Source organism: Shewanella sp. (genome assembly GCF_048265805.1).
Classification (GTDB): Bacteria; Pseudomonadota; Gammaproteobacteria; order Enterobacterales; family Shewanellaceae; genus Shewanella.
The window spans coordinates 107896-165566 of the sequence record NZ_JBLXAT010000005.1 but is presented as its reverse complement, the minus strand read 5'-3'; the positions used below and the strand labels follow the sequence as shown (position 1 = coordinate 165566).

Genomic DNA, 57671 nt, shown 5'->3' with positions numbered 1-57671 from the left:
AGCGAAAACTCGCCCATCTTACCCAAATATTCAGTGTTGGCAATTCTAAAGCCGCTCGCATGGGCTGAAATGCCAATTCGCATCACTTAACTGGCACATTTGTACAATTAGCTGGCAATCTGTGCTGTTTTTTCCGCCAGCATTTCAGGTGGATAGCTCAAAGAGTCCTCATCCAACTGCGCGCCCATCTGTGCCATCAGCCAGCGTACGTTTTGATCGCGTACTAACTCGTCTTTGGCATGCGCTAATAATTCACGGTTGAAGCGACGGCGGATTTCGCGCGGCGTTTCACGCTGTTCATCTAAACCAACGTCAATAACGGCGTGGCATTCTACCCCAAGCGCTTCGCTCATCGCCGTTTCCATCTGTGCGATTGCGGTCTTTGCGGCAAGGTGCTTTTGATCGGGCTTAAGCAGTAATTTCAACTCTTCGCCTAGCGTATAACACACGGAGTTAGCCGCCAGTTGCCGTACCCGGCCGCCAATTTCCACACTAGCTACCAGCTTGTACCAACGCAAATCATCGGCATGGCCGGTTGGTGCCGCACTTAATGCGGTAGGAACTGGCTCATCATCCAACGAAGTAACGATGTTGCTAGCAATGTCCGTGACTGCCGCAGGAGATTGAACGGCGGCCATTGCTGGCGCTGCCGCAGGCATTACCGCTTGAGGCGGTTCAATTGTCGGTGCGGTCTGATTTACCGGCACAGGCTTTGAGACCGCTGCGGGTTCTACTGCCGCTGTATTTGGCTCGACCTCGACCGCAGTGTTGTTTGATGGTGGAGGAGACTGCGGTGGTGTCGGCTCAGGAAGGGCTCCTCGGGGTTCCTGGGCCACTTTTTTTGGGCCTAATCCCGGCGAACTCACTACCGAGTCGTCGTCATCACTACTCAGCTCTTCAATCTCTTTGAGCAAGCTATCGCGACTGGCAATGACCATATCAAGCAGATCGTCACCAAAAGAGTCATCATTGTTGGCGGGAGCGGCTTGGTTAGCAGTTGTAGCTGACGCTGCGTATTCAGTCGGAGTGGCTGCTGCATCTTGCGGTGCAGGTGTTGTCACTGGTGCGCCAAACATGTCACCGGTCAAATCATCATGAAACGGCGGCGCCGGCGCGTCGTCTTCATCCGTGATGTAATGTTTAGCTTCAGGCGCGGCGCTCATATCAACCTGTGGCTGATAGCCCATGCTATCGGCTTGCGACATAATTAAGTTTTGCTCGGCCTGCATCTGCAACAGATTATCGTCGCTAGCATCCTGATAACTGTCATCGTCATCATCGTGACTCGCAACAGCGATGCCCGCCCCTAAGGTGCGTACGGGTGTTGGGTCGGCTTTCACGGGCTTAGTCTTCATTGGCTCAGCTGTAGCTGAGGCGATGCCCGGTGCTGCGGCGGTGCTAGCCACGCCAGCTTGCGCTAACGGTCTGCCCTCGCCGCCCTGCCAACGCTGAGGCGTGCTGCTTGGTTCAAAAGCAACAACCCGCAACAAGGCCATTTCTAAGCCTGATTTAGGATCAGGCGCAAACGGTAGATCTTTACGGCCATGCAATAACAGTTGGTAGTACAACTGCACTTGCTCCGGCGCTAAGTGCGCTGCGAAATGATTAATCTGTTCGGCATACAGCGATAACTGCGCCGCTGCTGGGGCAAACTGTGCCAAGCTGATTTGATGTAACAGCTCCAGCAAACTGCGAAGTACTTCGTCGGCATCCGCACCGAACGCTAGCACTTTGTCCGCTTGCGTCATCAACGCGGCCACATCACCGTTTACCAAGGCTTCAAGCAACGAAATCACCTGCCGCTCATCTATGGACCCCAGCATCGTTTGCACTTGCTCCAGCATCACCTGACCAGCGCCAAAAGCGATCGCTTGGTCGGTTAAGCTGAGCGCATCACGCATACTGCCGTTGGCCGCTTTAGCAATGAGCTGCAACGCGGCGGCCTCATTCGGTACTTGCTCTTGGGTAAGAATATGGTCGAGCTGGGTGCCGATCTCCTGCTGGTTCAAACTCTTCAGGTTGAACTGCAAACAGCGTGACAACACAGTGATTGGCAGCTTTTGTGGATCGGTAGTCGCAAGTAGGAACTTCACATGCTCTGGCGGCTCTTCCAGCGTTTTTAGCAGCGCATTGAAACTGCTGCGTGACAGCATGTGTACTTCGTCAATCAGGTAGACTTTAAAACGACCTCTTGTTGGCCGATATTGCACGTTATCCAATAGCTCGCGGGTGTCATCCACTTTAGTACGCGATGCAGCATCCACTTCAATCAAGTCGACAAAACGGCCTTGGGCAATCTCCACGCAGCTAGCACATTTGCCACAGGGTGTGGCCGTGATGCCCTGCTCACAATTGAGCCCTTTAGCAAATAGACGTGCAAGACTGGTTTTACCCACGCCGCGGGTACCAGTAAACAGATAAGCGTGATGTAAGCGCTGCTGGCTGAGCGCATTGGTTAATGCATGCAGGACGTGAGATTGACCCACAACCTGTTCAAAACTGGCAGGTCGCCATTTTCTGGCTAATACCTGATATGACATGAAACTCCCCAACTAACCTTGGTTTTTATTGCGGGAGCAAGCTCCGCGGATCGTCAAACAATACCATGCAGCTTAACGACATGCTATTGCTACGATCCGAGGCATGAGTAATTGTGGAATTAATCCCCTTCAAACTCACATAGTTTGGCGATTTCTAAGCCCATGTTGGCCAACCGCTGTTCACCACCTAAGTCCGGCAACGAGATCACAAACGCAGCATGAGAGACTTCACCACCTAAACGACGGATCAGTTTTACGGTCGCTTCAATAGTGCCACCAGTAGCTAACAGATCGTCGACGACCAGCACTTTATCACCTGGGACAATGGCATCTTGGTGCATTTCCAGCGTGTCGTGGCCATATTCCAGCTCGTAGCTTTCAGCAATGGTTGCACGTGGCAGTTTGCCCGGTTTACGCACTGGCACAAAACCAACGCCCATCTCTAAAGCTAAGGGAGCGCCAAACAGAAATCCGCGCGCTTCGGTACCCACCACTTTGGTGAAACCACGATCTTTATAAAGATCTAAAAACGCCTTAATTGTTACTTGGTAAGCAACAGGATCTTCCAACAAACTGGTGACATCGCGAAACATGATGCCGGGCTTCGGATAATCAGGAATGGTTTTGATACTCTGCTTGATTAGCGCCAACTGCTCGGTATTTGTAGCCATAATTCAGTACTTAATTTGACGGGGTTACCGTGTATTCACCAACAAAAAGGCCCACCACAATGGTGGACCTCATCTAAAATTCGGCTAAAGCTTAAGCCCCTTTGATTTTGGTTGCAACCGCATTCGGGCAATTGTGCGGCAACGGTTGTTTATTTGGCCGACAGTGAACGCGGGCGGATCGTAGCAGCAGAGGTTTCATTTTGGCGCCACAAAAACACCATCAACGCAATAAACATACATAGCAACAGCAACTTAACCCACCACAACGGTACAATGACGATACTGATAGCAAAGCTAATGCCTGCCACAATCGATGCGCGGATTTTTAATGGCCGGCGAATCACGCGGTTTTGATGCCAATCAGCAAGTGGCGCTTTAAACCATGGATGCTTATGTAACCAACGGTGTAATCTAGGGCTAGAACGAGCAAAGCAAAACCCCGCCAACAGCAGAAAGGGGACGGTGGGTAACAGCGGCAGAAACATGCCCAACACGCCTAATGCCACGGCTAACAAGCCCGATAAAAGAAAGAAACCGCGTTTAATCATTGATAACCACCAAATGAAAACCATTCTCAATTGAGGATTGTAGCCAACTTCGCCGTGATCCCCAAGCAAAAAGCGCAGATTACCCCTATCGAGCACCACTATCATCCCTTTGGGAATCTGGCCATTTAAGGTAGAATGCGCGGCCTTTAAGCTAAACCACCAAGAGTAGTGCCTAACGTGAGAGTGATTCTTGCCCCGATGGAAGGGGTTGTCGACCATTTAATGCGTGAGCTGTTATCCAGTATCAATCAGTATGATTTACTGGTCACTGAGTTCGTGCGCGTTGTCGACCAACTACTACCAGAAAAAGTGTTTTACCGTTTATGCCCTGAGCTACATCAGCAAGGTAAAACCTTAGCAGGCACACCAGTGCGGGTGCAATTATTGGGACAAGACCCTAGCTGTATGGCCGACAATGCAGCTACCGCCATCAATCTCGGTTCTCACGGTGTTGACGCTAATTTTGGTTGTCCAGCTAAAATGGTCAACCGCAGCAATGGTGGTGCCATTATGCTACGTTGCCCCGAGCAAGTTCATGATGTTGTTAAAGCCATGCGCCAAGCAGTGCCAAGTGAACACCCTGTTACCGCTAAAATACGGTTGGGCTTTGATGACCGTTCACTCTATATGGAAAATGCACTTGCGGTATATGAAGCAGGAGCCAGCGAACTGGCAGTACACGCCCGTAGTAAAGCCGATGGCTATCGCCCACCCGCTTATTGGGAATATATTGCAGATATCAGACAAAAGCTGCCAATTCCGGTGATAGCCAACGGTGAAATCTGGAATAAAGCCGACGCAGATCGCTGCCGCGAAGTCACTGGCTGTGACGATATCATGGTTGGCCGCGGCGCCATCGCACTGCCTAACTTAGCTAGCGCAATAAAGGGGATTGATACCCCCTACTCCTGGCAGCAAACCTTGCAACTGTTACTGCAATACACAGAATACGAGCATGAGAAAAATCTCTACTTCCCTGCACGAATCAAACAATGGTTTAGCTATTTAAACCGCCAATACGCGGAAGCCGATGAACTGTTCCGCCAACTGCGAGTGTTGAAAACCCGCGAAGAGATTGTGGCGCTATTACAAGCAACCGCGGCCCAGTTAAACTTAGCTGAACTTGATCAATGTCATAGTGAGCTTAAATAAGCTCTCTAGACTATCGTCTATACGGATGACTTATAGGCGGCCAACGTGAATACTCAACCACTTCGACAAAAATTGTCAGCCATTGAGACGGAACTCAGGCAAGAGTTGACAGCCATCGCAACAGAACTCACTGATTTGCCACTGAATGATATCGTTGAGCAACTGGCTACCAGCCCGTTGTGTCGACAATCGATCTACCAACGTTTTGTTCGCTTAGATGCCGCTATCTGTCAATTGGAACTGGGGTTATATGGACTCTGTTCCGATTGTGAAGCGATAATTGAGCCAGCGCGATTACAAGCCGATCCCACTGAACAACGCTGCAGCTTATGCGATGAGCATTTTCGGCATGAGCATCGGCAGGAGTTGCGGTTAACACATTAAGCGCTGTCACAGCATGGAGTGAACGGGACGAATAAAGTGAAGCTGCCAGGCAGTTCGCTTGATGCCATAGCTTTCCAGGATGAGACACAGGCAATAAAAAAGGCGCATCTCAATGCGCCTTTTTTGTGCCTATCGCCTCGAATTAACGAGTACGTGGGCAGATTTCGTCAGCTGCGAAGAAGTAGGCAATTTCACGTTCTGCAGAAGCCAGAGCGTCTGAACCGTGAACTGCGTTTTCGTCGATGCTTGCAGCGTAGTCAGCACGCAGAGTACCGCGAGCAGCGTCAGCTGGGTTAGTAGCGCCCATGATTTCACGGTTAGCCAGAACAGCGTTTTCGCCTTCCAGCACTTGAACCATGATAGGACCAGAAGTCATGAAGCTAACCAGTGCGCCGAAGAAAGGACGTTCGCTGTGTTCAGCGTAGAAGCCTTCAGCTTGTTCTTTAGTCAGGTGAACCATTTTAGAAGCGATGATTTTCAGGCCAGCGCTTTCGAAACGGTTATAGATTGCGCCGATGTGGTTTTTTGCAACGGCATCAGGCTTGATGATAGAAAAAGTACGTTCAATCGCCATGTTAAAGGTTCCTAAATCAGCGAATTTAAATTTCGCGCGGATTATACGAAATTACCAACGGAAATCCTAATCGAATCTCACAAATCCGCCTATTTTAGCGTCATAACGCAGTTTTCTAGGTTAACCGTTTGAGAACATTGGCACATTCTGCAATCTGCTAGCTACTTTTCGTCCAACCAGCACTGCAAAATCGCTTCTAAGATCTGCTCATTACAACGCGCGGGATCATCTTCGAACTCATCCAGCGCCAAAATCCATTCATATAGGTCGGTAAAACGAACAGTTTCCGGTGCAACGTCGGGATATTCATCCAGTAGCGCCAACGCCACATCTAATGAGTCGGTCCATTTCAATGCCATATTAGCCTCCCAATAACTCATGTTTCAGCGTCATTTATCATCACACGGTAACAAAAAACACTGATAAAAAAGGCCAGCTTAAGCTGGCCTCTTCAATTAACCTTCACTGACCATGTTGACAGTGTATTTTGGAATTTCAACCACGAGGTCTTCTTCTTCCACTTTGGCTTGGCACGACAAGCGGCTTTCTGGCTCCAAGCCCCAAGCTTTATCAAGCATGTCATCTTCCAGCTCATCGCTCGGCTCAAGGTCATTAAACCCTTCACGGACGATAACGTGGCAAGTTGTGCAAGCACATGACTTTTCACAAGCGTGTTCAATTTCAATACCATTGCGCAATGCAACGTTCAAAATTGATTCGCCCTTTTCCGCTTCAACTACCGCACCATCTGGGCAAAGTTCAGCGTGAGGTAAAAATACGATCTGTGGCATTTTTCCACCTATATTTTATCGACCGACTGACCTTTCAGTGCGGCTCTAATTGAGTTGTCCATTCGTTTCGCAGCAAATGTTTGCGTGGCAGCATCGACAGCTTCGATAGCATCTTTTATCACATCAGCATTATCGCCATCAGCAGCTTGTGCGAGCGCTTGCATGGCAGTATCGACTAGCTGACGCTCGCCAGCTTCTAATAAATCACCATCAGCAGCGAGTGCCGCATTGAGTGACTCCAGCACACGTGCCGCTTCAACTTTTTGCTCGGTCAACATACGCAGTTCAATATCTTCTTTAGCGTATTTCATCGAGTCTTTAATCATGCCAGCGATTTCAGTATCAGATAGACCAAACGACGGCTTCACTTGAATGCTTGATTGCACGCCAGTGGATTTTTCCATGGCAGTAACGCTCAGCAATCCGTCGGCATCCACTTGGAATGTGACGCGAATATGCGCCGCGCCAGCTGCTAGAGATGGAATGCCACGTAGCGTGAAACGCGCAAGTGAACGGCAGTCAGCTACCAGTTCACGCTCGCCCTGCACCACATGGAATGCCATGGCGGTTTGTCCATCTTTAAAGGTAGTAAATTCTTGTGCGCGTGCGACCGGAATCGTGGTGTTACGTGGGATCACTTTTTCCACCAAGCCGCCCATGGTTTCAATCCCCAGCGATAACGGAATCACGTCCAGCAACAGCAGCTCTGAATCTGGTTTATTTCCCGCCAGAATATCCGCTTGAATTGCGGCACCAATTGCCACCACGCGGTCTGGGTCGATGCTGGTCAAAGGTGTTCTACCAAAGAACTCACCCACCATTTCGCGTACGAGTGGTACACGCGTTGAGCCACCAACCATCACCACTTCCAACACTTCTTCCGCTTCCACACCCGCATCACGCAGTGCTTTACGGCAGCTTTGAATGGTCTTTTTCACCAGCTTGTTAATCAGTTCGTTGAACTGTGCGAACTGAGTATCGCAGCTAAATTCGCGACCATCGATAGTCAGCACTGTGGTAGCCACGTTACTACTAGACAAGGCTTCTTTAACGCGGCGCGCTTCCATCAACAGTTGGCGCTCTTGCTGTGGCGCAAGTTCCGCCAGTCCCAAACGCCTGCGGAGGTCTTCAGCCAGCAGGTGATCGAAATCATCCCCGCCCAACTGCGAGTCACCACCGGTTGCCAGCACTTCAAAGACACCACGGTTGAGGCGCAAAATAGAGATATCGAACGTACCACCACCGAGGTCATAAACGGCGATAACGCCCTCTTGACCGGAGTCCAAACCGTAGGCAATGGCTGCTGCAGTCGGTTCGTTTAGTAAGCGTAAGACTTTTACGCCCAGTAAACTGGCAGCGTCTTTGGTACCTTGGCGCTGCGCATCATCAAAATAGGCCGGCACAGTGATGACCACGCCTTCAAGCGAACCACCAAGGGTTGCTCCTGCGCGAGCAATCAACGGACGTAAGATTTCAGCGGAAACTTGGACAGGATTAAATTTACCTGCATCAGTCACAAACACCGGCAAGCCATTTTCGCTCGCTTCAAACTGATAAGGAAAGCGCTGTGCGCCTTGCTGCACATCGGCCAGTGAACGGCCCATAAAGCGCTTAACAGATACAATGGTGTTCTGAGGATCGAGTGCTGACTGAGTCAACGCGACTTGCCCAACTGTGATGCTGTCTTCAGCAAAATGCACCACTGAAGGAAGAGAATGCGCTCCTGATTCGTCAGCTAACGTTTCAGCCTTACCGCTACGGACCGACGCGACCAGCGAGTTAGTCGTGCCCAAATCGATACCAGCAGCAAGACGATGCTGGTGAGGAGCAGCCATTTGGCCGGGTTCAGCAATTTGCAAAAGTGCCATAAATATCCATTCTTCATTAAAAATTTGGCTCAACCTAGGTGAGCCAAATTGTTAACCGAGTAAGAGACGCTTCACTCAGTATGCTTATTCAAATAATGCATCCTGAATGCGCACCAGTTCATCCTGCAATTTTGCCATAAACTTTAGCTTCCTGACGTGATCTGCTGCATTTTCTATGACTGAAGCATCATCACTTGCTAATAAATGCGGCAGTTGCTCGGTAATGGACGCGCGATACTGCTTAAACGTTTGTTCAAGCTCATCTGCGGCGTCAGCATCTCGACTATGCGAGATGTCTTCCAACGCCTCACGCCATTCCATCTGCTGCATTAGGAAACTGGTGTCTTTTACTGTTTGGGTTTCATTTTTAATATCCACCCCTTTGAGTTCCAACAGATGTTCGGCACGGCGAATAGGTTCTTTTAAGGTTTGAAAACCATCGTTGATTTGCGCGGTGCGAGAAACGGCTAGCATTTTTTGCTGTTCGCTAGCGTTGGCGAATCTGTCTGGATGCGTTGCTTTTTGCAACTCTCGATAGCGGGTAGATAGCTCAGCTACGTCAACATCGAACGTAGCTGGCAAGTCAAACAACTCGAAGTAGTTCATACAGCGCTCTATTGCGAAGTGAGTTGGTTAGACAGTGAAGCTTTCACCGCAACCACACTCACCCGTAGCATTAGGATTATTGAACTGGAAGCCTTCGTTGAGGCCTTCTTTAACAAAATCAAGTTCAATGCCTTCGAGGTAAATCAAGCTCTTAGCGTCAATAATAATATTGACGCCATTGATTTCAAATACCTCGTCGTCTTCGTTGAGTTCATCAACAAATTCGAGAACATAAGCCATACCACTACAACCGGAAGTTTTCAGCCCTAAGCGCAGACCTAAACCTTTACCTCTATTATCGAGAAAAGATTTGACGCGTTCTGCTGCTGCAGGTGTCATAGAAATCGACATGTTAACTCCCGGCGTTGATTAGGCTTTTTTAGACTTATATTCTTCCAGAGCAGCTTTGATAGCGTCCTCAGCCAGAATTGAACAGTGAATTTTCACTGGTGGCAAGGCTAGCTCTTCAGCAATGTCAGTATTTTTGATCGATGCCGCTTCTTCAACGCTTTTACCCTTCACCCATTCAGTGACCAGTGAGCTTGAAGCGATAGCGCTACCACAACCGTAGGTTTTGAAGCGCGCGTCCTCGATAATACCTGCGTCGCTAATTTTCAGCTGTAGCTTCATTACGTCGCCACATGCAGGTGCACCCACCATGCCAGTTACCACTGACGGATCGTCTTTTTCAAACGAGCCCACATTGCGAGGATTCTCGTAGTGGTCAATCACTTTTTCACTATATGCCATGATATTGCTCCAAATTTAATACGTCTGCGGGAAATTAGTGGGCTGCCCACTTCACCTGGTTGAGGTCAATACCATCTTTGAACATCTCCCACAATGGAGACATTTCCCTGAGTTTACCGATTGAATCCTTGATGGTTGCAACCGCGTAATCAATCTCTTCTTCAGTCGTAAAACGACCGATGGTAAAACGGATAGAGCTGTGTGCCATTTCATCATTAAGACCTAATGCACGCAGAACGTAGCTAGGTTCCAAGCTGGCAGAAGTACAAGCCGAACCAGAGGATACTGCTAAGTCCTTCAGCGCCATCATTAATGATTCGCCTTCAACATAAGCAAAGCTTACGTTCAAACTACCGCAGTACCGATGTTCCATATCACCGTTAATATAGGTTTCTTCGATATCTTTGATACCGTTCCACAGGCGGTCACGCAACGCACGAATGCGCTCGTTGTCTTTCGCCATGTCAGTTTTGGCGATGGCTGCCGCTTCGCCCATACCCACAATTTGGTGAGTTGGCAAAGTACCACTACGCATACCACGCTCATGGCCACCACCGTGCATTTGCGCTTCTAAGCGTATGCGTGGCTTACGACGAACATACAGCGCGCCGATACCTTTAGGGCCATACATTTTGTGAGCGGAGATAGACATCAGGTCCACTTTAGTGGCTTGCACGTCAATGTTAACTTTGCCTGCACCTTGCGCAGCGTCAACATGGAACACGATGCCTTTGCTACGGCACAATTCGCCGATAGCGTCGATATCTTGAATCACGCCAATTTCGTTGTTGACCAACATGATGCTGACCAAAATGGTATCATCACGCATAGCGTTCTCGATACGCTCCAACGGAATCAAACCGTTGCTGTCTGGATCGAGGTAAGTCACTTCATATCCATCACGTTCGAGGTGACGGCAAGTATCGAGTACCGCTTTGTGCTCGGTCTTGCTGGTGATGATGTGCTTGCCTTTTTTCTGATAAAAAGCCGCTACCCCTTTGATAGCCAAGTTATCAGACTCAGTCGCGCCGGAAGTAAATACAATCTCACGAGGATCGGCGTTGATGAGGTCAGCCAGTTGGTTACGAGCAATATCGACCGCTTCTTCAGCTTGCCAGCCGTAACGGTGAGAACGGGACGCTGGATTACCAAAAACGCCATCCATTGTCATGTACTGTGCCATTTTCTGAGCAACGCGAGGGTCAACCGGCGTTGTTGCGGCATAATCCAAATAAATAGGAAGTTTCATTACACACTCCGTACTTAGCAGTCTCCGCCGAGGCTACATACCACGTACTTTTATATTAATTTTTAACAACAGTTCAGGCACTGATCCGTTGCTGTTCCTGATGCATCTTGTCTTGCTTAACCGAGATGTATTGAACATCACGCTTTTGCATTAATGCAGCAAGGCTGATGCCGTTTAAAAATTCTGAAATCTGCTTACTTAAATCACCCCACAATGAATGGGTCAAGCAGCGCGTACCACTTTGGCAATTAGATTGCCCTTGGCAGCGAGTTGCATCAACCGATTCATCCACGGCGTTAACCACCATAGCGACCGAGATATCTGCTGCATCTTTGCCTAGACGATAGCCGCCACCGGGCCCACGCACACTAGCCACCAAACCATTTTTACGTAGTTTGGCAAACAGTTGCTCAAGATAAGAAAGAGAGATTCCCTGACGCTCAGAGATATCAGCCAGCGGCACCGGCCCTGTAGCCGAATGAATCGCAACATCGAGCATTGCGGTTACCGCGTAGCGACCTTTAGATGTCAACTTCATACATACACCATGGCGATAAATAAGTTAGCTGAATTGCACCATATCCCACTATTTTAGTCAAGTATAAAACCCACTAACTTACTAGGTTATTTTATCGCCAACTTAATAAATATCCATGCTCATTGTTAATAAATACCCATGCTCACTGCTTGGGTATTAGACTCCTTTGTGCCATCGCTTTCAACGAAAAATAGCCCGATTTAGTTACAAAAATGGCTAAATCTCAGGATCAAACGACTCCATCGCTTGGCGGCGCTTTTCTGCTGCGGCAGTTTCCGCATCGCTAAAATCACCAACGTCGATTTCTGGCAACTTTTCGGTACAAACCGAACCACCCATACTTTGAATGACTTTGCACAAATCTTGTACTTTCGAGTCCATCAGATGCATATGGTCAAGCATCTGGCCAATAGCATTGGCGACAGGATCGGGATTGTCCGGTGATACTGCATACGCATCAAAGCCATATTTCTTAGCCATAGCCGTACGGCGTTCCGACTTCTCTTTCGATTGCGGGGTTTGCGCGGTAACTGCGCGGCCAGGAATACCTACCACAGTGGTATTCTCAGGCACATCTTTTACCACTACAGAGTTGGAGCCGACTCGAGCGCCGTCATGCATGGTGATCGGCCCTAGCACTTTAGCGCCAGCACCAATGACCACATTGTTTTCCAGTGTGGGGTGACGTTTGCCCGCCTGCCAAGTAGTACCACCTAATGTGACCCCATGGTACAGCGTGCAGTCATCGCCGATTTCGGCAGTTTCACCGATAACGATGCCCATACCATGGTCGATAAAGAAGCGACGGCCGATAGTGGCGCCTGGATGGATCTCGACGCCAGTTAGCCAGCGAGCAAAGGTAGATAGGCTACGAGCTAGAAAAAACCATTTCGCTTTCCAAAGCTTATGGCTAATTCGATGCAGCCAAATAGCATGCATGCCCGGATAGTTAAACAGAATTTCAATGGCACTACGCGCTGCGGGGTCGCGGTGATAGATTGACTGAATATCTTCTTTAAGCCTGGATATCACACCCATTTACTCGCCTCAAACTACTCTATTTTATTTTTATCAACGGCTTTATCTACGGAGGTCAAAATACCACGCAGAATGTTCATCTCTGGAGCTTCAATACGCGCCTTACTAAATAGGCGACGTAATTTCTGCATGATATGACCAGGATGGTTTTTAATAATGAAGCCGGTATTCAACAAAGTGCTATGCAGATGCTCGTAGAACCGTTCTTGGTCTTCTACTGATGGATACTCTACCGCTGTATCTTCTGCGTTGGTGTCAGTACCTTGCACATCAAGATAAGCCATTCGAGTTTCGTAGCAAACAATCTGTACTGCTTGCGCTAAGTTCAGTGAACTGTACTCACTGTTGGCCGGAATACACAAATGGTAATGGCACATCTGCAGCTCTTCGTTACTCAAGCCATTACGTTCACGACCAAATACAATCGCCACTTTTCCGTGTTCACTTTGCTCGACCAGTTTTTTGGCCGCAGCGCGCGGTTCCAATACTGGCCATTCTAAGGTGCGACTTCTGGCACTGGTGGCAATCACTAAAGAACAATCTTTAATGGCTTCTTCCATGCTTGCTACGGTGACAGCATCTTTGAGAATGTCAGAAGCGCCCGCTGCGAGTGCGATAGATTGGCCGTCCGGCGTTACTTGCGGCTCGGCTAAATAAAGAGAAGACAGGCCCATGGTTTTCATCGCTCGCGCCACCGAGCCAATATTACCTGAGTGAGTAGTGCCTACCAGCACAACACGAATATTGCTAAGCATTTAACGACTTATCATTTGGTTCAGAATTTGGTGGCTGATCGTACCACATACACCATCGAATGCTCATACAAAAATCGATATTTGATATAACGAAAACCTCATGTATACTACGCGCGTTTTTTCGACCGTTCTTTCACATTCCAGGGGATTGCAATGCATCCGATGCTTACTATCGGTGTGCGCGCTGCGCGCGCCGCGGGCCAGATTATTATGCGTGGTTTCAGCGAATTGGACCGGGTCCAAGTTGACACCAAAGGCTTAAACGATTTCGTATCAAATATCGATAAAGAAGCAGAGGCTGCTATTGTTCAGCAAATCCGCAAATCTTATCCTGACCACAGCATCGTGGGCGAAGAAGGTGGTGAGAGCAAAGGCTCTAACTCTGATTATTTGTGGATTGTCGATCCGCTGGATGGCACCAATAACTTTGTTAATGGTGTACCTCATTTCGCCGTTTCTATTGCCTTACAAGTTAAAGGCAAAACTGAAGTGGCTATTGTTTATGATCCCGTGCGTGAAGAGTTGTTCTCAGCGGTGCGTGGTCAAGGCGCAAAACTTAACGATTTCCGTATCCGTGCTAACAACCCAGCAGATCTGAGCCAAAGCTTAGTTGCCACTGGCTTCCCATTCAAAGCACGTCAACACACTGAAACGTACATGAAGCTGTTTGCAGAAACCTTTGCCAGCTGTATTGACATCCGCCGTGCTGGCTCTGCCGCATTGGATCTGTCATATGTTGCTGCTGGCCGTGTTGATGCGTTCTTCGAAATCGGTTTGAAGCCATGGGACATCGCTGCTGGTGACCTGATCGTACGTGAAGCCGGTGGTACTGTGACCGAGTTGTCTGGTGGTCATAACTACTTGATCAGCGGTAATATCATTGCTGGCGGCCCGAAAGCGACTATTCAGTTGGTGAAAAAATTCCGCCCACACTTGAGTGAATCGCTGAAGAAGTAATTTGCTTAATGGTGCCAAAACCGCCTTCGGGCGGTTTTTTTATGCCTGTTTGGCCGTTTCGTACATAAACTTATCTTCATATATCTGTGATTAATGTCACGTAAAATGGCCTGCCAGTTCATTGCTGAATTGTTGATAATGAACGGAAAAATAATGTAGGAGTTCCAATGGAAATCTATCGAAAGTATGGTGCTAAGTCGCTCAAAGCGGTTGAGCATATTGTGTTGTTGTTAATCGCTATCGCTACCATCGTGGCCATTGGTCAAGAGGGACTACACATTTGGGATGCCGGGGAAGTTGAGTTAGCCGACCTGCTGTTGCTATTTATCTATCTAGAAGTGCTAGCGATGGTGGCCAACTACGCAGAGTCCGGTAAGCTGCCGGTGCGTATGCCACTGTATATTGCCATTGTAGCACTGGCACGGTATCTGATCCTCGACATGAAGGCGATGGAAGACTGGCGCGTACTGGCGATATCGTTATCTACGCTAGTGCTTGCTTCGACCGTCATCGTTATACGCTGGGGCCAACTGAAAATGCCCTACCCGCGTAATCAGGAGTACGACAACTAAGCCAGTGTGTGCACGAGACTTGCTCGCACCATCCTTAGCACTTAAGCCCAAGTTCAACACTGGGCTTATTTTTATCTAAATGACGATTAGCGACGAGCAGTGAAGCATTCTATGCTTTGTTAACGTTGCGCATAATCAGCACGTTATAGCAGGAGCATCTATGAGCGAGGAACTCGATTTATTTAGTGAACGGCGTAAATCGTTAAGGGTAGATTTAGAGTTTGAAGCAGTCAGGCTAAGCTGGCAGGACGCGAGTGGTGAACTACAAGCTGCCGATGGTATCTGTATCGATCTATCACGCCACGGCATTCAACTCGCCTATGGCCAGCCATTTAAGGTAGGTGAGTTGATCGAAGTGACATTCAATCCCGGCACCGATGCGCAAAATACCGTACGCGGCCAAGTGTGCCGTTGTAGTCCAGCTAATGATACTTATCGCATCGCCATGCAGCTGTTCTAAGTGACCTAGTGAACATAAAAGAGTGTTCTATACTTGGTGAGACTAAGTAGCTCATGCTGAGGGAGATATTCTATGATACTGCTCGTCGGTGGCGAAAAAGGCGGAAGTGGTAAGAGCTGCCTCGCACAAAATATTGCGGTGCATGTAACACAAAAATATGCCGCGAATGTGCTGATGGTGGACTGCGACCCGCAACGCACCACGTCCGATTGGATCCAAGCCCGTAATACAGATGAATCACTCCCTAGCATTAACTGTATTCAACTCTACGGCAAAATCCGCAACGACCTGCTCAGTCTCGATGAGCGCTATGACTATGTCATTGTCGATTGCGGCGGCCAAGATAACCTCGCGATGCGCGCCGCCATGTCGGTAGCGACCTATGTGATGATCCCGCTGCGGCCGAAACGGCGCGATCTAAAAACCTTACCGCATATGGAAGATATGCTCAGCACCTGTAAAATGGTGAACCCTAAGATGGTTGCTACGATAGTGTTAACCCAATGTCCGGCACTGCCAACCCAAGTAAAGCGGATTTTGGAAGCCAAAGAAGTGGTTGAATCCTTTGGTCTAAGAGTACTGGACTCGGTTACCTTTAGCCGTAATATTTACGATGATAGCGAAGAGAAAGGCTCATCCGTTATTGAGCTTGATCCCAGTGGTAAAGCCGCTGAAGAGATCCGCGCCATCGCCGATGAGCTGTTTGCGATACCACCGGAAAACTCTTATGAGCTTAACTGATTTAAAACGACAACAGATTAAAAAGAAACCGAGTAGCGTCTCGATTGAAGATTTTATTGATGACGCTAATAACTATGCTCAAGGCAAACCGAGTAAAGTGGCTGCGGAGGCGGCAGAGACTCAAGCTAAAAGCAACAACACCGCCAAAGACAAAGAAAAAGTTGCTAAGCAGTTTCGCCACGCCACTTTCACGCTTACCGAGCAAAGTATCGGTCAATTAGATGAGTTATCTCTGCAAACTGGCATCGCCAAATCAAAACTGCTGCGGATTTTTATCGCAAACTTTTCGCAGCTGTCAGAAGCTGAACAAGCGCAACTACTCGAACTATGCGAGCAACAGCAACCTTAGATCTTACGTTGCTCTACAAGGTTAATGTGCGCCCAATCAACCTCAGTGCTGGCAGATTTTATCTGCTTGAGTGGTAATTCCCGCGCTGGCATCAACAAACTTCCCTCGAGCCGCTAAAAACTGAATCAACGCGTCAGCATCCATGTCTGTCGCACTGCAGGTGTGGTAGCGCGCATCGGCGCCAAAACGTTGCTGCATTTGCACTTTAAGCTCAGCTTTACTGATCCCCTGCGGCTGCGCTAACAACATTTCTAATACAGCATGTCCATGTACGGATTCACTCATTTTGCTTTCCACCATCAATTAGTATTTGCTGATTTATAACGGCTTTTACAAAGGAATACTCTGATTTGGCGCAAAAAATCTGGCAATATAGCGCCATTGCAAAATATTTGCGGACTAATCGCTTAAGGTGAAATGCAGATGGCGCTGATCCTCGCCCTTACTCAACAGATGTGTCTCTACATGGTCATCGTTTACCTTGTCAGTAAAACGCCGATGTTTAAGCTGTTTGCCGAAGCCTCCACCCGCCTGCCGCACAAAGTCTATATCTATCTGGTGTTTTCCAGCTTTTGTATCATGGCCACTTATTTTGGTGAGCAAGCCCATGGCGCTATTGCCAACACCCGTGCGATGGGTGCGGTGTTGGGCGGCTTGCTCGGAGGTCCCACCACTGGCTTATTAGTTGGCCTCACTGGCGGCATTCATCGTTACAGTTTGGGTGGTTTTACCGATCTCAGTTGCGCGATTTCCACCACCTTGGAAGGCCTATCCGCTGGTATGGTGAGCTATTACTTGCGTAAACAAGGCCGTAGCGAATTGGTGTACCATCCGTTTCTGGTCGGCTTAGTAACCTTCTACGCCGAGATGATGCAGATGTGTATTATTCTGATGGTTGCGCGGCCATTTGATGATGCATTGGCACTGGTGCGGCAAATTGCCCCGCCGATGCTGATGGTCAACTCACTGGGCGCGGCGCTGTTTATGAGCATTATCCGCGACCAAAAAACTATGTTTGACAAGCTGTCGTCCAGCTTTTCGACCAAAGCGCTAAAGATTGCTGAACGCAGTGTGGGAATGCTCAGTAAAGGGTTTAACGAAACAGCCAGCACCCAAGTTGCCAAGATTGTGATTGAGGAGACGGCTGTAGGAGCGGTCGCCATTACCGACCGAGAAAAACTGCTCGCCTTTATCGGCATCGGTGCCGACCATCACCTCCCCGGTACGCCTATCTCGTCAAAAATCACCATGGACGCCATTCATCAAAACAAGGTGATGTTCGCCGACGGTGTCGAGCTCCCCTATGCCTGTTCTATCTCAAGCAGTTGTAAGCTGGGTTCGAGCTTAGTTATTCCACTACGCGCCGATAACGAAGTGATCGGCACCATCAAACTGTATGAGCCAAAAAACAAGCTGTTTCTCAATATCAACAAAACCTTAGGGGAAGGGATTGCGCGTTTGCTGTCAAACCAAATCCTTTATGGGCGCTTTGAGCAGCAGCAAACCATGCTGACGCAAGCAGAGCTGAAGCTATTGCAAGCGCAAGTTAACCCTCACTTTTTGTTTAATGCACTGAATACCATCAGTGCCATTGTTAAACGCGATCCGGCAAAGGCGCGGCAACTGTTACAGCAGTTAAGTCAATTTCTACGCATTAACCTGAAGCGCACCACTGGCGTGGTCACCTTAGGTGATGAACTCGAACACATTGACTCTTATCTCGCGATTGAGCGGGCACGCTTTGTCGATAAACTCCAAGTGAATATGACGATAGACAGCTCACTATATCCGATGGAGATGCCGGCCTTTACCCTGCAACCCATTATTGAAAATGCGGTGAAACACGGCACGTCTCACCTGCTGGAACAAGGTATTATTAATGTATCGGCGCAGCGAGATAAGCTTAGCGTCACCCTAGTGGTGGAAGATAATGCCGGTCTATACCAAGCAAAAAAAACCAGTGATGGCCTAGGGATGAATCTGGTACATAAACGTATTCAAAACCTCTATGGCATGCAGTATGGCGTCAAAGTCAGTTGTGAACCCGATGTCTACACCCGAGTAGCCATCACGCTACCTTACCGGAACGATTAGCATGATAACCTGTTTAATTGTCGACGATGAGCCATACGCCCGTGAGGCGTTGGCGGAATTACTAGAACAAGAAGACGACATAGACATCATTGGCCAGTGTGGCAATGCGGTTGAAGCAATGCAGTGTATTAACCGTGACCAACCCGAAATGGTGTTTCTCGACATTCAGATGCCGCGTATCAGTGGCATGGAGTTGATTGCCATGCTCGATCCTGCGCGAATGCCACGGATTGTATTTGTGACGGCTTATGATGAGTTTGCGGTGAAAGCGTTTGATAATCATGCCTTTGATTACCTGCTAAAACCGCTAGATGAACAACGCTTACAGCAAACACTCAGCAAAGTACGACGTGACCTAACACCGCAAGTATTAACGCCCGTTATGCCGGTGCATCTGCAACATCTGCCCTGCTATAGCGGCAACAAGCTAAAAATCATTGCGGTTAATGATGTGGAGTATGCTTTTAGTGATTTAACCGGCGTACATATCGCCACCGCCAAAGAGCAAGTGCATACCGAGCTGACCTTGAAAGTGCTGGAAGAAAAAACGCCACTACTGCGCTGTCATCGACAGTACTTGGTAGCGCCCTCAGCCATTGCCGAGATAGAAGTGTTGGAGACAGGCGGTGAAGTGACGACTCACAGCGAAGCAAAAATCCCCGTTTCACGCCGCTATCTAAAGGTGCTCAAGCAAGTGTTCGGATTTAACTAAGACTGCGCCCGACAATGCTATCTGCCCAGTTTGCGCTGGGCAGTGTTCACGCCAACATAACACGTCTGCTTATACGCTATGCCACAGTATCAGGTATCAACGGCCTAAAGCGTTTTGGTTTTATGCCAAGACACCAGCGCCCAATCCCGTGATGGTGGCACAATCGGCTCGCCACTGGCTTGTTTTTGCAAATAATACTGTTCCAGCTTTTGCTGCTCTTCGTCAGTCAATGTGCCGAGTGACCAGTTCACCGATTCAAGGAACGCTGCAAAAGTCTCGGTTTTATTTTGACAATTTGGCCCGCGAATATAGTCAACATTAGGGTGGATCCCCAGTTGATAGAGAATATTCACCGCAAAGATGTAGTTTGGCAGTTCAACCACAGGACGCCCCACCGCACGTTGGATGTTTACATCAACAAACGAGGTTGCCACTGTATGAGTGGTATAAACGCGCAGCTTCGCTTTGTTATTGAGTTTAATCATGGCTTGGCGTAAATCCGCCACTAAGGTCGAGCGAGACGCTACAGCAATATCGCATTCAGGGATCTCGTGCCAATCATCCTCCCATGAGTAATTCATCAGCGTCACATTCTGCAGCCCCATATATTCAGCTCGGCGGGCAGCCACTTGCAACATGCCGCGGCTGTAATCAACACCGTAAACATGTTTGAGCGAATCAGCCACACTCAAGCACACAGAACCGGGACCACAGCCCATATCAAACAGCGTACTCGCCCCAGACAGATCCATTTTTTCTTTTAGCTGTACTAAATAAGGATCAAGCGGATTGGCGCAAGATTCGGCCATCTGCTCCGCTCGAGCATCCCAATGTTCTGGCGCTTTGGTAGTGCGCCCCGCCTGCACCATCTGTTGTTGATAGAGTTCGGCAAAATTTACTTCGTCCAACACCATGACTGATTTCTCCCTTCGCTTACCAATCTATTCCGAGGTGCGCCGAATATCGGCTTCTCGCACCTTATACAATGCTGCCAAACGCTGTCAGGTGAGCATCTCAGCGGCATCACCTTACTGCACGCCAGTTTGCGGCGACATCAACACCAGTTGCCGTTCACCGCCACTGAGAGATGGATATAAACGCTCCGCTAAGTGAGTGATACCTAACTGATCCAGCAACGCCATTGCGTGGGCGCGGTCTTTGTTGGAAGGAATAGCAAACACGCTCAGGTGCGCGCTGCATCCCGTCAGCACCATATCCAACACACTAAACGCAAACGGACCATCGTATGCTTGCGGCACATATGCTGACCACTTGGCCAGTTCAGCTTGGCTCCAAGCACCAATCGAGCGCTGTTGCAACAAAATATCGCACCCAATAATGGCAAGTGGCCCAGTAAACTGCGAATCAAAGTGGTTTTGCCACAACCGTTGGCTCCCAGCAGGCAACACACCTCCCCAGCAGCAATATCAAACGTCAGCTGTTGCTGCACCAAATGGTTAGCATAGCCGATGCTCACGCGCTCAAACGCTACTAAGCTCACAAGCGCTCCCTTCGCATCAACAGCATTAAGAAAAATGGTGCGCCAATCATCGCCGTTAGAATGCCCAGCGGCAGCTCAACATGGCTGACCGTACGAGCCATGGTATCGGTCACTAACAGCAAAATAGCCCCCACAGCCATGGCACTTGGCAATAATCTGACATTGTTTGCACCGGTAATGATGCGGCAAAAGTGAGGCCGACCCAGCCGATAATGCCAGCGATAGATACCGCACTGGCGGTGACGAGTGTAGCAGCCACAATCAACCCCCAGTACAATCGAGTGACATTAACGCCCATTGCGCGCGCTTCATCATCGGGTAAGCTGAGTAGATTCATGCGCCAGCGCAACAGCCACAACAGCAGCATACCTAACAGCAATAGTGGTGCGATGGTGGTTAAATCAGCCACGGTGATGGTATTTAGCCCACCGAGCAACCAAAAGGTAATTGACGGTAGTTCAGTGTATGGATCTGCCAGCACTTTGATTAAGGTCAAAACTGGCAAGGCCCAATAATCGCTCTGGTGCTAATGCCAGTAGCAACATGTCGGCTGGTGCGCCAGCGCTAATTAGACGTTGCAACTTTGGCGCTGGCGGCACCTGACCAAACATTGATAGCTGTGAAGTGCTCGCCGCCAACGAAAATTAAGGCAATAGGCTACCCCACAATAAGCCACCCATGCCTTGTAATACTCGTCGACCCGTTACATCCATCTCAGCTCGTGCTCCCTAAAAATCGCTATATAACCTACTACATAACGAAATTAAATTAAACGATTACTGATAGACACTGCTTAGAAACATCACCTACGCCAAAGGAGTGGTCGATAGCGTCAGTCATTGGGATAAAGGTCGAGCCTATCGATGGTAAATTCCACCCGACCAGTTAAGTAAGTTTGCCCAAATTCGATGCAAAAACCTTGCACCGCCACCAAACCACGCTCGCTATCAACAACCCGCCCCGTTCCGCGGTAACGATAAGACCCCATGTTTTGCAGCTCATCAGCAGCGTCATCATCCGGCCAATCAGCGAGTGCTGCTGCAACTAACTCACCATCAAGGATCTGCAGTAAATTATCGACCTTATCCCCCTGCCGATAACTGCCTAGATGGCTAAACACTTCAACGGTAGCTTCGCCGCTATCCAAGGTCACCGTGGCACTCTCTTCGCCAAACCACTCGACCTGACGTACTAATAACTGCGCTTGCATGTAAAACTATATCCCTATCGTATGCTGCTTGATGCTGCATCATAACAGCGGCCAGCGGCTTCGCTACAGTAAACAGTCACTACGACTTTAGTTTGTATCCACTGTGTAACATCTAACCACACCCAACAAAACACAAGCTTAAATTAGCAACCGTTAAACCACCCTGTTAACCGCTCAGTCTGGCTAGTTACCGCTTACCATCGTCAACCAACCGCTCACCCAAACTCCCCTTGGCGTTGTTAATAAAACGTTTAAGCTGACCCCAACGCTAACCTGGAGAGCATAAACATGTTGTGGTTTTTACTCTGTGTGGGGCTGCTACTTGGCGGCTATTTCATCTACGGAACCTTTGTCGAAAAAGTATTTGGCATTAATAACAAACGGCAAACGCCTGCCTATGCGCAAAATGATGGCGTCGACTATGTGCCGATGTCTAAATCAAAAGTCTATTTGATCCAACTACTCAATATTGCCGGTGTTGGCCCAATCTTTGGCCCTATCCTCGGTGCTATGTACGGCCCATCAGCGATGTTGTGGATTGTCATCGGCTGTATCTTCGCCGGTGGTGTGCATGACTACTTCTCTGGCATGTTGTCAGTACGCAATAGTGGTCAATCAGTGCCTAACTTAGCTGGTAAATACCTCGGTAAGAACGCTAAGAACTTTATGAACATCTTCGCCATCATCCTACTGCTGTTGGTCGGCGTGGTGTTTATCTCGGCGCCTGCGGGTCTGCTAGGCAAGTTAACTGGCCTGAGCGTGACCATGTTTGTGGGTATTATCTTTGTGTACTACCTCATTGCGACCATTGTTCCCGTCGATAAAATTATCGGTCGCTTGTACCCATTTTTTGGTGCCTTGCTGCTGTTTATGTCTGTCGGTTTGACCATCGCCATTGTCGCGTCTGACGAACATACACTGCTAGCAGGTTTCGGCCCTGCCGACTTCCTGAAAAACTTGAACCCAAATGATGCGCCGCTGTGGCCAGCACTGTTCATCACCATCGCCTGCGGTGCAGTTTCAGGCTTCCATGCAACGCAATCACCTTTGATGGCGCGTTGTGTTGAAAATGAGTCTAATGGTCGCTTTGTGTTCTACGGTGCCATGATTGGTGAAGGCGTCATCGCACTGATCTGGTGTGCTATCGCTCTGTCGTTCTTCAACGGTGTTGAAGGTTTGAACGAAGGTATGGCTGGTAATCCTGCAAACGTTGTCTATAGCGCGTCTACGGGGCTGTTGGGCACTATCGGTGGCTTCATGGCGGTACTGGGCGTCATCGTATTGCCAATCACCTCTGGTGATACAGCATTCCGCTCTGCCCGTTTGATTTTGGCTGAGTACTTCAACATGCCACAGGTGAAGATCAGCAAACGTTTACTGTTGGCACTGCCTCTGTTCGTTATCGGCGGTATTCTAACCCAAGTGGATTTCGGCATTATCTGGCGTTACTTTGGGGTGGCAAACCAAGCCACTGCAGTAATGATGTTGTGGACTGCCGCTGCCTATTTGATGCGTCACAACAAGCTGCACTGGATTTGTACTGTCCCTGCAATGTTTATGACTGCTGTGGTATTCACCTTCCTACTGAGCTCAGCCACACTGGGTGCCGGCTTACCGATGACAGTTTCCACTATCGCGGGGGTAGTCATTACCATACTGACTACCGCACTAGTGTTCTACATCAGTAAAGGTAAAGCAGCGCTTCAAGCCGCAGAAATCGAAAAAGCTGAACAAGCGTAAACTCAGATTTCATCATCAAAGAAAGCCAGTGAATTCACTGGCTTTCTTTATTAGGTCTGTCCCATCCCGAAAGATGCTCTTCTCAAAAACACATCAGCAACAAACGCGAGCTAAATCGCCCCTGGGCGCAGATGCTTAGCAAAAGGGAACGCCGCTTTTAGTCGAGCGAGTTCACCGTCTTCCACCACCAGTAATATGCGCTGTCCATGCTGCCATGCCGACACTAACTCACTATCAGACATAGGCGCAGCCCGCTCTGCGTCTCGACGCAATAATTCCTGTAGCTCGGGGGTCACTTCAGCTAAGGCGATCACGCGGTCAATGCGCTGCAACAAAGGTAATGCCGCTAGCGGCAACAGTTGCGCAGGTGTAGCAACATCAATTAACAGCAATTCACCTTGGCTAGTTGCCTCAGTAAAACACTGCTGATAACGCTGAGGGGTATTGCTGTCAAAACGTTCACCGTTAGTGTTAAAGAAACGTTCCCAAAAACGACGTCGCTCCGCCCCAGAAGGCAACAACTGCTGCACCTCTTCCCGCTTCTGCGCAATAAAATCAAATAACGGCGCTAATGAATTCGGCAACATAGCTTCTAACTTACCGCGCAGATCACGGGCATAAATCGGCGCCGCACCTGCGGTACTTATGGCCACAACTAATCGGTCACGATCAATGATAGACGGGGTAATAAAATCGCAAGCGGCGGGTGTATCAACCACATTGACCCAAGCTCCAAGCTCTTTAGCTTTGGCGGCCAAACTGAGGTTGAGCGTGTGATTGGCGGTGGCGATGTAGATAAGGTCGCGCTCAGACAAATCATCTAGCGTCACCTCACGTTGCGTTAAGGTGATACGTCCAATAGCGGCATAGTGCTGTACTTCGGCACAAACCTCAGGGGCGATAACCTCTATCATCGCTTGGGTGCGACTTAATAAATCCAACTTGCGACAGGCAACCTCACCAGCACCGATAACTAGTACTTTGAGGGTATGGGTATCGAGGTAAATGGGAAAATATTGCATCGGTCTGCTACCTGCTCTGGTACGGCTATACTGACTCTGGCCAAGATATGTTACGAATAATACCTTGGTATTCAGTGCAATTTGAAGCGCAGTAACCATCAGCTGCCTGAGTTTCATCCGCGGATGATTATCCTGCTAACGATTTAACGCTAGCTCATGGCAGCAACGCCTTTAACAGCATCTATTGATGCGTTTCGCAGCGCTCGGCACTACAATTCCAACACAGTTCAAAGCTGGCTTCGTTGTACTCATGGCACTGCAAGCACTGCCACTGAGGGCGCTCAACATGCATGGCCGCGAGCATTTGCTGAGCCTGATCGCATTGGCAATCTGCCACCCACAACTCAACATTTTGCATATCAACAGGCAGCTCCCCGACGCCCCCCATTAACGCTTCTCCACGTAACTCCACTTCAATCCCGCTAGTTTCCAACATCCCTTTCCATGTATGGGCTTGTAATAAATTACCACCTGCCACTAATACTTTTCTCTGTTCCATTTGTGTTCCTACTGCATCAGTCGTGAACCATCTAAGCTCGCTGAATTTCACTGGCGCTATATTAGCGTTAGCCAGCTACATGCTACCGTCAAAAAATGAGCAGTGTCGAGGTCTTAACCGCAAAACTTTACTTTTTATCAACAAATACTGTTAAGCACTAGCTGAATAAAACAACAAAAAAGCCACTCAATTGAGTGGCTTCCCATTAAGTTCATAAGCGGACTTACGGCATCATATTAGGCTGATCTGCGCCTTCTTTTTCCACTTGTGTTGGCATCATGTGTTCGCGGTTAATACCTAAACGAATCGCCAAGAAGCTAGCAACGTAGATAGATGAGTAAGTACCTACCACAATCCCCATCAGCAATGCAGTTGCAAACCCATGGATCATTGAACCGCCCTTGAGGAACAAGGCAACCACAGTGATCAGCGTAGTACCAGTAGTGATAATGGTACGGCTCATGGTTTGTGTGATAGAGGCGTTAACCACTTCACGCGGCTCGGCTTTACGCATCTTGAGGAAGTTTTCACGGATACGGTCAAACACAACGATAGTATCGTTCAGTGAGTAACCTACAACCGTCAGAACCCCCGCTAATACCGTTAAGTCAAACTCCAACTGCAGCACAGAGAATAACCCTAAGGTTACAATCACGTCGTGCGCCAATGCAGCAACTGCACCGAGTGACAAGCGCCATTCAAAGCGGAACGCCACGTACAGCAGAATACAGATCAAGGCGACCAATACGGCCATACCGCCCTGTTCAGCAAGTTCTTGCCCCACTTGTGGGCCAACAAACTCTACGCTTTTTTGCTCAACATTAGCGTCTTGCTTTTGCGCTTCCGCCATCACTACTTTGACTTGCTCATCGCTCTTAGCACCATGAGGCGCTTGCAAACGCACTACCACATCGCGGCTAGTGCCAAAGTTTTGCACTACGGCGTTTTCTAACTTGCTGTCGATGGCAGCCCGCAGTTCGGTCAAATTAGCAGGTTGGCTGAAGTTCAGCACTACAGAGGTACCGCCAGTAAAGTCCAGCCCCCAGTTGATGCCTTTTGTCCCCAAAGACACAAGAGAAGCAACGACTAGAATCATCGACATAATACTGATCGGCGCCGCATGACGCAGGAAGTTTACCGAACCTTTAAAATTGAAAAACTGAAACATTGTCGGTATTCCCCTAAATTGATAACTTCTTGAGACGTTTGCCGCCCCACAACGCGTTAACGATCGAACGAGTTCCCACGATCGACGTAAACATTGAGGTTGCAATACCAATCATCAGGGTCACAGCAAAGCCTTTAATAGCGCCCGTACCAACCGCGAACAGAATTAATGCGGTGATAAAGGTGGTAATGTTGGCGTCGGCAATGGTTGAGAACGCGTTAGCATAACCTTCATGAATCGCTTGCTGAATCGAACGACCAGCGCGCAGTTCTTCACGAATACGTTCGTTAATCAGTACGTTACCGTCAACAGCCATACCAACCGTCAGCACCATCCCCGCGATACCCGGCAGCGTGAGCACGGCACCTGGGATCATGGACATCACACCAACCACCATCACCAAGTTGAATGACAGCGCAAAGTTAGCAATCAAACCAAAGGCACGATAGTAGATAAGCATGAAGATAAGCACTACCGCCATCCCCCATACCATCGCTTGCAGACCGTTTTGGACGTTTTCAGCACCCATGCTTGGGCCGATAGTACGTTCTTCTACAATCGATACTGGCGCAATCAAGGCACCCGCACGCAGCAATAGTGCGAGGTTTTGTGCTTCACCAGGGCTTAAGCCGGTGATCACAAAGTTACGGCCCAAACGCGCTTGAATAGTAGCAACCGAAATCACCTCTTCGACTTTGTTCATTTTCACTGAGCCATCAGGATTGCGTTGACCGCTATCCTTATACTCGATGAACAAGGTTGCCATTGGATTACCAATGTTATCTTTGGTGACGTTAGAGAAGATGTTACCGCCTTTGGCATCAAGGTTGATACTCACTTGCGGACGACTGTATTGGTCAAATGAAGGTTGTGCACCTGTGATATGGTCACCGGTCAGCATCACTTCTTTTTGCAGTACCACTTCACCGCCTTCACGACGTTTGTAAACTTGTGAAGTAGCAGGCAAACGTCCAGCTAACGCATTTTGCAGGTCAGTTTTCTGGTCAACCATGTGGAATTCAATAGAAGCGGTCGCTCCCAGAATTTCCTTAGCACGTGCAGTGTCTTGCACCCCTGGCAGTTCAACGATAATGCGCTCAGCGCCTTGACGTTGTACGACAGGTTCAGCCACACCCAGTTCGTTCACACGGTTACGAATAGTGGTGATGTTCTGTGTCAGCGCGTCTTCCTTAATCTGTTTCAGATAAGGCTCGCTCATGTTAGCTAATAACTTGAAGTTATCGCCGCTGCTGATATCAGCAAACACCATTTCGTTGTTAGCACGGGTTTTGAGGAAAGATTCTGCTTGCGAAACGCTGTCAGCATCACGGAAGTTGATCTCAATACCACGCTGAGTGACTTTGATACCTGAGTAACGAATTCGCTCCTCACGCAGTTGTGAACGGAAATCAGCAACTTTGGCTTCTTCCATTTTGCGAATTGCTTCGCTCATGTCCACTTCCATCAAGAAGTGCACACCACCGCGTAGGTCGAGACCCAGCTTCATTGGTGAGCCACCAAGGTCAGCTAGCCATTTCGGTACTGCAGGCGCCAAGTTCAGCGCCACTGAGTAACCTTCGCCTAACGCTTCGGCAACCGCTTCTTTCGCCAATAGTTGGTCTTCAGCATTCGTCACACGCACCAGAAGCTGACCATTTTCCAACTCTGAACGTTTGACGGCAATGCCTTTGCTCGCCAACAGGTCGCTGACTTGTTGCTGCGTCGTTGCCGTTACGGCTACGCCACGAGTACCCACCACCTGTACAGCATGATCCTCACCAAAAAGGTTAGGCAGGGCATAGAAAGCCCCGATGGCGAGCACAATGATCACCATCAGGTTTTTCCACATAGGATATTTATTTAACACGCCTTAAGCCCCCTTGGCTTACAGCGACTGAATAGAGCCTTTTGGCAATACCGCCGCAATATAATCTTTCTTGATAGTGATCTGAGTGCTGTCGTTCAGGTTGATCAACACATACTCATTGTCTTCAGCGATTTTGGCAATCTTACCCACTAAACCACCGTTGGTGAGGATTTCGTCACCTTTAGACAGCGAAGACATCAGATTTTTATGTTCTTTTACACGTTTAGACTGCGGACGGAAAATCATGAAATAGAACACTAAGCCCATCAGAATGAGCATCATCATCAACTGGAACGTACCACCTGATTGAGGTGCGCCACCGGCGCTGGCGTAGGCATTTGCGATAAACATACTTTCTCTCTTCTTATTTCAGTAGATTTAGTCAAGTAATTCGGGCACTTCACGGCCCTGACGAGTGTAGAAATCCGTTACAAAGGCGTCTAATGTACCTGTCTCGATGGCACCGCGCAAACCCTGCATCAATCTTTGGTAGTAACGCAGATTGTGGATGGTGTTTAAACGGGCACCGAGCATTTCATTACAACGGTCTAAGTGGTGTAAGTAGGCACGTGAATAGTGCTTACAGGTGTAGCAATCACAGCCTTGTTCCAGCGGTGACGTATCATCACGATGACGCGCATTACGGATCTTAATTACGCCATCAGCAGTAAACAGATGACCGTTGCGTGCGTTACGGGTAGGCATTACGCAGTCGAACATATCTACACCACGGCGAACACCTTCAACCAAATCTTCCGGCTTACCCACGCCCATCAGGTAACGCGGTTTATCTTCCGGAATTTTTGGACAAACATGTTCCAAAATACGGTGCATATCTTCTTTCGGTTCGCCCACTGCCAGACCACCGATTGCGTAGCCATCGAAGCCGATGTTAACTAAGCCATCAAGGCTTTCGTCCCGCAGGTGTTCATAAACACTGCCCTGAATGATACCGAACAGCGCATTAGGGTTTTTCAAACGGTCAAATTCATCTCGAGAACGCTGGGCCCAACGCAGCGACATCTGCATTGATTTGCGCGCTTCATCGACAGTGGCAGGATATGGTGTGCATTCGTCAAAAATCATCACCACGTCTGAGCCAAGCGAATGCTGAATTTGCATCGACTTTTCAGGATCAAGGAAAATTTTTTCACCGTTGATAGGTGAACGGAAGTGCACCCCTTCTTCGGTAATCTTACGGATATCACCCAAGCTGAACACTTGAAAGCCGCCTGAGTCAGTCAAAATAGGGCGTTGCCAGTTCATAAAGTCATGCAGATCACCATGCTTTTGCATCACTTCTTCGCCGGGACGCAACCACAAGTGGAAAGTATTGCCGAGCAGAATATCGGCACCTGTTTCTCTCACTTCCTCAGGGGTCATGCCCTTAACGGTACCGTAAGTCCCCACAGGCATAAATGCTGGGGTTTCTACTGTGCCGCGTTCAAAAACTAAACGTCCGCGACGTGCGCGGCCATCTTTGGTTTGCAGTTCAAACTTCATGTGTTACCTCGTCAGAGAAACAGTCTGACTTGTTGTGGGGCCTAACCCCGCTAGATTCAAGGGGAGCCAGTAGCTCCCCAACATTAATTTTTCGCAACAATGTGAGCCGGATTGTAATCCTATCAGCGCTTTTCCGCCGCTTGGCGAGTCACAAACATGGCATCACCATAACTAAAGAAGCGATATTTTTGCTCAACGGCATGATGATAAGCCTTGATGACATGCTCATAGCCCGCAAATGCTGACACCAACATAATCAAGGTAGATTCAGGCAAGTGGAAGTTAGTGACCAACGCATCAATCACTTTCCATTGATAACCGGGATAGATAAAAATGTCGGTATCGCCGCAGAAGGGTTTTAACACACCATCATTAAATGTCGCCGCACTTTCCAGTGAACGCACTGACGTCGTACCAACTGCAATCACCCGCTTACCGGCCGCTTTAGTGGCATTGATAGCGTCGACAACGTCCGCAGGTACATTAGCCCACTCTGAATGCATGTGGTGCTGTTGAATGTCGTCAACACGAACCGGTTGGAAAGTGCCCGCCCCCACGTGCAGTGTGACAAAAGCGGTTTGCACACCTTTGGCTTTTAATGCTGCGAGGATTTGTTCATCAAAATGCAAACCCGCTGTTGGTGCAGCAACTGCTCCTGGGGTTTGGTTATAAACCGTTTGGTAGCGCTCTTTATCGGCATCTTCATCAGGGCGGTCGATGTAAGGCGGCAATGGCATATGGCCAACATCGTCTAACATCGCCAGAATGGTACCATCAGATTGCAGTTCTAGTTCAAACAGGGCGTCATGACGCGCCACCATTTTCAACTGATAGCCGCCATCTAAAATGATGTCGCTCCCCTCTTTCGGGGATTTAGAACTACGCACATGCGCTAACATGCGCTTCTCGTCCAGCATACGCTCGAGCAAGATCTCCAGTTTGCCACCAGAGGCCTTTTGGCCAAACACACGAGCAGGCACTACCCGAGTGTTATTAAACACCATCAGGTCGCCTTCGTTGACCAAGTCGAGAATATCTTTGAAATGTTTGTCCTGCAGCGTACCGCTATTTCCGTCTAGGGTTAACAATCTAGACGCGCTACGTTCAGGCGTAGGAAATTTCGCGATCAACTCTTCCGGAAGATCGAACGCAAAATCTGCAACTCGCATGGGAATGCCTCAGAATAGCTTAAATCGGCGGCTAGTCTATGGGCTTGTTAGGGGAAATTCAAGAATCCTTGAGATCAGGCGCTTTATACTCTTTCGCTGCTGGCATCTCAAAATTCAGCGGTTGAGCATCAATCTGCTCAAAAGGGATATCTATCGGCACCCGTTTCCGTACTGGTTGCGATGATTTTTGACACAGTTTTTCAATCCAATTCCACATCGTCCATGATCCTTCATGCCGTACATCTATATTTGCTACAATCGCGTTTAGACAAGAAAAACACCCGCGTCTGTGATATTTTTCTACACCTCGGTGGCAAATAATAGCCACATTTCGCCTTCTGACAAGTACAAATTATGAACTTTTTAGCCCATCTCCACCTCGCCGACATCAGTAACACCTCGCTGGCAGGTAATATCGCGGGCGACTTTTGTCGTGGCAATATTGCAGATCACCCCAAGCATCTACAGCAAGGGATCTGGCTGCACCGTAAAATCGATACACTTACCGACCGAGACGAAAGCGTTGTGGCACTTAAGCACCAGTTTCCCGCGCCGTTGCGTCGAGTCGCGCCAATCTTAATCGATCTCGCCTTTGACCATATGTTGGCACGTTATTGGGATGAATATCATCACCAACCTTTGAGCCAATTTAGTCAACGGTGTTATCAGCAGCTAACAAATACCGAGCAGTTACCTGCAACGCTCGGCGCGCTGTCAGTAAAAATGCAGCAAGGTGACTGGCTTGGCAGTTACGCCGATAAAGATGGCTTTCACCAAGCGGTTAACGGCGTAAGTAAGCGCTTATCTAAACCTGAGTTATTCCGTGGCGCGACTCAAGCGTTGACTAAGCTGGATGTGGATATCGAAATTGCCTTTCGTACATTCTATCCGCAATTAATGGCTTATAGCCGCTTATGGACGCGACAAACGCCGGAACAATACCTGTAGTGGCGTGCCAGATTTGGTATGAGGCCGCGCTTTGTATACAATACGGCGCGGACTGCAGGAGACAATATGCAAATCTTTGAATACCATCCACCTAAACTGCCTTGGCTCGATATTCGTTACATTGACCGCGATGTCATAGTGATCAACAAACCCGCAGGTTTATTGTCAAATCCCGGCCGTGCTGAAGTCACTCATGACTGTGCGCTCACGCGCTTGCAGCAACTGTATCCAGAAACCATCTTGGTGCACCGTTTAGATTGCGCCACCTCGGGCATTATGGTGTTCGCCCGCAATAAAAAGGCGGAATCCCACCTAAAAACCCAATTCCAAGAACGGCACAACGACAAACTCTATATTGCCGAAGTGGATGGTTGGCTTGAGCAGAGCCAAGGCACAATCAATCTGCCCTTGGCACCCAACCGCGATAATCCGCCAATGCAAAAGGTGGATAATGACGGTAAAAAAGCCATCACCCACTTTAGCGTGTTGGAACGCCGCGAAAATGAACAAGGCAAATCGACCTTAGTGTCTTTACAGCCAGAAACAGGCCGTACCCACCAACTGCGGGTGCATATGTTGGCTCAAGGTCATGTGATTCTCGGGGATGATTTTTACGGGGATGAGCGGGTTCTGCATGCCAGACCGCGGCTATGCCTACATGCAGCTAGCCTGCTGTTTAGTCATCCTTGGTCAGGTAAAGAGATGCACTTTGTCAGTATGGCGGGCTTTTAAGACGGTCATTATTCTGGTGTTGAGTGAGCTAAAAGCCTGCTCAACACCAACGCCTAACCACTTAAGCGGCGTTAACTTGGCTGGCGGTATAGAAACAGCCATCATCACGGCAAAAAACCAGCGCGCCGTTAGCTTTTAACACGAAGAACTCACCAAAGAAGTTGCCGCCCTTCTCTTCTAGGCGCACCCCGACTTCTGTCTCTTGCGCAGTCATCTCATCGCAGCTATGGCTACCATCGTTGAACCAAGTTTCCATGATCCATTTATCCGCTTCGCGGTATAGCAAGATCTCGTCATCAAGATTAGGCCGTTGATCGCGCCAACTGCCCACTAGTTCACCGTGCTGATGTTGTTCACGCACCAACTTGCGGCGCTTTTCCGCAGCAGAAACCCCTGATAATTTGCAACAGCCTTGTAGTTGCAACGGCAGTTTTTCCTGAATATTCAGTAACAAACCCATGGTACTTTTGCCCCCAAACGCAAAAAGTAAACATTTGGTAAAACCAAAACAATCTATTTACACAACAACGGTTTAGCCGCTGCTATAAATTCGGTGACAAGTGTAACGAAGAATAATTAACAAAACGAGATCTAGATCACTTTCAACGACGAACTTTACTTACTAATCCATCAAGATCATGTTTCGTTATGAAACGTGATCTTGCCTAAAAAAACAGCACAGGTTAATGGAGCTGCAGTTTCACGCCGGGATCGGTAGTGGTCGCTAAGGCTGACTGTTCAACAAACACGGCGGCAACGGCAACTAACCGCTCATTAGCAAACAGCAGCGGAATGCGTGGCCGCAGCCATGGCGGTACCTTGGCCTCTTGCCAGACTTTCTTCAACTCACGTCCTTGTGAGCGCCAATGAGGATGACAGCGTAAGCTGCCTGACACGCCATAGCGGATTTCCAGCTTTGCGTTGAGCTTAGCCAGCGCAATACGTGGCCCATCGGCGTTCAATGTGGCGGTTAACTGCTGCCACGGTGCAGCTTGCGGCAGCTGCCAACAACCAGCGAGCAAGGCTTGCTGCTGCATGGGGTTCAGCACGAGATCACTGGGCGTTGCTGCAGGGGCCCCAGCGTCGATATACAGCGCACCATCGAAACGGCGAAACCACACATTGCCGAAATTCAGTGCCACATTAGCATCGGCTTGTGCGCCAAATAGCTGTTGCTGTAGCTGTTGCAACTGCACTTGTGAGGGCGGTGGTAGTTGCTGCTGTAAACAGAATTGTCGCAGCAGTTGCCGTTGCCATGCAGGGCTAAATTCGGCCAGCGCGGCAATATCAACAATCGCCTGCTGGGTCAGTGCGCAGTGGCGCAACAGTGGCGCTAATTTATGCGCCGCAACCTCTTCCAACAAAGCTTGCTGTTCGGCGCACAAGGCGGCACTTCTGGCTGCGGTTTCGGCCACGGCAGGCCAACGCTGCTTTAATTCGGGGATAATCTGCTGTCGCAGAAAATTGCGGTCATAGCGCGTATCAAGATTACTATCATCGTCGACGTAATCGAGATCGAGCTGGTTTACCGCTTGCTCAATCTGGTCGCGGCTAATACTCAGCATCGGCCGTAGTTGCCAACATTGCTTGGCAAACGGTTGTAGCGCGCCCATTGCCGCCAAACCTTTCGGGCCTTGGCCGCGTTTGAGCGCCAGTAACACCGTTTCTAATTGATCATCTTGATGATGAGCCGTTAGCAAGATGTCGCCCGCGTGCATTAGCCCTGATAACGCCTGATAACGCTGATGCCGCGCTTCCGCTTCGACACTGATCCGTGCGCCGCGATTGAGGGTTACCTGCAGCACTTGCCCATCGAGCTGGTATTCGCGAGCAATGCCTAAACAGTGCGCCGCCCACTCATCGGCATGGCGATTAAGACCGTGGTGCACATGCACTAAATGCACCCATGGCCGTAGCTCAGGCTGCTGGCGCACCAGCAAATTTAACGCGTAAGCCAATAACGCCGAGTCCATGCCGCCACTGAAGCCTAACCACAAATGCCGCGACGGCTGAGCGCCTGCTGGCATTAACTCAGCGAGCAGTTGCTGTAAACGGGTGATGATGGCATCGGTCAGCGCGCGGCTCATTCAAAGAGAATCCTCACCCGATCGCTACCCAACAGGGTTTCCAGCTCAAGCATCAGTTCATCAGATGGATTAATGCGCCAATCGTCACTCATACGAAAACGCGCTTGCGCATGAGCTTGCTGATACTCAATCACTAACGGCACCGCCCCATTGCGCCACGGTGCCACCTTTTGCTGTAAGTTTTCCAACCATGCGGGAGAAACTTTAGCGGCATCGAGTTTCAGTTCCACGGCAGAGGCAAAGTGATTGCGTGCTTCGCTCATATCGATGATGTTGCGCGCCGTCATGCGGTTACCACCGGAGAAGTCATCAAAGCTCACTTCGCCTTCGCAGATCAGAATACGATCTTGCTCTAGCAGATGATTAAACTTCTCAAACGCCTCAGTAAACAGCATGACCTCAAGGCGGGCACTCTTATCATCCAGCGTCAACAAGCCCATTTTTGAGCCGCGTTTGGTGGTCATCACCCGCGTGGCGACGACAAGACCAGCCACTTTGACGCTCTTACCGCGCTCAGTAGGATGTACATCCTTCAAACGGGCGCTAGTGTACTGTTTCAGCTCCGTCAGATATTGGTTAATCGGGTGGCCGGTAAGATACAGTCCTAGGGTTTCCCGCTCGCCTTCGAGCCAGATTTTATCTGGCCATGGGGCACAGTCGACAAACTGCTGCTTCACCTCGCCTGGGTCGTCATTGAGCAGGCCAAACATATCATCTTGCCCCAGCGCCAAGGCTTTAGCGTGTTGATCGGCCGCTTTAATCGCTTCCGGCAAGGTCGCCATCATCGCCGCGCGGTGTGGACCTAACCCATCGAGCGCGCCAGCACTAATCAGACGTTCAATTACTCGTTTATTAAGCTTTTTCAAATCAATACGCGCGCAGAAGTCAAACATATCTTTGAATGGACCAGATTTACGCGCTTCAATAATCGTATCGACAGGGCCTTCACCGACCCCTTTAATCGCGCCAATGCCGTAGACAATATTTTGCTCGGTATCAACGGTAAACTTGAACAAGCCCTTATTCACATCCGGCGGGATGATTTTCAATCCCATGCGGTCACATTCATCCACCAAGGTGACGATCTTGTCGGTGTTGTCCATGTCAGCCGACATTACCGCCGCCATAAACTCAGATGGAAAGTGAGTTTTCAGCCACAAGGTTTGATACGACACCAAAGCGTAAGCGGCAGAGTGGGATTTGTTAAAACCGTAACCCGCAAACTTTTCCACCAAGTCGAAGATTTTCATGGCGAGTTCAGGATCAACGCCCTGACTTTCCGCCCCCGCACGGAAAGTACCGCGCTGCTTAGCCATCTCTTCCGGCTTTTTCTTACCCATCGCACGACGCAACATATCCGCGCCACCGAGCGTGTAGCCAGCGAGTGCTTGTGCAATCTGCATTACCTGTTCTTGGTATACGATAACGCCGTAGGTTGGTTCCAGAATTTCCTTCAAACACTCGTGCTCAAAGTCAGGGTGTGGATAAGCCACTTTCGCCTGACCATGTTTACGGGCGATAAAGTCATCCACCATGCCCGATTCCAGCGGTCCCGGACGGAACAGCGCCACCAATGCAATCATGTCTTCAATGTTATCGGGTTGCAGACGCTTAATCAGGTCTTTCATCCCGCGCGATTCGAGCTGAAACACCGCTGTAGTTTCGTAGCGTTTTAGCAGGCGGAACGATGCTTCGTCGGCCAAATCAATTGCGGCGATATCGATAGGCTCTTTGCCTTCGCGCGCCATACGCGGATTGATCATATCCAGCGCCCATTCGATGATGGTCAGCGTCCGTAGCCCCAAGAAGTCGAACTTCACCAGCCCCGCATATTCCACATCGCCCTTATCGAATTGGGTAACGGGGTTTTTCCCTTCGGAGTCACACAGCAGCGGGCTGAAATCGGTGATAGTGGTGGGCGAAATTACCACCCCCCCAGCGTGCTTACCGGAGTTCCGGGTCACACCTTCGAGCTTACGACACATGTCGATAAGGTCGCGCACCTCTTCATCGGCTTCATAAGCCTCCGGCAATGCGGGTTCAGCCGCAAAGGCTTTCTCCAGCGTCATACCCGGCTCGGCTGGAATCATCTTGGAGATGCGGTCCACAAAACCATACGGGTGGCCTAGTACGCGGCCTACGTCGCGGATAACCGCTTTGGCCGCCATGGTACCGAAGGTAATAATTTGCGATACCGCGTCACGGCCATACATTTCCGCCACGTGGTCGATAACTTCGTCACGGCGATCCATACAGAAGTCGACGTCAAAGTCAGGCATCGAAACACGTTCAGGGTTCAAGAAACGCTCGAACAGCAGGTCAAATTCCAGCGGGTCAAGGTCAGTAATTTTCAGCGCATAGGCCACCAAAGAGCCGGCACCAGAACCACGCCCTGGCCCTACCGGAATGCCGTTATCTTTGCCCCACTGGATAAACTCCATCACAATGAGGAAGTAGCCGGGAAATCCCATCTGGTTAATCACGCCGAGTTCGCGGTCAAGCCGCGCATCATACTCTGGACGTTTTTCTAATCGCACTGCTTCATCGGGATACAAAAACGCTAACCGCTCTTCCAAACCGATTTTTGAACGGTGTACCAGATAATCCTCAGTGGACATATCACCGGTGGGGAAGTTAGGCAGGAAGTATTCGTGCAAACGCACGGTGACGTTACAGCGTTTGGCAATTTCAACAGTGTTTTGCAACGCTTCAGGAATGTCGGCAAATAGCTCACACATCTCCGCTTCCGATTTAAAATACTGCTCCGCGCTGTACTTTTTTGGCCTGCGAGGATCGGCTAAGGTGAAACCATCATGAATCGCCACGCGAATTTCATGCGCTTCAAAGTCCTCTCGGCGCATAAACACCACTTGGTTGGTGGCGACGACCGGTAAACCGTATTGCTCAGCAGCAGCCACGGCCAGATGTAGATAACGCTCTTCGTCTGGGCGACCAGTACGCAGCAATTCTAAATAGTAACGATCTGGAAAATGTTGTTGGTAAAAGCTAATCAGCTCTGCCGCTTGCTGGTTATTGCCCTTTAGCAAGGCGCGGCCCACGTCGCCATCTTTCGCGCCAGAAAGCAGTAATACGCCTTCGTTGTGTTCTATCAGCCAATCTAAGTCAATTGCAGCGCGGTCACGAATGTAGCCGCGCAGATAGGATTTACTGGTAAGTTGCGTAAGATTTTGATACCCGGCGTTATTCATTGCCAACGCCGTCAAACAGCAGAACTCATCTTCAAAACCGGGGACCACTACCCATAGATCAATCCCAATCAGCGGTTTTAACCCATTATCGTGCGCTGCGCTATAGTATTTCACCAAACCACACATGTTGTTTTGGTCGGTAATGGCGACGGCAGGCATGCCTTCACTGACGGTCTTAGCAATAATAGGTTTCACCTTCGCCAGACCGTCGGTCATGGAGAAATCACTGTGTACCCGAAGGTGAATAAAACGAGGTTCGGTCATTCGAATATCTGCTTGTTTTTGAATGAATGAAGATTTGCTACTGCGGCCAATTATGGCGGCTAACTAGGCCAGGATGCAACCGCTGCTGACAGAGAACAATCAAGGGTTTTACAGAGTAGGCCAACAACTATCCAAACGATGATCTTAGCTACCACAGCGCAGGATAATTGTTGGTAAATAGCGTTGGCTCGTGTCCTTCCCTATGCCAAACCAAGTGCTTGGCGGACAGGTTTAAAACTACGGCGATGCTCCGCGAGGACACCGTGGGCTGCAATGGCTTCAAAGTGCGCTTTGGTTGGGTAGCCTTTGTGTTGGGCGAAGCCAAACTCGGGATGAAGTTTGTCGAGCGCTTCCATTTCTCGGTCACGCGTGACTTTAGCAATAATCGAAGCCGCGCTGATAGCGGCCACTAAGCCATCGCCCTTGACCACAGCGTCTGCTGCAATACCGTCAAAATCCGGCGTACGGTTGCCATCAACTAACACACGTTGCGGTCGCAGCGCTAAACCAGCCACTGCGCGCTGCATCGCCAACATTGTGGCGTGTAGAATGTTCAGTTGATCAATCTCCGCGGGCGATGCACGGCCGACACTGTAAGCCAAGGCGTTGACTATGATGATGTCGTAGAGTGCGTCGCGTTTCTTATCACTGAGTTTTTTAGAATCATTCAAGCCAGCAATGGGCTTAGTCGGGTCAAGAATCACCGCGGCAGTCACCACATCACCCACTAACGGGCCGCGTCCAACTTCGTCAACGCCGGCAACTACGCCCTGTTGTAACACCACTAGCTGTTCAGGCGTGATCTGCTTATAAATCGCCATTTAGGTTAAACGTCCTTTAATTACTTTTTTCTAGCAGCGCAACCACGGCATCCGCCGCCTTCTCGCTCGCATTCTGCTTCAACAGTTGGTGCAGCTCGGTGAATGTCTGCTCCAAAGCGCGTGGATCACTATCGAGTTGTTTACTCACTTCATCCGCTAAGCGCTCGGGATTACATTCATGTTGAATCAACTCCGGCACCAGTTCACGCCCAGCCAACAGGTTAGGCAATGAAAAATGACGAATTTTGATCATCAACTTGGCGATTTGATAGGTGATGGGACTCACTCGATACCCCACTACCATCGCCCGTTTAACTAACATGGCTTCTAAGGTAGCGGTACCTGAAGCCAACATGATGCAATCTGCTGCCGCCATCACTTCACGCGATTGACCGTCAATCAGGCTGATTGCGAGATCTGGCGCGTACTGTTTCAACGCCGCGACATATTGCTCGCGGCGCTTAGCATTTACCAATGGGGTAACAAACTTGATATCAGGAAAACGTTGCTTAATCAGCTTGGCCGCTTCCAAAAACGGCTGAGCTAACATGCCCATCTCGCTACCGCGTGAACCGGGCAAAATAGCCAGATACTCAGCCTCGGCGTCTAAACCGAGCGCTTGCCTTGCGGCCTTTTTATCTGACACCAACGGAATATCATCCGCCAACGTGTGTCCGACAAAGGTACAAGGCACTTGATGTTGATCATAAAACGCCTTTTCAAACGGTAATAACGCCAACACCATGTTGGTCGCCTTGGCAATTTTGAAAATACGTTTCTGCCGCCACGCCCATACCGATGGGCTGACGTAGTGCACCGTTTTTATGCCATGCGCCTTGAGCTTTAGCTCCAGGCCGATATTGAAATCTGGCGCATCAATACCGATAAAGCAGTCTGGCTTGAGGGCGGTGATCTGCTCAACCAACGCGCCACGGATTTTAAATAGCCGCGGTAGGTGCGCTAACACCTCGGCAATGCCCATCAGCGACAACTCTTCCATCGCAAACAACGACTCAAAACCGAGTGCTTCCATGCGTGGGCCGCCTATGCCGACAAAGCGTGCATCAGGATAACGCTGTTGCAGTTGTGCCACTAGGCCGGCACCTAAAATATCGCCGGAGACTTCTCCGGCGACCATGGCAAATACTTTTGGCTGGGTTGACTGGGTCATATCAGCGAATAATGCCTCGTTTTGATGAAGTGACGAAATCGATAAACATTTTAACTTGTTCATCGTTAGCGATGTCATCTTGCAGAGCAACAATAGCTTCATCCACTGTCATGCTGCTGCGATATAAGGTTTTATAGGCACGACGTAGCGCTTGTTGGCTCTCTTTAGAGAAACCACGGCGCTTCATACCTTCAAAGTTAAGACCGCGTGGCGAGGCGGCTTGACCCGACGCCATCACAAACGGAGGCACGTCTTGCAACACCAAACTACAACCTGCGGTAAACGCATGAGGGCCGATATGCACAAATTGATGTACACCGGTCATGCCACCAAGGATGGCCCAGTCATCAACACGGCAGTGACCCGCGATAGACGCGTTGTTTGCCATAATGACGTTGTTACCGACTACGCAATCATGCGCAACGTGTACGTAAGCCATCAGCAGGTTGTTTGAACCAATTTTGGTCAAACCTTCATCCTGCACGGTACCACGGTGAATAGTCACCGATTCACGAATGACATTGTTATCGCCAATCTCCAACCGTGTTGGCTCACCAGCGTATTTTTTGTCCTGACAGTCTTCACCGACAGAGGCAAATTGATAGATTTTGTTGCCTTTACCGATCACGGTTGGGCCTTTCACTACCACGTGGGAGCTAATCCAGCAGTTGTCACCAATCACCACATCAGGGCCTATGTAGGTCCAAGGGCCGATGGTAACGTTGTTTCCTATTTGAGCATCCGGATGGACGATAGCTGTTTCATGAATCACGAACGAATCTCTCTACGGGCACACATGATTTCGGCAGAGCAGACCAATTCACCATCGACTGTTGCTTCACCATAAAACACGCCAATACCTCGGCGTTCTTTGAGCATTTTTACGTCAAAACGTATTTGATCGCCGGGTCCTACCACACGCTTAAAGCGCGCATTGTCGATACCAGCAAAATAATACAACACATTAGGCGATGGTTTTTCGCTCATGGTTTTAAACGCCAACAAGCCTGTGGCCTGCGCCATCGCTTCCATGATCAATACGCCCGGCATCACAGGTTGGATGGGGAAATGACCTTGGAAGAAAGGCTCGTTAATGGTAACATTTTTAATTGCTGTTAACGTCTCGCCCGGCGTAAAGTCTAGCACCCGGTCGATCAACAAAAATGGATATCGGTGTGGCAGAAACGCCATAATTTCCTGAATATCCATAGTGTTCAATTCATTGGACATGAACCAATCCTCAAGCCGTTGAGTTCGGCGTTATTATTCTTTCGGAGTAACCGACTTTTCCAGTTTACGCACACGAGTAAACAGTTCGTCGAGTTGACGGAACCGTACGGTGTTTTTGCGCCACAGGCGGTTATCCATCGCCACTGTTGCAGATGAATATAGTCCTGGCTCTTTCACATCATTAGTGATGTTAGTGGCGCCAGACAGATGCACACCGTCAGCAATGGTAAGATGGCCAGAAATTGCACAGCTACCGCCAATAATACAGTGGCGGCCAATAGTCACGCTGCCTGCCAATACGGTACAGCCGGCAATCGCGGTATTTTCCCCAATAATATCGTTGTGAGCAATCTGAACTTGGTTATCAATGATGCAACCATCATGGATTTCGGTATGTTCTAACGCACCACGGTCAATCGTTGTGCCAGAACCAATTTCAACACGGTTGCCGATACGTACGCCACCGGTCTGTGGGATCTTGATCCACTTGCCCCGCTCATTGGCGTAACCGAAACCGTCAGAGCCCAATACAGCACCCGCGTGGATGATACACGCTTGACCCATATGGACGTTATGGTACAAGGTGACATTAGCCCATAAAATAGACTCGGAGCCGATAATACAGTCTTGCCCAATCACAGTGCCGGAACCAACTTGTACGTTCTCGCCCAACACCACATTGGCGCCAATCACCACGTTAGCCCCAACCGCAACGCCCTCGCCTAATTTGGCACTCGGGTCGATAATCGCTGACGGATGGATGTTATCCGCCGCTTTCGGGGTGGTATCTAACAGCTGCGCAGTACGTGCAAAACCGACATAAGGGTCGGCTAATACAAGGGCATTACCTTGATAATCGTCAGCCATATCGGCTTTCAAGATCACGGCAGATGCTTGAGTAACTTCCAGCTGCTGTTTCAACTTGGGATTAGACAAAAACGCCACCTGTCCGGCGGCGGCTTTTTCTAGTGGAGCTACGGAGGAAACGGTAATGTCACCATTCCCTCGTAGCTCTGCACCAAGATGCTCAGCTAGCTGTTTTAACGAAACAGCTTTCATCAATTATTGGCCTTTGCTCAGCGCTTCAACAACTTGGTTGCTGATGTCTGCGTCAGGTTTAACATAGATAACAGCACCGCGCTGCAACACCATGTCGTACTGCTCTTTTTTAGCAATATCGTTGATAGCTTTTTGTACTTTTACCAACAGTTTGTTTTGCTCTTCACCTTGACGACGACGCAGGTCTTCGTCCAGTGCTTTGCCTTTCAATTGTAGGTCAGCTTTCGCTTGTTCCATCTTACGACCCAGCTCAGTTTTCTGCGCTTCAGTCATCAGTGCGGCATCACGTTGTTCCTTTTCCATGAAGCCTTTTAATTCGTCCTGCAGTTTTTGCACTTCAGCCATACGATCACCGAACTCACTTTTCAGAGAGTTAGAGATCTGCTCGCGTTGAGGGATCTGCTGGAACACAGTACCCATATCAACTACTGCCAATTTTTCAGCTTGAGCAGCTAAAGGAGCACCCGCCAACATGAGGGATACTAGGGCGCCGTTCACTATCTTTTTCAAAGTCAAACTCCTTGTTCGGATTCAGCAATGCTGCCGAGTTTATGTGTTTTTAGAATGTTTTGCCAATATTGAACGAGAAGATCTCTGTGTCGTCGTCATCTTCGCTCTTAATTGGCCATGCGAGGCTGAAGACCATTGGTCCCATTGGTGAAAGCCATTGGACACTCATCCCCCAAGACGCCCTAATCCGACTTGCATCACTGTAATCTGCAAGTTCTGCATAGCTATCGGCAGGCAAATACTTGTATAAGTCGTAGTTAAATTCAGTATCCCATACGTTACCCGCATCAAGGAAGAAGCTAGTACGTACTGAGTTGCTGTAGGCTTCATCCAAGAATGGGGTAGGTACAATCAGCTCGGCACTGGCGGTGGCCAACGCGTTACCACCAATTGAACGGTTGCTACGTACATACACTTGGTTTACGTCACCCGGTAATGAACAGCTATCCCCTGCCGCATCAGGCGAACACGATTCACTGCCACGATAGACATAGAATGCTCGCGGCCCAACCGAGTTCGATTTAAAACCACGCAGGTAGCTACTACCACCAGTGTAATAGTTTTCCCAGAACGGCAAGATCTGGTCATTGTCATGGTACTTACCATAACCGTTAGCATAAGCCAGACGCGCTCTAGTTAAGAACACCCAGCTGTGTGAGCGGTTAAGTGGGAAATAGAAGCTGGTTTCAAAGTCTGCTTTGAAGAACTGTAGATCTGAACCAGGCACGGTCATACGACCACTCAGACGTTGTGAGTCACCCGCTGTTGGGAAGGTACCACGGTCCAGAGTACTGCGGCTCCAGCCTAAGCTGAGCTCGAAGTTATCAAAACTCAAACTATCGTTAGGGTCAGCACCGTTACGGTACAAGTTGTAGAAGCGAATCGCTTGCTGGTAACTAGATACGTCAGAAATCTCGTTGTGACGATAGCCCACACCTAAATTAATACGGTTGTATTCGTTGATTGGGAAGCCCAGCGTCGTTGAAACACCATAAGAGTTGTTCTTATAACGTTCCAAGTATGCGTTGTTCGCATCAAACGCACTCCAGTAGATGGAGCCACCTAAACTCACACCGTCTTTAGTGAAGTATGGATCGGTGTACGATAAGTTCACGCTCTTCTGATAACGGTTGGTGTTCAGGGTGATACCTGCTTGGTTCCCCGTACCTAAGAAGTTAGATTGCTGAATACCGAACTGCAGGCTCATACCTGAGTAGCTGCCGTAACCGATACCTGCGTTGAACGAACCTGATGGCTGTTCTTTCACTTTAAACTGAACATCGACCAAGTCATCAGCACCTGGCACTGGCACAGTTTCTGTATCCACAGTTTCAAAGTAACCCAGACGGTTCAAACGCGCTTTTGACACCTCAATCAAGGCATCATTCAACCAAGCACCTTCCATCTGACGCAGTTCGCGACGCATAACTTCGTCAGCGGTCACGGTGTTACCGGTGAAGTTAATGCCACGAACATACACACGTTTACCCGGCTTGATATTGATGTTTAGGGTAACTTCTTTATGTTCGTCATCAATTTCTGGATAAGTTTTGACTTCAGGATTCGCGTAACCGAAGCGGCCAAGGTACTTACTGTACATCTCTTCGGTAAAGGTCACATCAGCACCGTTGTACTGTACGCCGGTTTTCAGTGGCAAAATGGTTTTCAGCACTTTCTCGCGACCCATCAGGTCGCCAGTCAAGTTCACTTCTTTCACTTTGTACTGCTCACCTTCTTTAACGTTGATGGTGATGTACAACCCTTTACGGTCTGGCGTCATAGACACTTGCGTTGAGGCCACTTCAAAACGGATATAACCGTTATTGTGATAGAAGGTCTCTAAACTCTCTAAGTCCGCTTGTAATTTTTGCTTCTGATAACGGCGCTCACCAAACAGGTTCCACCAAGCAACAAAGTCTTTCAGTTCCAGCAGTTTTGCCAGTTCTTCATCACTGTAATGCTCGTTACCTACAAAGTTGATTTGACGAATTTCCGCCGCCAAACCTTCCGTAAATTTGAATTTGAGTTCAACGCGGTTACGCGGCAAGTTGATGATTTGCGCCTCAACTTTAGCGCCGTATTTACCTACGCCGTAGTAAAAGTCTTGCAGACCTTTTTCGATATCAGACAGCATGGTGCGGTCAAGTGACTCACCCACTTTAACGCCGCTGCTGTTCAAGCTTTCTTGCAGCTGTTCATCTTTAATATCTTTGTTACCATCAAAACTCACGGCACTGATGGTTGGGCGTTCACGCACTTCAACAACCAGCACATCACCGTCACGTGCGACTTGCACGTTTTCGAAGTTGCCTGATGCATACAAGCTTTTAATTGCCTGCTGAAGTTTCACTTGGTCAATGGTGTCACCAACTTTAATTGGCAAGTTCAGCAAGGCGGCCCCTAGGGCGACTCGCTGTAATCCTTCGACCTGAATATCCGCCACTTTAAAGGGTTGGAAAGTGTCGGCCCATCCATTCCCTGAAAAAGCGGCGCCGACCAGTAACATAGAGGCAAAAAGTTTATTTAATCGCATAGAGCACTTCTAATTATTTGTCAGTCCTTGCTCAGAGTCGGGAAAAATCGTTAAACAGCGAAATGCTCATTATTACAATTAGCAATGCCGCCCCAAATCTGAATCCAATTTCCTGAATCCTTTCGGAAACAGGTTTACGGGTGATCACTTCAACGAAGTAATACAGCAGGTGTCCACCATCTAACACAGGTAAAGGCAACAGGTTAATAATCCCGAGATTTACACTGATTAGCGCTAGAAAACCCAAAAAATATACCAGGCCGATATCGGCACTGCTGCCCGCACCCTGGGCAATTGATATTGGGCCGCTAAGACTTTTAACAGAAACATCACCCGTAAACAATTTGCCAATCATCTTCACGCTGACGACGGCTAATTGCCAAGTTTTGTCTGCTGCCATAGCAACCGCATCTACAGGTCCATACTGCAGTTCAACTTTCATATTGTCCGGCCACTCCGGCATTTTCGGCGCTACACCGATAAAACCTTCCAATGTACCGTTATCACTTTGACGTGCTCGTGGGGTTACCGTCAGATCAACCGAGCGGCCATCACGCAACACCGTTAATGCAATCGCTTGGTTAGGCGAAGCCTTCACTTGCTCAACAAAGCTTTTCCAATCACTAAATGGCTCCCCCGCCACGCGTTCAATCACATCCCCGACTTGCAGGCCTGCTACTGCAGCAGCACTGTCTTTATTAATCACGGCTAACTCAGGCACCATATTGGGGCGATACGGCTCTAGTCCGAGTGTGGTAAGCGGCGATTGTTTATCAGGGTCGAAGGTCCAGCGACGGATATCAAGCTGGTAAGTTTTACCTTGAGTAGTGTCTGTTGGCGTTGACAACTGCGACACAGGAGCCAAGGTTAAGCTAAGGGACTCATCTCCAATATGGCTCACTAAGGCAAGACTGACCTCTTCCCAGTTGCGCACGCTCTGGCCGGAGACGGCAATAATTTGTTGTGGCTGTGACACATTGATAACAGCCGCTGGAGAGTTAGGTGCCACGCCTTGCAGTACAGGCTTAACCGCTGGCAGCCCTAGTAGATACATAAAATACAGCGCGATACCAGCAAAGATAAAGTTAGCTATTGGCCCCGCGGCCACCACGGCGATACGCTGCCAAACAGATTTCCGGTTGAAGGCTTGGTCTAATTGATCTTCAGGCACCTCATCGACACGCTCATCAAGCATTTGCACATAACCACCGAGAGGGATCATGCCGATGACGTATTCGGTGCCATCTTTACCGACACGGCGCCATAAGGCTTTGCCGAACCCCACGGAAAAACGCAACACCTTTACGCCGCAACGCCGTGCGATATAAAAATGGCCGAACTCATGAGCAGTGATCAGAATGCCCAGCAGTACAACAAAAGCGGCTATATTGCGTAAAAGTTCGATCATCTGTGGTTGTGTTTCCTCAATTTAGACCTAGCAAGCGCTTGCTCGCATAACGGCGGCTCATTTCATCCAGCGCCAGAATATCAGTAATCGAATCCAGTGGCGATTGTGGCACATTATTCAAACAATATTCATTAACGCGCACAATATCGGTATAACGAATTTTTCCTGCTAAAAACGCGGCTACGGCGACTTCGTTGGCTGCATTGACGACTGTAGTAGCTTCTTGACCAAGGCGACTAGCTTCCATCGCTAATGCCAAGCAGGGAAAACGATTAAAATCAGGCTCAAAGAAGCTCAATTGTCCGACTTTGAAAAAGTCTAAAGGTTCAACGCCGGAGCGAATTCTTGTCGGATAGGCCATACAATGAGCAATTGGGGTGCGCATATCGGGATTTCCCAACTGTGCTAACACGCTGCCATCGCAATATTGCACCATTGAGTGAATCACGCTTTGCGGATGAATAACCACTTGGATCTGCTCGGCACTGGCATTGAACAGCCAGCGCGCTTCGATATATTCCAAACCTTTATTCATCATGGTCGCGGAGTCGACCGAAATCTTCGGTCCCATTGACCAATTGGGGTGTTTAATGGCTTGAGCAGGTGTGACGTCGGCCAACGAATTGATATCAGCGCTGAGGAATGGGCCCCCGGAGCCAGTCAATAGAATCTTGCTGATGCCGGAAGCCGTCAAATCGCATTTGCCAAGCGTTTCTTGGGCCGCAGTAGAAAGACATTGGTAGATGGCGTTGTGTTCGCTATCGACTGGCAGCAGCGTCGCACCGTATTGAGCAACGGCATCGATAAATAGCCGACCAGACATCACCAGCGCTTCTTTGTTGGCCAGCAACACGCGTTTACCCGCTTTAACCGCCGCTAATGTCGGTTGCATCCCCGCTGCGCCGACAATGGCTGCCATCACCGTATCAACTGCATCACTCATCACCAAGGCTTCGAGTTCATCTGCACCAGAAGTCACTTGAGTGGGAAGGTGCGCAATTCTTTGCGCTAATGCCATCGCAGCCACTTTATCGACCATGTGGGCAACTGGCGGTAGATGCTGTTCACACAAGCTCACCATCTTGTCCACATTGGTGTTGGCCACTAATGCGTATACTTGATACTGCTCAGGATTATGTTCAACCACACTGAGCGTGCTGGCGCCGATAGAGCCGGTGGCGCCGAGAATAACCAAAGACTGCATGCGTTACATCCAGAATATGAGATAGAGCAGCGCAAATACCGGTAGCGCCGCAGTAAGACTATCTATTCTGTCGAGAACACCTCCGTGTCCTGGCAAGATAGAACCGGAATCTTTAATGTTAGCCACGCGCTTAAACATACTTTCAGACAAATCACCCAGCGCTGAAGCCAGCGCAGTAACCAGAGTGACGGCAGCAACTAAGCGCCACTCTTGCTCTGGAGAAAAGTACATCACGCCAGCAACCACAATTAAGGTGGTCACTAACCCACCGAGCAACCCTTCAACGGTTTTACCGGGGCTAACGCGGGCGATTAACTTATGACGACCAAAAGCTTTGCCCGCAAAATAAGCGCCTGAGTCAGCCGCCCAAACCACCAACATCACCAATAGCAGCAAGGTGCCACCGAGATAAGGGTTTGCCAGTGAATCTTGTGATTTGATGGTGATCAGCGCAGCAAAACATGGCAATAACGTTAGCTGGCCAAACATCGATTTGAGCATCGGATTGTTCTTCCACCAGCCACTGCTTTTGGGAAAAAACAACACCAGCAGCAAGGCGATAATCCACCAGAACACGCCGAGCATGATCAACGCCAACATCACGGGATGCAGTTGACCCCGCATCCAAATTTCGTTGGCGGGAACAATGAAATTGATAGCAACGAGTACCACAGCCACCGTACAGGTGAAGCTCCATTTCGTCACATCACAGTTAGGGTCGATAATACGACCCCATTCACGCGCCGCGATGGCAAAAACAGGCACTAATGCCCAAGAAAAATAGACAGGAGGCAGATAAAAAATGGTGCCCAAAACCAATGGGATTAACCAGAGTGCAGTGATAATACGTTGCTTTAGCAAAAGATTTCCTCTTAAAGGCCTTGCTTGTGTTTTATTGATTCGATTTGTTTTCCGGTAAGACCAAAACGACGTTGTCGGCTATTAAAACTTTCAATTGCCTCAACAAACGTCTGTTCGTCAAAATCCGGCCACAAGGTATCTGTGAAGACTAATTCGGCATAGGCGACTTGCCACAGCACAAAGTTACTGATCCTAAAATCCCCACCAGTGCGGATCATTAAATCAACTTCGGGTTGGTTTTGCATGCTTAAATGCTGACTTAAGCGCTCTTCAGTGAACTGTTCGCTGTCAATTTCACCAGCACACAACTGTTCAGCCATCTGTTTGGCCGCTTGAAGGATATCCCAGCGTCCGCCGTAGTTTGCCGCAACATTCAAGACCAAACCCTGATTTTCAGCAGTGTGCTCTTCCGCTTTGCGAATTTGACGCTGTAGACGTTCAGAAAACCGACTGATATCACCAATAATATTTAGGCGCACACCGTTTTTCTTCAATGTTTTGATGTCTCGCTGTAGCACTGTCATAAACAGTTCCATCAGCAGGCTGACTTCTTTATCTGGACGACGCCAGTTTTCACTCGAGAACGCAAATAAGGTTAGCGATTTAACGCCAATCTTACGTGCCATACTGACCGTACGCCGCACAGCTTTAACACCGGCATTGTGTCCAAATACTCGTGGTTTTCCGCGCGACTGCGCCCAACGACCATTCCCATCCATAATGATGGCCACATGAGACGGGATCGTTTGATTGACCAGATTCGCGAGATGCGCTGGTAACGGTTCAGATGTCTCACTGTCCGAGCTTGATAACGCCAAGTTTTCGGAAATATCCATGTTGGATGACATCGAATTTAAATCCCTCAAAAAGAAAAACGCCGCGTAGTATAACGCTACACGGCGCTTTAAAACCAGCTTAACAAGGCAATATCAGACTTCCATCAATTCGGCTTCTTTTGCCGCCAGCAGCTCATCAACCTTCTTAATGAACTGATCGGTCATTTTTTGGATCTCGTCTTCGCTACGGCGTACATCATCTTCAGTGCACTCTTTTTCTTTCTCGAGTTTTTTCACTTCAGAGTTAGCATCACGGCGCACGTTACGTACGGCAATACGGCCGTTTTCAGCTTCAGCACGAACCACTTTCACCAAGTCTTTACGACGTTCTTCAGTCAGCGCCGGCAGCGGAATGCGGATAGTCGCACCAGCTGACATTGGGTTCAGCCCCAAGTCTGCGCTCATAATGGCTTTTTCTACCGCTTGGATCATCGTGCGGTCAAACACGTTCACCGCCAGTGTACGGCTATCTTCAACAGAGATATTGCCCACTTGTTTAAGAGGCGTCATGGAGCCGTAGTAAGAAACCTGAATGGAATCCAACAATGCAGGATGTGCACGACCAGTGCGAACTTTAGACATTTGAGCCTTAGTCGCATCTACACATTTTTCCATGCGGGTTTTCGCATCTTTTTGAATGGTTTCAATCACGTTAGATTTCCTTTTAATTAATATCTATTAGCCTGCTTTAACCAGTGTTCCTTCGGCGGTATCGCCCATGATGACTCGGCGTAATGAGCCTGGTTTGTTCATGTTGAACACCAGAATTGGCATATTATGGTCACGCGCCACAGTGAATGCCGCCAAATCCATCACTTTCAATTCTTTATCGAGCACTTCGTCGTAGGTCAGTGTTTCATATTTGGTCGCATCAGGGTCTTTCATTGGGTCTGCAGTGTAAACCCCGTCTACCTTGGTGCCTTTTAGCACGACTTCCGCTTCAATTTCAATGCCACGTAGGCATGCAGCGGTGTCAGTGGTGAAAAATGGGTTGCCAGTACCGGCAGAAAAAATCACTACACGGCCTGATTTCAGCAAACTGATAGCCTCGGCCCAGTTGTATGCATCACATACACCGTTGAGCGGAATTGCTGACATCAAACGCGCGTTAACGTAAGCACGGTGCAATGCATCACGCATTGCTAAGCCATTCATCACTGTTGCCAACATCCCCATGTGGTCGCCAACAACACGATTCATACCGGCTTTAGCCAAGCCTTCGCCACGAAATAAGTTACCACCACCGATAACAACGCCAACCTGAATACCGAGCTCCACCAGCTCTTTAATTTCCTGAGCCATGCGATCCAATACTTTGGGATCGATGCCGAAACCTTCTTCGCCCATCAGGGCTTCACCACTTAATTTTAATAGGATACGTCTAAAGGCTGGTTTGGGATTGGTACTCATATCTTTCGGTCCTAGTCATAATATAAGACCGCAGCATCTGCCGCGGTCTTGGATGTTGAAAAAAAGCGTTGATTAAGCCTTTTTAGAAGCTGCGATTTGAGCTGCAACTTCAGAAGCGAAATCTTCTTCTTTCTTCTCAATACCTTCACCCACTTCTAGGCGGACAAAGTTAGTCACAGTAGCGCCTTTCTCTTTCAGGAAGTCGCCAACTGTTTTCTTAGGTTCCATGATGAATGGCTGACCAGTCAAAGAAACTTCACCGGTGAATTTCTTCATACGGCCTTCAACCATTTTCTCAGCGATTTCTTTAGGCTTGCCTTCGTTCATGGCGATTTCAACCTGAACTTCACGCTCTTTAGCAACCACTTCAGCAGGTACATCTTCTGGATTGATGAACTCAGGCTTAGAAGCAGCAACGTGCATAGCTAGGTGCTTCAGAGTTTCTTCATCAGCATTACCAGTAACCACTACACCGATACGGTCGCCGTGGCGGTAAGAGGCAACGTTTTCACCGTCGATGTATTCAACACGACGTACATTGATGTTTTCGCCGATTTTAGCAACCAATGCAACACGCGCTTCTTCAAACTGTGCTTTCAGGTCTTCAACAGTCACTTTACCTGCAGCAGCCACTTCCAAAACTTGGTTAGCGAAAGCCAAGAAGTTAGCGTCTTTAGCTACGAAGTCAGTTTGGCAGTTAACTTCCAGCAGCGCAGTGAAACCAGCACCTTGCTTGATCAGGATAGTACCTTCAGCAGCGATGTTACCAGCTTTCTTGGCAGCTTTAGCAGCACCACTCTTACGCATGTTTTCGATTGCCAGATCGATGTCGCCGTCAGTTTCGGTCAACGCTTTTTTGCAATCCATCATGCCTGCGCCGGTACGGTCGCGCAGTTCTTTAACTTGGGCAGCAGTAATTGCCATTGTTAAATCCTCAATTGATAATTTGAAAAAGTTACCATGAATACTTATAAAACAGGGGCCAATACGGCCCCTGTTAACCAAAGCATTTTGGTTAATAAGGGAGATGTTCTACATCAACCTTATTATTCAGCTTCGATGAAAGCTTCTTCAGCTTGAACAGCTAAATCTTGGCCACGGCCAGAGTTAACTGCAGCAGCAACAGTTTCAGCGTACAAACGGATAGCACGCATTGCGTCATCGTTACCTGGGATTACATAATCAACGCCAGCTGGAGTTGCGTTAGTATCCACTACAGCAACAACTGGGATACCCAGGTTGTTTGCTTCTTTGATAGCGATGTGTTCATGGTCAGCACCGATTACGAAGATCGCATCAGGTAAACCGCCCATGTTTTTGATACCGCCCAGAGATTTTTCCAGCTTTTCCAATTCGCGGCTGCGCATCAGAGCTTCTTTCTTGGTCAGTTTGTCGAAAGTACCGTCAACTGATTGAGTTTCCAGATCTTTCAGACGTTTGATTGACTGACGAACGGTTTTCCAGTTAGTCAGCATGCCGCCCAACCAGCGTTTATCAACGTAGAACTGTTCGCAAGAAATAGCAGCGTCTTTAACAGCTTCGCTTGCAGCACGTTTAGTGCCTACAAACAGGATTTTGCCTTTTTTAGACGCAGTGTTGCCCAAGAAAGCCAAAGCTTCGTTGAACATTGGCACAGTGTGCTCCAGGTTGATGATGTGTACACCGTTGCGAGCGCCGAAGATGAAAGGTTTCATCTTAGGGTTCCAGTAACGGGTTTGGTGACCGAAGTGTACACCGGCCTGCAGCATATCGCGCATAGAAACTGTAGTCATTTTTAATACCTTAAAGTAAAGGGGTTATACCTCCACGTATCCCATGAATCCGACCAATTAAGGCACCCCGGAACATGTGTCGACACGTGTGTGATTTCGTATTTAATTCATTTGCCATATAATGGCCGCCATCTTTTACTCAGTTTAGGTTCAACCCGAGGAAATTTCCTGAGGGAGAACGACAAAACACCGAGTCAAATCTAACGGCGCGCTTTATACCATAACGCGCCTAAAAAGACAAACCGAACTACCGGTTAATCTCGCCGGATTTTTGGTTGCTTGGGCACGGGAAATAAAAAGTTAATCTATTCTAAAGCAAGGCAAAATTTGCCTTTGGCACTATTGAGAGTCGTTATGAGTATCACTATTAAAACAGCGGAAGAAATTGAAAAAATGCGCGCGGCCGGAAAATTGGCGGCCGAAGTTCTGGAAATGATCGCTCCTTTTGTTAAGCCCGGTGTAACGACCAACGAATTGGACGAACGCTGCGCTAAATTCACTGAAGCCGCAGGTGCTATCTCAGCGCCATTGAACTACCACGGTTTTCCAAAATCTATCTGTACCTCAATTAATGAAGTGGTATGTCACGGTATTCCGTCTGATCGTCAATTGAAAGATGGCGACATTATCAACATGGATATCACCGTCATTTTGAATGGCTACCATGGTGATACTTCAGCGATGTTTTTAGTGGGCGACGTTACACCAAAAGACAAACGTTTATGTTTGCTAGCGCAAGAAAGCTTGTACGCAGCGATTCGCAAAGTGCGTCCGGGCATGCAACTGGGTGAAATCGGCACCACCATTGAAAAATATGTGAAGAACAGCAAAAGCGGTTTGGAAAAGTTCTCTATCGTGCGAGATTACTGCGGCCACGGCATTGGTGCGGGCTTCCATGAAGAACCACAAGTGGTGCACTACCGCAACAACGACCGTACCATTCTGCGCCCAGGTATGTGCTTCACCATCGAGCCAATGATCAATGCTGGCCGTTATCAAACAAAGTTAGATCAACAAGATGGCTGGACTGTCACCACTGCCGATGGTAAAAAATCAGCTCAGTGGGAACATACATTGTTGATGACAGAAACCGGTGTAGAAGTATTGACACTGCGTAGTGATGAGGACTTCCCGCGGGTCATCAACCACAAATAATTTACAAGGATAAGAATGAGTAACGCACAAGCGGTTAAAGCCGCTCTTAATGAGCATCTGCAGGCTCTGAGTCAGCGTTTTGTGGCCAGAGAGAAAATTAATCACCTCGTGCATGAACGAACCGCCTTTGTCGACGCGTTACTCATTGAACATTGGCAGCAAGCTGGGCTAGCAAACCATGCTATTGCTCTTATCGCCGTTGGCGGCTACGGTCGTGGCGAGTTGCTGCCCCACTCCGATATTGATCTGTTGTTTTTAGTTCCGCCAGTATTAACCAGCGACGAAGAAACCAAGCTCACCGACTTTATTGCCTTTCTCTGGGATACTGGTTTAGAAATTGGTCATAGCGTTCGCACCATAGAGCAAACCTTAGAGCATGGCCGTGGCGACATCACTATTGCCACTAATCTATTAGAGGCAAGGCTACTTGCGGGGCCACTATCGGTTTTCGACATCCTGTACGACAAGGTTCGTGAAAACGATTTTTGGCCTTCGAGTGCGTTTTTTAAAGCCAAGCGCGATGAGCAAAACCAGCGGCATGATAAAGCTAACGCTTTTGACCTTGAACCCAATATCAAAACCTGTCCCGGCGGGTTGCGTGATATTCACACTGTCGCTTGGGTCGCTATTCGTCACTTCGGCGCGGCAAATCTGCACGAGCTTGTTGCCCACCACTTTTTAGAGCCAGACGAGCTGGAAGAACTGCTAGAAAGTCAAAGCTTCCTTTGGGAGCTGCGCTTTTCTTTGCATATGATTGCCGGACGCGATGAAAACCGCCTGCTGTTTGATCTGCAACGACAAGTCGCCGAGATGATGGGCTACAAAGATGCCACCCAATTGGCGGTTGAGCAGATGATGAAGCGCTACTATCGTACGGTGCGCCGCATCATGGAATTGAACGAGATGCTGCTGCAGCTGTTCAAACGCGCCACACTCGGTGAAACACAAGCACTGGAACTTCAGCCAATTGATGAGCTGTACCAACGCCGTGGTCGTTTCCTTGAAGCATTAAAACCTGATATTTTCAGCGAACCGCATCAGATCGTACGGCTATTTCTCTACGTTGCCCGCAATTCCAATATTCAAGGGATCTACGCGCCCACATTAAGAGCGCTGCGTAACGCCCGACGTTTGTTAGTACAGCCGCTGATGGAACATGCGGAATGCCGCAAAGTATTGATGGAAATTCTCAAGCATCCGCGCGGGATCCAAGCTTTCTCGCTGATGCACAAACACGGCATTTTATCGGCGTACCTGCCCGCATGGCGCAGTATTGAAGGCCAGATGCAGTTTGACTTGTTCCACGCCTATACCGTTGACGAACACACCCATCGACTGTTGCTGAACATTGATAAGTTCTCCCAACAGGAACAGCGTGATGAGTTTCCATTAGGCGCGATTCTGATTAACCAGTTGCCAAAAAAAGGCTTACTGGTATTAGCCGCTATTTTCCACGACATCGGCAAGGGCCGCGGCGGTGACCACAGTAAACTCGGTGCGGTGGATGCACTCGACTTTTGTAAACTGCACGGACTCAACAGCCATGACGGACGGCTCGTAAGCTGGTTGGTAGAAAACCATCTGGTGATGTCGATTACCGCGCAACGGCGTGATATTTCAGACCCCGAAGTGGTTGGCACTTTTGCCGAAAAAGTACGTGACGTCTCTCACCTAAGCTACTTGTATTGCCTCACTGTGGCGGATATCTGCGCCACCAATGAGCACACATGGAATAGCTGGAAAGGCTCGCTACTGCGCGATCTATTCTACTCCGCTCAACGCGTGCTTGCCCGCGGTCAGGAGAAAACCGTCGATATTCGTAGCCGTGTGCGCGAACATCAAGCGAAAGCGAAAAAAGAACTGCTGCGCAGAGGTATCAAAGAAAAAGTCTTGGATGATTTGTGGCATCGTTTCAAAGCCGACTACTTTTTGCGCTACCAACCCAATCAGATTGCTTGGCATGCAGAAGCGATAATAAAGCACCGTGAAGATGCGCCGTTAGTGCTGATTTCTAAACACATGACCCGAGGCGGAACTGAGCTATTTATCTACTGCAAAGACAGGCCTAAGCTGTTTGCTACCGTGATGGCCGTGCTGGATAACAAAAATATCAACGTGCACGATGCCGGCATTATGAACTCAAAAGACAATTTTGCGCTGGACAGTTTCGTTATCCTCGAACAAGATGGCAAACCCGTTGCGCAGCTATCGCGGATCCAAAGCATCCGTAAAGCGTTGGAAAAAGCACTGGCCGACGTACCTAAACTGCCTAAATTCCGCAAAATGGCGCGGATTATGAAGCCGTTTAGCGTACCGACGCAGGTGACATTTTTGCCGAGTAATCGCCAACGCACCAGCATGATGGAGCTGATAGCCTTAGATGCACCAGGCCTTTTAGCTAAAGTGGGTGAGACCTTTTACCGCTGCGGGATAACACTACAATCAGCCAAAATCACCACCATTGGTGAACGAGCTGAAGACTTTTTCATTCTGCAAACCGAAGAAGGTAAAGCGCTGAACGAACAAGAACAGCAGCAACTGCAGGATGCTTTAATTGCGACTTTGTCCAATCAACCAAATGAATTTTAACACTAGGGGAGAACACCATGGAGGCTTTACGCCAACGTATTGAGGCGGCTTTTGAAGCCCGCGCGACCATCAGTCCTGCTACTGTAGATGCAGCCCTTAAAGCTGATGTCGAGAAAGTGATTGATATGCTAGACCGCGGCGAAGTTCGCGTTGCCGAAAAAATTAACGGCGCATGGCAGGTCAATCAATGGCTCAAGAAGGCGGTACTGCTCTCATTCCGTATCTTTGACAACGCCGTTGTTGAAGGTGCAGAAACCAAATATTTCGACAAAGTGCCAATGAAGTTTGCCGATTATGATGATGCTCGCTTCCGCGCAGAAGGTATCCGTGTGGTGCCACCAGCAGCAGCACGCAAAGGCTCATTCATCGCCAAAAACACCGTGCTGATGCCGTCATACGTTAACTTGGGTGCTTACGTTGATGAAGGCACTATGGTTGACACTTGGGCGACTGTAGGTTCATGCGCACAGATCGGTAAAAACGTGCACTTGTCAGGTGGCGTAGGCATCGGTGGCGTACTGGAACCATTGCAAGCGGGCCCAACCATCATTGAAGATAACTGCTTTATTGGCGCACGCTCCGAAATTGTTGAAGGCGTTATCGTTGAAGAAGGCTCTGTGATCTCAATGGGTGTTTACATCGGCCAAAGCACTAAGATTTATGACCGTGAAACCGGCGAAATCCACTATGGCCGCGTACCAGCTGGCTCAGTGGTAGTATCAGGTAACTTGCCATCAAAATGTGGTAAATACAGCCTGTATGCAGCCATTATCGTCAAGAAAGTTGATGCCCAAACTCGCGGTAAAGTAGGTATTAACGAGTTGCTGCGCATCGTTGACTAACA

Annotated in this window: 60 protein-coding genes and 1 pseudogene; 15 read left to right on the top strand and 46 right to left on the bottom strand. The window is 49.0% G+C overall.

The features are described 5' to 3' along the window. Positions 1-107: 107 nt before the first annotated feature. The 3 genes from dnaX to ACN0TT_RS05355 form a co-directional block, all read right to left on the bottom strand. On the bottom strand, positions 108-2540 hold the full coding sequence (dnaX, locus tag ACN0TT_RS05365) for a DNA polymerase III subunit gamma/tau (protein ID WP_417761109.1): 2433 nt from the start codon (positions 2538-2540) through the stop codon (positions 108-110). A 119-nt stretch (positions 2541-2659) separates the two neighbouring features. Then, positions 2660-3211 (bottom strand): adenine phosphoribosyltransferase, encoded by a 552-nt coding sequence (gene apt / locus ACN0TT_RS05360; protein ID WP_417761108.1) that lies wholly within the window; start codon positions 3209-3211, stop codon positions 2660-2662. 149 nt (positions 3212-3360) lie between these two features. Continuing rightward, entirely contained in the window at positions 3361-3759 is a 399-nt protein-coding gene (locus ACN0TT_RS05355) for a YbaN family protein (RefSeq protein ID WP_417761107.1), read from the bottom strand. 177 nt (positions 3760-3936) lie between these two features. Here ACN0TT_RS05355 and dusC point away from each other — a divergent pair, with 177 nt between their 5' ends. Together dusC and ACN0TT_RS05345 are read left to right on the top strand one after the other, a co-directional pair. Next, entirely contained in the window at positions 3937-4911 is a 975-nt protein-coding gene (gene dusC, locus ACN0TT_RS05350; RefSeq protein WP_417761106.1) for a tRNA dihydrouridine(16) synthase DusC, read from the top strand. 45 nt (positions 4912-4956) lie between these two features. Further along, a complete protein-coding gene (locus ACN0TT_RS05345; protein WP_417761105.1) occupies positions 4957-5295 on the top strand; it encodes a TraR/DksA C4-type zinc finger protein in 339 nt (112 codons plus the stop codon). 142 nt (positions 5296-5437) lie between these two features. Here ACN0TT_RS05345 and ndk read toward each other — a convergent pair whose 3' ends face one another. From ndk to trmJ, 11 genes are all read right to left on the bottom strand, one after another. Next, complete coding sequence (gene ndk, locus ACN0TT_RS05340) at positions 5438-5869, bottom strand: nucleoside-diphosphate kinase (protein ID WP_417761104.1); 432 nt, start codon at positions 5867-5869, stop codon at positions 5438-5440. A gap of 161 nt (positions 5870-6030) precedes the next feature. After that, complete coding sequence (gene iscX, locus ACN0TT_RS05335) at positions 6031-6228, bottom strand: Fe-S cluster assembly protein IscX (protein ID WP_417761103.1); 198 nt, start codon at positions 6226-6228, stop codon at positions 6031-6033. Between the two features lie 96 nt (positions 6229-6324). Continuing rightward, positions 6325-6660 carry an ISC system 2Fe-2S type ferredoxin gene (gene fdx / locus ACN0TT_RS05330; RefSeq protein WP_417761102.1) on the bottom strand — a complete coding sequence of 112 codons (336 nt, stop codon included), beginning with the start codon at positions 6658-6660 and terminating at the stop codon, positions 6325-6327. 8 nt (positions 6661-6668) lie between these two features. After that, positions 6669-8528, bottom strand: a complete 1860-nt coding sequence (hscA, locus tag ACN0TT_RS05325; protein WP_417761101.1) for a Fe-S protein assembly chaperone HscA — start codon at positions 8526-8528, stop codon at positions 6669-6671. 84 nt (positions 8529-8612) lie between these two features. Beyond that, on the bottom strand, positions 8613-9134 hold the full coding sequence (gene hscB, locus ACN0TT_RS05320) for a co-chaperone HscB (protein ID WP_417761100.1): 522 nt from the start codon (positions 9132-9134) through the stop codon (positions 8613-8615). A 27-nt stretch (positions 9135-9161) separates the two neighbouring features. Next, positions 9162-9485: an iron-sulfur cluster assembly protein IscA gene (gene iscA / locus ACN0TT_RS05315; RefSeq protein ID WP_417761099.1), complete on the bottom strand. Its 324-nt coding sequence runs from the start codon at positions 9483-9485 to the stop codon at positions 9162-9164. An 18-nt stretch (positions 9486-9503) separates the two neighbouring features. Continuing rightward, a complete protein-coding gene (gene iscU, locus ACN0TT_RS05310; RefSeq protein ID WP_417761098.1) occupies positions 9504-9884 on the bottom strand; it encodes a Fe-S cluster assembly scaffold IscU in 381 nt (126 codons plus the stop codon). A gap of 34 nt (positions 9885-9918) precedes the next feature. Continuing rightward, positions 9919-11133 carry an IscS subfamily cysteine desulfurase gene (locus tag ACN0TT_RS05305; RefSeq protein WP_417761097.1) on the bottom strand — a complete coding sequence of 405 codons (1215 nt, stop codon included), beginning with the start codon at positions 11131-11133 and terminating at the stop codon, positions 9919-9921. Positions 11134-11206: 73 nt separating this feature from the next. After that, positions 11207-11671 carry a Fe-S cluster assembly transcriptional regulator IscR gene (gene iscR / locus ACN0TT_RS05300; protein ID WP_417761096.1) on the bottom strand — a complete coding sequence of 155 codons (465 nt, stop codon included), beginning with the start codon at positions 11669-11671 and terminating at the stop codon, positions 11207-11209. A gap of 216 nt (positions 11672-11887) precedes the next feature. Then, positions 11888-12709, bottom strand: coding sequence for a serine O-acetyltransferase (cysE, locus tag ACN0TT_RS05295; protein WP_417761095.1), 822 nt, complete (start codon positions 12707-12709; stop codon positions 11888-11890). A gap of 14 nt (positions 12710-12723) precedes the next feature. After that, a complete protein-coding gene (trmJ, locus tag ACN0TT_RS05290; protein WP_417761094.1) occupies positions 12724-13464 on the bottom strand; it encodes a tRNA (cytosine(32)/uridine(32)-2'-O)-methyltransferase TrmJ in 741 nt (246 codons plus the stop codon). A 153-nt stretch (positions 13465-13617) separates the two neighbouring features. Between trmJ and suhB the strand changes: the two genes are divergently transcribed. The 5 genes from suhB (at position 13618) to ACN0TT_RS05265 (ending at position 16543) form a co-directional block, all read left to right on the top strand. Continuing rightward, positions 13618-14421, top strand: a complete 804-nt coding sequence (gene suhB, locus ACN0TT_RS05285; protein ID WP_417761093.1) for an inositol-1-monophosphatase — start codon at positions 13618-13620, stop codon at positions 14419-14421. Positions 14422-14588: 167 nt separating this feature from the next. Then, the gene (locus ACN0TT_RS05280) at positions 14589-14993 is read left to right on the top strand and encodes a phosphate-starvation-inducible protein PsiE (RefSeq protein WP_417761092.1); all 405 of its coding nucleotides are present in this window, start codon (positions 14589-14591) and stop codon (positions 14991-14993) included. 160 nt (positions 14994-15153) lie between these two features. Continuing rightward, positions 15154-15453, top strand: coding sequence for a PilZ domain-containing protein (locus ACN0TT_RS05275; protein WP_417761091.1), 300 nt, complete (start codon positions 15154-15156; stop codon positions 15451-15453). A 72-nt stretch (positions 15454-15525) separates the two neighbouring features. Next, positions 15526-16194, top strand: a complete 669-nt coding sequence (locus tag ACN0TT_RS05270) for an AAA family ATPase (protein WP_417761090.1) — start codon at positions 15526-15528, stop codon at positions 16192-16194. Beyond that, the gene (locus ACN0TT_RS05265; RefSeq protein WP_417761089.1) at positions 16181-16543 is read left to right on the top strand and encodes a replication protein RepA; all 363 of its coding nucleotides are present in this window, start codon (positions 16181-16183) and stop codon (positions 16541-16543) included. The genes ACN0TT_RS05270 and ACN0TT_RS05265 overlap by 14 nt, the downstream gene beginning before the upstream one ends. A 42-nt stretch (positions 16544-16585) precedes the next feature. Here ACN0TT_RS05265 and ACN0TT_RS05260 read toward each other — a convergent pair whose 3' ends face one another. Beyond that, complete coding sequence (locus ACN0TT_RS05260) at positions 16586-16828, bottom strand: YecH family metal-binding protein (RefSeq protein ID WP_417761088.1); 243 nt, start codon at positions 16826-16828, stop codon at positions 16586-16588. A 138-nt stretch (positions 16829-16966) separates the two neighbouring features. Between ACN0TT_RS05260 and ACN0TT_RS05255 the strand changes: the two genes are divergently transcribed. Beyond that, positions 16967-18637, top strand: a complete 1671-nt coding sequence (locus tag ACN0TT_RS05255) for a LytS/YhcK type 5TM receptor domain-containing protein (protein WP_417761087.1) — start codon at positions 16967-16969, stop codon at positions 18635-18637. Between the two features lies 1 nt (position 18638). Further along, positions 18639-19349 (top strand): two-component system response regulator BtsR, encoded by a 711-nt coding sequence (gene btsR, locus ACN0TT_RS05250; RefSeq protein WP_417761086.1) that lies wholly within the window; start codon positions 18639-18641, stop codon positions 19347-19349. 104 nt (positions 19350-19453) lie between these two features. Here the strand turns inward: btsR and ACN0TT_RS05245 are convergent, their stop codons facing one another. From ACN0TT_RS05245 to ACN0TT_RS05225, 5 genes and pseudogenes are all read right to left on the bottom strand, one after another. Further along, positions 19454-20263 (bottom strand): class I SAM-dependent methyltransferase, encoded by an 810-nt coding sequence (locus ACN0TT_RS05245; protein WP_417761085.1) that lies wholly within the window; start codon positions 20261-20263, stop codon positions 19454-19456. A 114-nt stretch (positions 20264-20377) separates the two neighbouring features. Then, complete coding sequence (locus ACN0TT_RS05240) at positions 20378-20563, bottom strand: hypothetical protein (RefSeq protein ID WP_417761084.1); 186 nt, start codon at positions 20561-20563, stop codon at positions 20378-20380. Beyond that, entirely contained in the window at positions 20554-20760 is a 207-nt protein-coding gene (locus ACN0TT_RS05235; protein ID WP_417761167.1) for a hypothetical protein, read from the bottom strand. The genes ACN0TT_RS05240 and ACN0TT_RS05235 overlap by 10 nt, the downstream gene beginning before the upstream one ends. A gap of 86 nt (positions 20761-20846) precedes the next feature. Continuing rightward, a pseudogene (locus ACN0TT_RS05230) lies at positions 20847-21331 on the bottom strand (FecCD family ABC transporter permease). A gap of 351 nt (positions 21332-21682) precedes the next feature. Continuing rightward, positions 21683-22060 (bottom strand): hypothetical protein, encoded by a 378-nt coding sequence (locus ACN0TT_RS05225; protein ID WP_417761083.1) that lies wholly within the window; start codon positions 22058-22060, stop codon positions 21683-21685. 288 nt (positions 22061-22348) lie between these two features. Between ACN0TT_RS05225 and ACN0TT_RS05220 the strand changes: the two genes are divergently transcribed. Then, positions 22349-23800 (top strand): carbon starvation protein A, encoded by a 1452-nt coding sequence (locus tag ACN0TT_RS05220; RefSeq protein ID WP_417761082.1) that lies wholly within the window; start codon positions 22349-22351, stop codon positions 23798-23800. A 110-nt stretch (positions 23801-23910) separates the two neighbouring features. Here the strand turns inward: ACN0TT_RS05220 and ACN0TT_RS05215 are convergent, their stop codons facing one another. From ACN0TT_RS05215 to ACN0TT_RS05180, 8 genes are all read right to left on the bottom strand, one after another. After that, on the bottom strand, positions 23911-24822 hold the full coding sequence (locus ACN0TT_RS05215; protein ID WP_417761081.1) for a precorrin-2 dehydrogenase/sirohydrochlorin ferrochelatase family protein: 912 nt from the start codon (positions 24820-24822) through the stop codon (positions 23911-23913). Positions 24823-25003: 181 nt separating this feature from the next. Next, positions 25004-25321 carry a putative signal transducing protein gene (locus ACN0TT_RS05210; RefSeq protein ID WP_417761080.1) on the bottom strand — a complete coding sequence of 106 codons (318 nt, stop codon included), beginning with the start codon at positions 25319-25321 and terminating at the stop codon, positions 25004-25006. A 223-nt stretch (positions 25322-25544) separates the two neighbouring features. After that, the gene (gene secF, locus ACN0TT_RS05205) at positions 25545-26489 is read right to left on the bottom strand and encodes a protein translocase subunit SecF (RefSeq protein ID WP_417761079.1); all 945 of its coding nucleotides are present in this window, start codon (positions 26487-26489) and stop codon (positions 25545-25547) included. 13 nt (positions 26490-26502) lie between these two features. Continuing rightward, complete coding sequence (gene secD / locus ACN0TT_RS05200; RefSeq protein WP_417761078.1) at positions 26503-28356, bottom strand: protein translocase subunit SecD; 1854 nt, start codon at positions 28354-28356, stop codon at positions 26503-26505. A gap of 18 nt (positions 28357-28374) precedes the next feature. Beyond that, complete coding sequence (gene yajC, locus ACN0TT_RS05195; protein ID WP_417761077.1) at positions 28375-28707, bottom strand: preprotein translocase subunit YajC; 333 nt, start codon at positions 28705-28707, stop codon at positions 28375-28377. Between the two features lie 27 nt (positions 28708-28734). Next, positions 28735-29859 carry a tRNA guanosine(34) transglycosylase Tgt gene (gene tgt, locus ACN0TT_RS05190; RefSeq protein ID WP_417761076.1) on the bottom strand — a complete coding sequence of 375 codons (1125 nt, stop codon included), beginning with the start codon at positions 29857-29859 and terminating at the stop codon, positions 28735-28737. 122 nt (positions 29860-29981) lie between these two features. Continuing rightward, entirely contained in the window at positions 29982-31028 is a 1047-nt protein-coding gene (gene queA / locus ACN0TT_RS05185) for a tRNA preQ1(34) S-adenosylmethionine ribosyltransferase-isomerase QueA (RefSeq protein WP_417761075.1), read from the bottom strand. 58 nt (positions 31029-31086) lie between these two features. Continuing rightward, complete coding sequence (locus ACN0TT_RS05180) at positions 31087-31245, bottom strand: hypothetical protein (protein WP_417761074.1); 159 nt, start codon at positions 31243-31245, stop codon at positions 31087-31089. A 137-nt stretch (positions 31246-31382) separates the two neighbouring features. Here ACN0TT_RS05180 and ACN0TT_RS05175 point away from each other — a divergent pair, with 137 nt between their 5' ends. Then, positions 31383-31976, top strand: coding sequence for an ACP phosphodiesterase (locus tag ACN0TT_RS05175; protein WP_417761073.1), 594 nt, complete (start codon positions 31383-31385; stop codon positions 31974-31976). Positions 31977-32042: 66 nt separating this feature from the next. Then, a complete protein-coding gene (locus tag ACN0TT_RS05170) occupies positions 32043-32708 on the top strand; it encodes an RluA family pseudouridine synthase (protein ID WP_417761072.1) in 666 nt (221 codons plus the stop codon). 61 nt (positions 32709-32769) lie between these two features. Here ACN0TT_RS05170 and ACN0TT_RS05165 read toward each other — a convergent pair whose 3' ends face one another. The 18 genes from ACN0TT_RS05165 to rpsB all read right to left on the bottom strand — a co-directional run bounded on the left by ACN0TT_RS05165 (position 32770) and on the right by rpsB (position 53083). After that, positions 32770-33168 (bottom strand): hypothetical protein, encoded by a 399-nt coding sequence (locus ACN0TT_RS05165; RefSeq protein ID WP_417761071.1) that lies wholly within the window; start codon positions 33166-33168, stop codon positions 32770-32772. Positions 33169-33391: 223 nt separating this feature from the next. Next, positions 33392-34795, bottom strand: coding sequence for a tRNA lysidine(34) synthetase TilS (gene tilS, locus ACN0TT_RS05160; protein WP_417761070.1), 1404 nt, complete (start codon positions 34793-34795; stop codon positions 33392-33394). Beyond that, positions 34792-38268 carry a DNA polymerase III subunit alpha gene (gene dnaE / locus ACN0TT_RS05155; protein ID WP_417761069.1) on the bottom strand — a complete coding sequence of 1159 codons (3477 nt, stop codon included), beginning with the start codon at positions 38266-38268 and terminating at the stop codon, positions 34792-34794. The genes tilS and dnaE overlap by 4 nt, the downstream gene beginning before the upstream one ends. A 200-nt stretch (positions 38269-38468) precedes the next feature. Further along, a complete protein-coding gene (rnhB, locus tag ACN0TT_RS05150) occupies positions 38469-39089 on the bottom strand; it encodes a ribonuclease HII (RefSeq protein WP_417761068.1) in 621 nt (206 codons plus the stop codon). 16 nt (positions 39090-39105) lie between these two features. Continuing rightward, the gene (gene lpxB, locus ACN0TT_RS05145) at positions 39106-40260 is read right to left on the bottom strand and encodes a lipid-A-disaccharide synthase (RefSeq protein WP_417761067.1); all 1155 of its coding nucleotides are present in this window, start codon (positions 40258-40260) and stop codon (positions 39106-39108) included. A gap of 1 nt (position 40261) precedes the next feature. Continuing rightward, complete coding sequence (gene lpxA, locus ACN0TT_RS05140; protein WP_417761066.1) at positions 40262-41032, bottom strand: acyl-ACP--UDP-N-acetylglucosamine O-acyltransferase; 771 nt, start codon at positions 41030-41032, stop codon at positions 40262-40264. After that, positions 41029-41490 carry a 3-hydroxyacyl-ACP dehydratase FabZ gene (gene fabZ / locus ACN0TT_RS05135; RefSeq protein ID WP_417761065.1) on the bottom strand — a complete coding sequence of 154 codons (462 nt, stop codon included), beginning with the start codon at positions 41488-41490 and terminating at the stop codon, positions 41029-41031. Before fabZ ends, lpxA begins: the two co-directional genes overlap by 4 nt. 33 nt (positions 41491-41523) lie before the next feature. Further along, entirely contained in the window at positions 41524-42549 is a 1026-nt protein-coding gene (gene lpxD, locus ACN0TT_RS05130; protein WP_417761064.1) for a UDP-3-O-(3-hydroxymyristoyl)glucosamine N-acyltransferase, read from the bottom strand. A 3-nt stretch (positions 42550-42552) separates the two neighbouring features. After that, positions 42553-43059 carry an OmpH family outer membrane protein gene (locus tag ACN0TT_RS05125; RefSeq protein ID WP_417761063.1) on the bottom strand — a complete coding sequence of 169 codons (507 nt, stop codon included), beginning with the start codon at positions 43057-43059 and terminating at the stop codon, positions 42553-42555. 49 nt (positions 43060-43108) lie between these two features. Next, entirely contained in the window at positions 43109-45592 is a 2484-nt protein-coding gene (gene bamA / locus ACN0TT_RS05120) for an outer membrane protein assembly factor BamA (protein WP_417761062.1), read from the bottom strand. 31 nt (positions 45593-45623) lie between these two features. Continuing rightward, positions 45624-47000, bottom strand: coding sequence for a sigma E protease regulator RseP (rseP, locus tag ACN0TT_RS05115; RefSeq protein WP_417761061.1), 1377 nt, complete (start codon positions 46998-47000; stop codon positions 45624-45626). Between the two features lie 16 nt (positions 47001-47016). Beyond that, positions 47017-48204 (bottom strand): 1-deoxy-D-xylulose-5-phosphate reductoisomerase, encoded by a 1188-nt coding sequence (ispC, locus tag ACN0TT_RS05110; RefSeq protein ID WP_417761060.1) that lies wholly within the window; start codon positions 48202-48204, stop codon positions 47017-47019. Between the two features lie 3 nt (positions 48205-48207). Beyond that, on the bottom strand, positions 48208-49065 hold the full coding sequence (locus ACN0TT_RS05105; RefSeq protein ID WP_417761059.1) for a phosphatidate cytidylyltransferase: 858 nt from the start codon (positions 49063-49065) through the stop codon (positions 48208-48210). A gap of 11 nt (positions 49066-49076) precedes the next feature. Beyond that, positions 49077-49913: an isoprenyl transferase gene (locus tag ACN0TT_RS05100; protein WP_417761058.1), complete on the bottom strand. Its 837-nt coding sequence runs from the start codon at positions 49911-49913 to the stop codon at positions 49077-49079. 81 nt (positions 49914-49994) lie between these two features. Then, a complete protein-coding gene (gene frr / locus ACN0TT_RS05095) occupies positions 49995-50516 on the bottom strand; it encodes a ribosome recycling factor (protein WP_417761166.1) in 522 nt (173 codons plus the stop codon). 63 nt (positions 50517-50579) lie between these two features. Beyond that, positions 50580-51311: a UMP kinase gene (pyrH, locus tag ACN0TT_RS05090; protein WP_417761057.1), complete on the bottom strand. Its 732-nt coding sequence runs from the start codon at positions 51309-51311 to the stop codon at positions 50580-50582. Positions 51312-51383: 72 nt separating this feature from the next. Next, positions 51384-52235: a translation elongation factor Ts gene (gene tsf / locus ACN0TT_RS05085; RefSeq protein ID WP_417761056.1), complete on the bottom strand. Its 852-nt coding sequence runs from the start codon at positions 52233-52235 to the stop codon at positions 51384-51386. 122 nt (positions 52236-52357) lie between these two features. Further along, positions 52358-53083 carry a 30S ribosomal protein S2 gene (gene rpsB, locus ACN0TT_RS05080; protein ID WP_417761055.1) on the bottom strand — a complete coding sequence of 242 codons (726 nt, stop codon included), beginning with the start codon at positions 53081-53083 and terminating at the stop codon, positions 52358-52360. Positions 53084-53437: 354 nt separating this feature from the next. On the opposite strand from rpsB, the gene map reads away from it, so the two are divergent. Genes map through dapD form a run of 3 tightly spaced genes read left to right on the top strand, consistent with a single transcriptional unit; the run spans position 53438 to position 57669 of the window. Further along, positions 53438-54238 carry a type I methionyl aminopeptidase gene (gene map, locus ACN0TT_RS05075; RefSeq protein WP_417761054.1) on the top strand — a complete coding sequence of 267 codons (801 nt, stop codon included), beginning with the start codon at positions 53438-53440 and terminating at the stop codon, positions 54236-54238. Between the two features lie 15 nt (positions 54239-54253). Beyond that, on the top strand, positions 54254-56827 hold the full coding sequence (gene glnD, locus ACN0TT_RS05070) for a bifunctional uridylyltransferase/uridylyl-removing protein GlnD (RefSeq protein WP_417761053.1): 2574 nt from the start codon (positions 54254-54256) through the stop codon (positions 56825-56827). Positions 56828-56844: 17 nt separating this feature from the next. Then, positions 56845-57669: a 2,3,4,5-tetrahydropyridine-2,6-dicarboxylate N-succinyltransferase gene (dapD, locus tag ACN0TT_RS05065; RefSeq protein WP_417761052.1), complete on the top strand. Its 825-nt coding sequence runs from the start codon at positions 56845-56847 to the stop codon at positions 57667-57669. Positions 57670-57671: the final 2 nt, after the last annotated feature.

Excerpts from the sequence above, each read along its gene's own strand:
- tilS (WP_417761070.1), bottom strand. The coding sequence starts at position 34,795 with ATGAGCCGCGCGCTGACCGATGCCATCATCACCCGTTTACAGCAACTG.
- dapD (WP_417761052.1), top strand. The coding sequence starts at position 56,845 with ATGGAGGCTTTACGCCAACGTATTGAGGCGGCTTTTGAAGCCCGCGCG.
- dnaE (WP_417761069.1), bottom strand. The coding sequence starts at position 38,268 with ATGACCGAACCTCGTTTTATTCACCTTCGGGTACACAGTGATTTCTCC.
- tsf (WP_417761056.1), bottom strand. The coding sequence starts at position 52,235 with ATGGCAATTACTGCTGCCCAAGTTAAAGAACTGCGCGACCGTACCGGC.
- ACN0TT_RS05100 (WP_417761058.1), bottom strand. The coding sequence starts at position 49,913 with ATGTCATCCAACATGGATATTTCCGAAAACTTGGCGTTATCAAGCTCG.
- iscU (WP_417761098.1), bottom strand. The coding sequence starts at position 9,884 with ATGGCATATAGTGAAAAAGTGATTGACCACTACGAGAATCCTCGCAAT.
- fdx (WP_417761102.1), bottom strand. The coding sequence starts at position 6,660 with ATGCCACAGATCGTATTTTTACCTCACGCTGAACTTTGCCCAGATGGT.
- iscX (WP_417761103.1), bottom strand. The coding sequence starts at position 6,228 with ATGGCATTGAAATGGACCGACTCATTAGATGTGGCGTTGGCGCTACTG.
- ACN0TT_RS05210 (WP_417761080.1), bottom strand. The coding sequence starts at position 25,321 with ATGGAACAGAGAAAAGTATTAGTGGCAGGTGGTAATTTATTACAAGCC.
- map (WP_417761054.1), top strand. The coding sequence starts at position 53,438 with ATGAGTATCACTATTAAAACAGCGGAAGAAATTGAAAAAATGCGCGCG.
- ACN0TT_RS05180 (WP_417761074.1), bottom strand. The coding sequence starts at position 31,245 with ATGTGGAATTGGATTGAAAAACTGTGTCAAAAATCATCGCAACCAGTA.
- ispC (WP_417761060.1), bottom strand. The coding sequence starts at position 48,204 with ATGCAGTCTTTGGTTATTCTCGGCGCCACCGGCTCTATCGGCGCCAGC.
- ACN0TT_RS05275 (WP_417761091.1), top strand. The coding sequence starts at position 15,154 with ATGAGCGAGGAACTCGATTTATTTAGTGAACGGCGTAAATCGTTAAGG.
- apt (WP_417761108.1), bottom strand. The coding sequence starts at position 3,211 with ATGGCTACAAATACCGAGCAGTTGGCGCTAATCAAGCAGAGTATCAAA.
- ACN0TT_RS05225 (WP_417761083.1), bottom strand. The coding sequence starts at position 22,060 with ATGCAAGCGCAGTTATTAGTACGTCAGGTCGAGTGGTTTGGCGAAGAG.
- yajC (WP_417761077.1), bottom strand. The coding sequence starts at position 28,707 with ATGTTTATCGCAAATGCCTACGCCAGCGCCGGTGGCGCACCTCAATCA.
- ACN0TT_RS05355 (WP_417761107.1), bottom strand. The coding sequence starts at position 3,759 with ATGATTAAACGCGGTTTCTTTCTTTTATCGGGCTTGTTAGCCGTGGCA.
- secF (WP_417761079.1), bottom strand. The coding sequence starts at position 26,489 with ATGTTTCAGTTTTTCAATTTTAAAGGTTCGGTAAACTTCCTGCGTCAT.
- btsR (WP_417761086.1), top strand. The coding sequence starts at position 18,639 with ATGATAACCTGTTTAATTGTCGACGATGAGCCATACGCCCGTGAGGCG.
- suhB (WP_417761093.1), top strand. The coding sequence starts at position 13,618 with ATGCATCCGATGCTTACTATCGGTGTGCGCGCTGCGCGCGCCGCGGGC.
- tgt (WP_417761076.1), bottom strand. The coding sequence starts at position 29,859 with ATGAAGTTTGAACTGCAAACCAAAGATGGCCGCGCACGTCGCGGACGT.
- ACN0TT_RS05215 (WP_417761081.1), bottom strand. The coding sequence starts at position 24,822 with ATGCAATATTTTCCCATTTACCTCGATACCCATACCCTCAAAGTACTA.
- ACN0TT_RS05255 (WP_417761087.1), top strand. The coding sequence starts at position 16,967 with ATGGCGCTGATCCTCGCCCTTACTCAACAGATGTGTCTCTACATGGTC.
- frr (WP_417761166.1), bottom strand. The coding sequence starts at position 50,516 with ATGGAAAAATGTGTAGATGCGACTAAGGCTCAAATGTCTAAAGTTCGC.
- ACN0TT_RS05175 (WP_417761073.1), top strand. The coding sequence starts at position 31,383 with ATGAACTTTTTAGCCCATCTCCACCTCGCCGACATCAGTAACACCTCG.
- rseP (WP_417761061.1), bottom strand. The coding sequence starts at position 47,000 with ATGATCGAACTTTTACGCAATATAGCCGCTTTTGTTGTACTGCTGGGC.
- ACN0TT_RS05245 (WP_417761085.1), bottom strand. The coding sequence starts at position 20,263 with ATGGTGTTGGACGAAGTAAATTTTGCCGAACTCTATCAACAACAGATG.
- ndk (WP_417761104.1), bottom strand. The coding sequence starts at position 5,869 with ATGGCGATTGAACGTACTTTTTCTATCATCAAGCCTGATGCCGTTGCA.
- ACN0TT_RS05305 (WP_417761097.1), bottom strand. The coding sequence starts at position 11,133 with ATGAAACTTCCTATTTATTTGGATTATGCCGCAACAACGCCGGTTGAC.
- ACN0TT_RS05170 (WP_417761072.1), top strand. The coding sequence starts at position 32,043 with ATGCAAATCTTTGAATACCATCCACCTAAACTGCCTTGGCTCGATATT.
- ACN0TT_RS05165 (WP_417761071.1), bottom strand. The coding sequence starts at position 33,168 with ATGGGTTTGTTACTGAATATTCAGGAAAAACTGCCGTTGCAACTACAA.
- ACN0TT_RS05240 (WP_417761084.1), bottom strand. The coding sequence starts at position 20,563 with ATGGTGCTGACGGGATGCAGCGCGCACCTGAGCGTGTTTGCTATTCCT.
- iscA (WP_417761099.1), bottom strand. The coding sequence starts at position 9,485 with ATGTCGATTTCTATGACACCTGCAGCAGCAGAACGCGTCAAATCTTTT.
- dnaX (WP_417761109.1), bottom strand. The coding sequence starts at position 2,540 with ATGTCATATCAGGTATTAGCCAGAAAATGGCGACCTGCCAGTTTTGAA.
- ACN0TT_RS05280 (WP_417761092.1), top strand. The coding sequence starts at position 14,589 with ATGGAAATCTATCGAAAGTATGGTGCTAAGTCGCTCAAAGCGGTTGAG.
- hscA (WP_417761101.1), bottom strand. The coding sequence starts at position 8,528 with ATGGCACTTTTGCAAATTGCTGAACCCGGCCAAATGGCTGCTCCTCAC.
- fabZ (WP_417761065.1), bottom strand. The coding sequence starts at position 41,490 with ATGTCCAATGAATTGAACACTATGGATATTCAGGAAATTATGGCGTTT.
- hscB (WP_417761100.1), bottom strand. The coding sequence starts at position 9,134 with ATGAACTACTTCGAGTTGTTTGACTTGCCAGCTACGTTCGATGTTGAC.
- cysE (WP_417761095.1), bottom strand. The coding sequence starts at position 12,709 with ATGGGTGTGATATCCAGGCTTAAAGAAGATATTCAGTCAATCTATCAC.
- rnhB (WP_417761068.1), bottom strand. The coding sequence starts at position 39,089 with ATGGCGATTTATAAGCAGATCACGCCTGAACAGCTAGTGGTGTTACAA.
- ACN0TT_RS05220 (WP_417761082.1), top strand. The coding sequence starts at position 22,349 with ATGTTGTGGTTTTTACTCTGTGTGGGGCTGCTACTTGGCGGCTATTTC.
- trmJ (WP_417761094.1), bottom strand. The coding sequence starts at position 13,464 with ATGCTTAGCAATATTCGTGTTGTGCTGGTAGGCACTACTCACTCAGGT.
- pyrH (WP_417761057.1), bottom strand. The coding sequence starts at position 51,311 with ATGAGTACCAATCCCAAACCAGCCTTTAGACGTATCCTATTAAAATTA.
- lpxD (WP_417761064.1), bottom strand. The coding sequence starts at position 42,549 with ATGAAAGCTGTTTCGTTAAAACAGCTAGCTGAGCATCTTGGTGCAGAG.
- ACN0TT_RS05270 (WP_417761090.1), top strand. The coding sequence starts at position 15,526 with ATGATACTGCTCGTCGGTGGCGAAAAAGGCGGAAGTGGTAAGAGCTGC.
- queA (WP_417761075.1), bottom strand. The coding sequence starts at position 31,028 with ATGCGAGTTGCAGATTTTGCGTTCGATCTTCCGGAAGAGTTGATCGCG.
- lpxB (WP_417761067.1), bottom strand. The coding sequence starts at position 40,260 with ATGACCCAGTCAACCCAGCCAAAAGTATTTGCCATGGTCGCCGGAGAA.
- ACN0TT_RS05260 (WP_417761088.1), bottom strand. The coding sequence starts at position 16,828 with ATGAGTGAATCCGTACATGGACATGCTGTATTAGAAATGTTGTTAGCG.
- ACN0TT_RS05265 (WP_417761089.1), top strand. The coding sequence starts at position 16,181 with ATGAGCTTAACTGATTTAAAACGACAACAGATTAAAAAGAAACCGAGT.
- bamA (WP_417761062.1), bottom strand. The coding sequence starts at position 45,592 with ATGCGATTAAATAAACTTTTTGCCTCTATGTTACTGGTCGGCGCCGCT.
- glnD (WP_417761053.1), top strand. The coding sequence starts at position 54,254 with ATGAGTAACGCACAAGCGGTTAAAGCCGCTCTTAATGAGCATCTGCAG.
- iscR (WP_417761096.1), bottom strand. The coding sequence starts at position 11,671 with ATGAAGTTGACATCTAAAGGTCGCTACGCGGTAACCGCAATGCTCGAT.
- rpsB (WP_417761055.1), bottom strand. The coding sequence starts at position 53,083 with ATGACTACAGTTTCTATGCGCGATATGCTGCAGGCCGGTGTACACTTC.